Raw genomic sequence first — 55,696 nt, forward strand, 5'->3', positions numbered from 1 at the left:
AAAGACTCCTCTTCCGCTTCATCTCAATCGTTCTAACGACTCACCCCGACGCCGTCGGCGGATTCAATAGAGCTGTTCAACACGGTCGTCTTCCCTGCGCCGAGATTGCCGCTCAGCACGGTGACGGGAATCGTCTCTCGACTCATCATTAACAACTGTGCACCGTATCTTATTTATATTCAGATATTCTATACCAGTTATTGTTAAGAATGACCTCAGACACGATCCGTAAATATGAGTCGCTTGACGTGGCCGTAGTTGGTGCAGGAGCCGCTGGAGTCGGGATCGGAGCCGTCCTTGCCGATCTCGATATCGGCTCCTACGTCATTTTCGAGCGTGACGATGTCGGCGCGTCCTTTCGACAATGGCCAGAGGAAATGCAGTTCATCACACCATCGTTTCCGAGCAACAGCTTCGGATGTCGTGATCTGAACGCCATAACCACGGACACATCACCTGCCTTCGCCCTCGATCGAGAACACCCGACCGGCGTGGAGTACGCCGAATATCTCCAAGGAGTCGCTGAGTTCCACGATCTTCCTGTCCGAACGGGTGTCGAAGTGGAGTCTCTCGAACGTCATAAGGACGGTTTCGTACTGCATACGACTTCCGGCGTCATCCACAGTCGCTTCGTCGTTTGGGCGGCTGGTCAGTTCGACCAGCCGAACGACGACCCGTTCCCTGGCGCGAACTACTGTGTCCACAACTCCCGGGTGAGTTCGTGGAGTGAGTTCGCCACAGAGTGTGTCGACGATCTTGTTGTTATTATTGGTGGCTACGAGAGTGGGATCGACGCGGCCCTGACGCTCGCCAACTATGGCCAGGAAGTGCTGGTCCTCGACGAAGAGGGGCCATGGCAGTTCCGGGGGCCCGACCCAAGTGAAGTACTCTCCCCTCACACTAGCCAGCAGCTTCACGACGCGCTCGAAAATGGCGCATCGATCGCGCTTGGGGACGGTACTCGTGTCGAGCGTGTCGATATGAAAGACAGTACGTTCGACGTTCGTGGCAGTGACGGAGAGTTCTACACGACCCGAAACCAGCCCGTACTTGCGACGGGTTTCGAGAGGGGACTCGGACTGGTAGACGAACATTTCGATTTCGAGGACGGGTTTCCACAGATCACCGAGCACGACGAATCAGCCACGACCTTGGGACTGTTTCTCGTTGGACCCCAGGTCGCACACAACGGACAGCAGTTCTGCTTCATCTACAAGTTCAGACAGCGATTCGCAGTTGTCGCCGACGAAATCGCCGCTAGACTCGGCATCGATCGCTCCCCGCTCGATGTGTACCGTGAGAAAAACATGTTCCTCGAGGATCTGTCCTGATGTGAGTCCGACATGTGTGACTGCTAGCTATGATATCAACGATTGCCCGAGCCGACGACAGAACCGATCGTACGAACGGGCACACAGAAGACGACAGCCACGTCCGTCGTACGATCGGCCGTGAACAAGCGATTGTCACTAGTGACGATATTGGCCTCCATCGACCGTCGTTCCGTGAACTAATGCAGAAGACGAGATTAATCAAACATGATTGACAGACGGTCGCCATCGAACAGTGCTCCGTCGGCAGAGAGCGAATCGAAAGAGCCCGTCGTTGTCGTCGGGAAAGAGAGCGTCGGTAAATCGGAACTCATCTCCAAGATGGCTGGCGCGTATCCGATAACGGGGAACTTTCGCGGGACGACCGTCGATGTTGAACGGTACGAATCGGATCGGTTTGTCTTCGTGGACACGCCCGGAATCCTCCTCGGGACAGATACAGAGACGACGCGGGCGGCTATCCGTGCCGTCGAGGAAACTGAGACGGTGGTACTCGTACTCCGGGCGACGAACATCGACGATGATCTCCAGGACCTTCTGCCACTGGTGCAGGGAAAACTCGGTGCGATTGCTGTCACGTTCTGGGACAAGGTGGATAACAGGAACGAAGCACGTGAGGAGCTGGACGGGCTTGCAGCCGCTCTTGGTGTACCACTCGTCCCGGTCGACGCTCGGAACGTCTCTCGCATAGCGACAGACAGCGGCACCGGTGCCACGAGGAGCGACTACAATCAGCTCATCAGTGCGATTCAGAATGCCGATGAGTTCCCGGGTGGAGTCGACCGACGGACAGATATTCACCTCGAACCGCCGGAGACGATCATCGAGCACCCCGTCTTCGGACCGCTCGTCAGCATACTACTTCTCCTGCTGCCCGCAGCTGTTGCAGTCCACTTCGCAAACGCTGCTGCCGCCGAACTCTCCCCTCGAGTCAGCACAGTTCTTGAACCCGTGGTTCAGTGGGCAAACAGTCTTCCGGGCCCAGTTGCAGCAGTTCTGGGTGGTGAGTACGGCCTCCTCTCGATGGGACCGTTCCTGTTCGTCTGGGCAGGACCGACGATTCTCATCTTCGCCGTCTTCATGGCAGTCTATAAGAAGAGCGGGATCGTCACGCGGATTACTGCGTCACTCCATCCACATCTTCGACGGGTTGGTCTCACTGGACGGGACCTCGTTCGCGTCATAATGGGCTTTGGCTGTAACGTCCCAGCGGTCACCAGTACCCGCGGTTGTTCGGACTGTACGCGCCGGACGACCGTCTCGGCCATCGGTTTCGGGTCGGCCTGTTCGTATCAGTTCCCCGCTACGCTCGCAGTGTTCGCGGCAGTCGAGATGCCGTGGCTCGTCTTCCCATATCTCGGTGTTCTCACGACGACGACGCTCATCTACGCACGGCTGATCGCCCCGGAGAACGCACGGACGACCTCGCTCGCCACCGGGAACCGCGCGTTCCTCCAGTGGCCGACGTGGCAGTCGGTGTGGCTCGAAACCCGAACCGTGATTCGAAGTTTCTTCGTGAAGGCGCTGCCTGTGTTCGTCGGTATCGTGTTCGTCGCATCGCTCCTCGATTATCTCGGAGCGCTCGACGTGACGGGAGACGTCCTCGCGCCGGTGATGGGGCTGTTCAATCTCCCCGGCGAGACAGCACTCGTCGTCGTTTTAGGTTCGATCCGGAAAGATGGCCTGCTGTTGTTGCAGTCGGATGGATTGAGCCCGACGCTAACGACCATGACCCCCGTTCAAGTCCTGACTGCCGTCTATCTGGCTGGAGTGTTGCTCCCCTGTCTCGTCACCGCAATCACGGTCGCGAAGGAACTTTCAGTGAACTACGCGGGGCGAATGATGCTCCGCCAAGCTACGGCTGCTGCGGGCTTCTCTCTGCTCATCGCATGGGGTGGCTCGCTTCTCGTCTGATCGATGACTGCTCGAACGATGACGCTCGCGGTCGACCTCGCCGCATTGCATCGGCTGCAGAACCCGCGAGCGGTCGTCGTCGACACGAGACAGTGGGCTCAACACGTCGGTATCGTCGCGAAGGATAGCGACGCCGCGGTAGGGTTCACCACCCGTCACGTCATCCGCCGTGACTTCCCACGAAACTCCTGTGACAGGAAGACAGCCCTGAAAAATGCACACTCACGATTCAAAACAGATCGACACGTGTACGTCGGGGTCGAAGACAGTCGGATTCTCGCGGAAGGTTCCGAGTGGGAGTTTTTGTATGTCGAGACTGCTGCAGAGATGGCCGGGTGGCTGCTCGGAGATGATACGTGTGATGATCGAACGCTACGAGCGCGGCTTCGGAAGCTGTTCTGAACGCCACTCTACAGAGAATGACTCGCCCATCACCACACAAAGACTCGTACCATGGATCGACGCTATCCATGGGCTTCCATCAGGACTCAGTCCTCCTTGTTGGGGTGTGGGCATCAAACGAGGCTGCGCTCATCGGCACGAACCCGTTTTCAACATCCCCTTCAAATCTACCGCGTTGCCTCCGAGGCATCCGGAGAGCGTCGTCGCTCGGCATCGAAGCTCCTCGTTGTCGATACGAACAGCACTTCGCCTTTCTGGAGACAGATACCTCATCGTGGCCGTCTTCGATGTAGTCGTGAAGAACACCGTACCAGCGGAGGTCGGCTACCGACATTCATCATGCACAGCTATCTCTGAAATACGAAAGGAGTTCGACGACAGAGCTCGGTTTTACGATCTGGATCTGGTGATCGTCTCTCCGATAGTGTCGATTGGTATCAGAGAGTATTCGACGGTCAACGCTTCATCCACGGCACGGACTTTCCTGACGAACGTCGAGATGTCTTCGAGATGTCCCTCCAGCACGAACGACTCCATACACCCACGTTTTTCACCGACGCAGTTGTGCGCGTTTGACGAGAGAAGGTCGTCGTGCTCGTGGCGGAGATCCATCATCCGCTCCTCGACCTGTGGACTGTTGTACTCGAACACGGCCGTGACCACTCCCATGAGCTCACTGTCGTCGGGGGGATCGTCCTCAAACTCTCCGAGAAGGGCCCGTGCAGCTTCGCGGACCACCTCGCTCCGACCCGCGTAGTCGTGGTCATCGGCGAACCCATCGATCCGGTCGAGAAGCGAATCCGTCATCGAGACGCTAACGATCTCCATATGTTAATTTTGCGTTTCGAGATATTAAAATCGGTCGGTCGCCTCCCCGCCGATGAGTGCCCGGATGCGTTCGGTGTACTCGACGAACGAACCATCCGTTCGAGACCGCGGCCGCGAAAGATCGACATCGACGATCTCTTTCACCCGTCCAGGCTCAGGACTCATGACGACCACTCGATCACCGAGGAGGGCCGCCTCGTTGACCTCGTGGGTCACGAAGAGCGTCGTTTTTCCCGTCTCCTGCCAGATGTCGAGCAGTTCGGCGTGAAGCCGCTCGCGAGTCCGGGCGTCGACGCTTCCGAACGGTTCGTCCATCAGCAACACGTCAGGATCGACGGCAAGTGCGCGTGCTACGGCGACGCGCTGTTTCATCCCTCCACTGAGTTCCTTCGGATAGGCGTCTGCGACCCCATCGAGACCGACGAGATCGAGCATCTCATGACAGCGGTTGTCACACGCTTCTCGCGCCATCCCCTGTCGTTCGAGCCCGAAACAGACGTTCTCCTGGACCGTGAGCCACGGAAACAAGCCGTACTCCTGAAACACCATCCCGCAGTCGGTGTCGGGACCGTCAACCGTCTCGCCGTCGATCACGACCGTTCCCGCCGTCGGTGCTTCGATCCCCGCGACCGCTCGAAGGAGCGTCGTTTTCCCACAGTCCGAGGGACCAACGAGACAGACGAACTCGCCGCTCTCGACGGTGAACTGCACATTGGACAGCGCCTGCACCGACTGGCGCTCGGACTCGTAGCGCTTGCTCACACCATCGACGAGGATTTCTGGAGTGTGGTCGGTATCGTCCGCGTCGCCAGTGCCGTTAGCGTGGGCACCGACCCGCTCGATCGCATCGGCGCTCTCGTCTACTCGCGCCACGCGAGCATCCTCCCTTCGACGCTGCGGAACGCTCCGTCGGTCACGAGATAGACGAGGCTGATCACCAGCATATACGCGACGCTTATGTCCATCGCGAGGTTGTTCGAGGCGTTGATGATCTCGTAGCCGACGCCGGGTGCGCCGAACAGCTCCGCGCCCACGACGATCATCCAGCACCGACCGATGCTCGTCCGAAAGCTCGTCAGGATCTGTGGCGCGGCACTTGGGAGGACGACGTAACGGATCATTTCAAGGTCTGCCCGAACCCCGAGGCTCGACGCGACCTCCGTGAGCTGGGTGGGAGTGCTTTCGACGCCGCTGTACGCGCCGTAGAAGTTGATCCAGAACGCGCCGATGAACACGATGAACGCCGCTCCCGTATGACCGATCCCGAACCACACGATCGCGAAGACGATCCATGCCAGCGGCGGGATCGGCCGCAGGATTCGAACTACCGGCGTCAGTGCGTCATCGAGTCGCCCGCTCCATCCGAGGGCGACACCGAGTGCGATCCCGAACGATGCCCCGATGAGCAACCCCGGAACGTAATGGAGCAAGCTCTGGGCGAGCTTCACCACCATCCGTGCGGTCTGGATCTCAGTGCCGACCACCGGGAGCGTAAGTCTCGCACTCGTCGTGAGCTGCTCGACGAACGCGCTCGCCGCCGCCAGTGGACTCGGAAGGAGATACGCCGGTGTAACGACCGACGATGCTGCCCACCACAGCCCGAGAAATCCGATCGTTCCGAGGACTCCACGCACGATCCGACTCGCGTTCCACTCGGGAAACGTCCGTTTTCCAGTAGCCTGGTCGGTGTCACTCGTTTCGATGCTCATTGGTTCGAGACGGTATCGTAGACCTCGAAGTCGAACAGTTGGTCGGGCGAGACCACCGAATCCGTGTTTCCGACCTCTTTGACGAACTCGGCCATCGTCGCCGCCTGATCTCTGAGTTCATGTGGATCGGAGAGGAAATCGGACGCCTGGGAGTCGATCGCCTCCCGCGCCAGTTCGGTACTGACACCCGACCCGATGACCGCCGCGGCGTCTTCGGCCGCTTTCTTTGGGTTCTCGCGGAGGAACTGCGTTGCTTTGCTGTGCTGTTCGACGAACTGTTCGGCAACGCTCCCAGGGACACTGTTCTGGACGAACGTCACGGTTACTGGGTGCCCCGGAAGGATCTCACCAGACCATGCGACCTCACCGAAGCCCTGCTCGCTCGCGATCACCGTCGCAAACGGCTCCTGGATCATCGTCGCGTCGATCTCACCCGCCTGGATCGTCTGTGGGGCCTTCGCCGGGGACAGCTTCACCTTGTCGATCACCGACTCCATCTCACCGAGATCGAGATCCTGCTCGATCCAGTATCGCAGGACGACGTCCGGAACGCTCCCGTCGGGTGGAACGCCGAATTTCATCTTCCTCCCGTGCTGGTTCTCGAACGCCGAGAATGCATCCCCCTGCTGGTTCGTGTACAGATCAGCGAACGCGCTCGTCGCCATCACCCGGAACCCGTTCCGGCTGTTCGCCGCCAGTACGTTCGCCGCTTTGCCCTTGTCGACGAGCACCATCGCTGGCGTGATCCCGAACAGCGCGATATCGACCTCGTCGCTCGCGAACGCCTTGACGACGCTCGGACCGTTCGAGAACCGTTCGACGGTCACTGCCGAGGAGATCGATTCGTAGTAGCCCTCCTCTTGCATGATGTAGTGCTGCATATTCGGGTAGATCGGCACGTAGGCGACAGTGAGCTGCCCCATATTACTCGTCGTGGCAGTAGTGTTGGTTCCTTCAGCATCGCTGCTGCCGGGATTGCCCTGGCCGACACAGCCGGCCAGTCCCACCACACTACCCGCTGCTATCCCACCTGCTGCGAGGAGCTGCCGCCGGGTGCGTTCACTCATAGCTACTGCTATCTGCCACCCCAGCCTTAATAAAAGCTACTATCGAAGGCAAGCTTTTTATTAAGATGGGTGAGCGACAGCGCTATTGGACGCTCTTTGGTTCGTGCGTTAGGACGCTGATCCTGAGACAGTGACCAGATTCCGCTCGCGGCTCGTTTACTGTACCAAGAAACCGACTGCATCGAACATCCATTCCGTGCATTCAGCACCGACCCAGCCGACGGCAGAGTGCATGAGCATATCACTTGCCGGGTTTCAGAAACAGCGGTCGTCATCGTCGTCGCACACACCGAGACGACGGTTCGTGACGTCGCACGCCCTGGGAAAGTATGGCTATATAGAAGTCATAGAAGGGTACTTACGATCCCTATTGCTACGTAGCGATGATGCAGGAGAGCCCAGTGAGTCGGCGCGCAGTGCTGGCCGGTGGAGCCGGCCTCTGTGCGGGACTCGCCGGTTGTATCAGTACGAGTGCGACGCCGCCGAGTCAGGCAGGCGGGAACGATTCGGGTGGTGGCGGTGGCAACGAGAACGTCCCGACGCTCCGTCTGGGTGGCTCCTCGACGGTGTTCCCGATCGTCGACAGGGCGGCGTCGTTCTGGGGGACGAACGCCGCTCCACCCGACGAAGAGTACTGGACGCCCGACGAGTACGGGATCAGTACCGACGAGCGCCTCGCGGACTACTGGGCGGGACAGTACGGTTTCGATGCGATCGACAGCGAGACGCCCCCGATCGCGGTGTCGGTGGAGCTCAGCCACTCGGGAACGGGGCTCGAAAACCTCCGGAAGGGACGGCTCGACCTCGGGAACTCGAGCGCACCCGTGAAAGCCGAGTTCCCCGAGTTGGAGCAAGCCGAGCTCTCGAAGTACACGGATCACGTCGTCGGTGTCGACGCCCAGCCGATCGTCGTGAGCGGGGCGATCGCCGAGGCCGGCGTCGAGAAGATCTCGGCTGAGACCCTGAAGGGGATCTACGCCGGCGACATCACGGACTGGCGGGACGTTCCGGGCTACGAGGGACCGAAAGTAGAGATCCAGACGGTCGGGCGCGCCGAGGGCTCGGGCACCGACACCGCGTTCCGGAACAACCTCTTCGGCGATTCGGACGCCCCGATCCCCGGCGTCGACAGCCGGAAAGGGCAAAACCAGCAGGTCAGACAGATCGTCGCGAACTCCGACAACGCGATCGCGTACATGGCGCTCGCGTTCGTCGACGACTCCGTCTCCACGATCGCGCTGACGTTCGACGGCACCGAGTACGTGCCCGGCGAGAACCTCGCGGAGGGTGGCTACCCGCTCGCGCGTGATCTCCACTGTTACACGTGGGACGGCACGTCGAAGAAGGAGGCCGCGTTCGTCCGGATGATTCTCAGCGAGTACGGCCAGGCGAACTTCGTGAAGGGTGCGGGCTACGCGGTACTGACCGACAAACGACAGCAACGCCAGCGCGACAAGCTTCCGACCCCGCAGCAATGAGCACCGGGACCGGACTTTCGGGACGGATGGAAGGGGTCGCTGGCGGGATGGGCCACGTCGGCGGGCTCGTCCTCGCGACGCTGCTCGCCACCGCGGTCACGTTCTTCCTCGCGCCGGGGCTCGTCGTGTACCCGCTCGCGGCGGTCGTCGTGAGCGTGGCCTACGGCTGGGTCGCCGACGAGGCGACGACCGCCCGCACGCTCGCACTCGCGGCGACGGTCGTGACGGTGCTCGTCCTCGGGCTGATCATGATCTATCTCGTCGCGCGGTCGTTCCCGGCGTTCCGGGCGATGGGTCTCGACATTTTGACGAAGACCGACGGGACGCTGTGGGCATCGAGCGAGGCGATCTACTCGCTCGTCCCGATGATGTGGGGGACGCTGGTCACGACGCTCATTGCGGTCGTGATCGCGGCCCCGCTCGGCGTCGCGGGCGCGGTGTTCATCAGCGAGATGGCCCCCGACTGGGCACGGAACGTCCTCAAACCCGCGGTGGAGGCGCTCGCGGGGATTCCGTCGATCGTCTACGGTTTCATCGGGTTCACGGTTCTCAACCGGTTCATGATGGACGAGTTCGCGCTGCCGGACTTCGGCAGCCTGTTCGTGGTGGGGACCGTGATCGGCGCGATGGCGCTGCCCACCGTGGTCTCCGTGGCCGAGGACGCGATCACGAGCGTGCCCGGCCCAATGAAGGACGGCTCGCTCGCGCTTGGTGCGACCGGCTGGCAGACCACGACCGACGTCACGGTGCCCGCGGCCTTTTCCGGCATCTCCGCCGCTGTCCTCCTTGGTGTGGGGCGCGCGGTCGGCGAGACCATGGCCGCGACGGTGATTCTCGCCAACGTCACGGAGCTGCCCGACCCGCTGTACGACGTGTTCGGCAACACCATCACGCTCACGAGCCTGATCGCCAGCCAGTACGGCATCGCGAGCGGTCTCCAGATGAGCGCGCTGTTCGCCGCCGGCGTCGTCCTCTTCGTGACGGTGCTCGGTCTCAGTCTCGGCTCGCAGTACATCGAACGCCGGATGCAGCGCAAACTCGGGGGGAGTGAGTGATGGCCGAAACGAGCACATCCGCCCTCACTCGCGGTACGTCCGGCTCGCTCCGGTACGCGGCTGGCGCGGTCACCGGCCTCGGCGTCGGTGTCCTGCTCGTGAGCCTGCTCGCGTTCGCGGGGGCGATCCCGACCGGCACCGTCGCGGGCGTCCCGCTGCTCGATCTGCTCGCGGTCGTCCTCGGAGCGGGGGCGCTCGGTATGATCGGTGTCGGGACCGCCTCGTCGGCAGGACTGCTCGACACGACGCCGGATCACACCGCGGGCACGTCGATCGCGGCGGTGTTCGGGGTTCTCGGCTTCGTCGCCGGCAGCCTCGTAGCTGCACAGACGCTCGGGCTGGCGACGCTCTGGCCGCTCGGCGGAATCGCGGGCGCGGCGCTCGGCGTCGGTCTCGCGCTCGTCCCGCGCGAAGACGTGGCGCTCGCCGCGACCGGCGGCGGGTTCGCGCTGATCACGAGCCTCGTCGTTCTCACCGGCGTCATCGGCTCGAACTGGTCGTGGCAGCCGAGCGGACTGTCGGTCGTTTTCAGCGCCGACACGACCGTGCCGCTGCTGTTCGGCGTCGCCGGCCTGCTGCTCGCGTGGGTCGGCGCACAGGCGATCGCCGGGTTCGGCACGCAGGGCAAGGCGCGCGGCGCGTCGCTGCTCGTGAGCGCGAACGCCGCGGGGATGATCGCGCTGCTCGTGGTGCTGGTTTCGTTCATCGCCGTCCGCGGGTGGGGGCCGATGACCGAGGGAATCCGATACGGGCTGTTCTGGGAGCCGCTCACGTGGTTTCAGGTCCCGATCTGGAACCAGTGGGTCATCGTCGACGCGCCGACGATCTGGTTTTACTGGCCGTTCGCGATGGAAGGCGTCGCGATCACCAACCCAGTAAACGGCGTCGCCCCCGCAATCGTCGGCACGGTCTGGCTGGTGGTCGGCGCGGTGACGTTCGCGGTGCCGCTCGGGGTCGGAACTGCGGTGTTCCTGACCGAGTACGCCGAGCAGGGCCGGATCACCGCGCTGGTCGAGATCGCGACCAACGGGCTCTGGAGCACGCCGAGCGTGGTCTACGGCCTGTTCGGGCTCGCGTTCCTCGTCCCACGGATCGGCAACCAGAGCACGCTGCTGTCGGGAATGATCGTGCTCGGGTTCATGTTACTGCCGCTCGTGGTCATCACGAGCCGGGAGGCGCTGCTCAACGTCCCCGACGAGTACCGCGACGCGAGCGCCGCGCTCGGGGTCAGCCGGTGGGAGACGATCAAGACCATCGTGTTGCCGGCCGCAATGCCGGGCGTCATCACCGGCACGATCCTCGGCGTCGGCCGGATCGCAGGCGAGACGGCACCCATTTTGCTGGTGCTCACCGGCGAGCCGTTCCCCGCCGAAGGGCCCGATCTTCTCGACTTCTCGGCCGGGTTCACGTCGTCGTTCCCGTTCGTGGAGGTGAGCGCGATCAACCCGGACGCACTGCTCCAGTCCGCGACCGCGCTGCCCTACCAGCTGTTCGCCACCATCACTGCGGGTGTCGGCGACGTCTCCGAGGGCTTCAGATGGGGGACGGCGCTCGTCCTCCTGTTGGTGGTGATGAGCTTCTACGCCGTCGGTATCGCCTCGCGAATCTACTTCCGGAGGAAACTCGACGCATGAGTACGACACAAACCGAACCAGAGGAACGACCCGAACGCACCGCCGCCGAAACCGACGAACGCATCGATCCCGCGTGGACCGAGTACGGGTTCGACGGCCGGACGAAACTCGCCGTCGACAGCCTCGACGTCCACTACGGCGACGAGCGCGCGATCGACGACGTCAGTCTCGAGATCCCCGAGGAGAGCGTCACCGCGCTGATCGGGCCCTCGGGCTGTGGGAAGTCGACGTTCCTCCGGTGTCTCAACCGGATGAACGATCGGATCGACGCCGCACGGGTCGACGGCTCGGTCAGATTCGACGACGAAGAGATCTACGGCGACAGTACCGATCTCGTCGAACTGCGAAAGCGCGTCGGAATGGTGTTCCAGCAGCCGAACCCGTTCCCGAAGTCGATTCGGGACAACGTCGCCTACGGTCCCCGGAAACACGGCGAGGTCGAGACAGGGCTGCTCTCTCGGCTGTTCGGCCGCGGTGACGGAACGAACGAAGACGATCTCGTCGAACGGTCGCTCCGGCAGGCGGCGATCTGGGACGAGGTGAAAGACCGGCTCGACGACAACGCACTCGGACTCTCCGGTGGCCAGCAGCAGCGCCTCTGCATCGCCCGCTGTCTCGCGGTCGGCCCCGACGTCATCCTGATGGACGAGCCTGCAAGCGCGCTCGACCCCATCGCCACCTCGAAGATCGAGGATCTCATCGAGGACCTCGCCGAGGACTACACCGTGGTCGTCGTCACCCACAACATGCAGCAGGCCGCCCGCATCTCCGACCAGACCGCCGTGTTCCTCACCGGCGGCGAACTCGTCGAGTACGGCGACACCGACCAAATCTTCGAGAACCCCGAAAGCCAGCGCGTCGAGGACTATATTACGGGGAAGTTCGGGTAGCGCCGAACCGGGAAGTCGACGAGCGAACCGAATGGGCGACGCCAGCGCGGCAACGGGGTCGTGCTGTTGGTCGGAACCCATGTCGCGGTTGGCGCGCGCTCGCGCTCGTGTGCGAACAGCGAGGTGCGAGCGAAGCGAGCACCTCGCCGCGAGCATCGAGCGCGGATCGGCGTGCGAGGGATGACTGAGAGAACGAACGGAGTGAGTGAACGAGGGAATCGGTTGGGGAGGCGTGTGGACGGTTGTGGTGCTGTTCTCATTGGCGTCGGCATCGCAGTGGTCTCGACAGCGGCGACGGCTATCGATACCACGAACGTCTCGAAAGTCCCGGCAACGCCGGGAGTGACGCCTTTTTCAATCCCACCGGGAGCAGTTGCTCAGCTGGCTGTCGCCGAAGTCAACAGCGGCTTCCCAGCAGAAAGCGGTTCGTTCGAGTGCTGCTACTCCCGGAGCCGTGATTGCGTTACTTCGACCGGAGTGCGTCCCTCGCCGACGAGCGGGTCCGCGACGCTCGCGTGGGCGAACACGGTACCCTCGCGGACAGCGTCGGTGCAACGAGCCCGGAGTGTAACCGTCCCACGATCACTCTCGACGGCGACTTGAGCGCCATCCACGATGTCACGCGTGGCGGCGTCGGCGGGGTTGATCTGCACCGTCGCCGCTTCCCGGCGAGCACTCGGACTGCCGGCGTCTTCGTCGACCCGACTTTCGGTCAGCAACACGAGCCCGTCCCCGTCGCCCGAATCGCGATCGTCCCCAGCCGTCCCGCTTGCCGCCACGTCGATCGGTTCGAGCGGTGCGCGCTGCCGTCCGGTCCGGAATCGCTTCCGATGGAGAATGTCTTGGCCCTCACTTTCGCCCTCGGAAAACGGCCACCGCTCGCCGCCATCGAGGACGCCCTCGTACTCCATCCCCGCGTAGAGCGGGTTCACTCGTGTCATCTCGTCGAACACCGCTGGCGGCCCGTCGTACTCGAAATCGATGTCGGTGAGCCGAGCGCCGAGATCGGCGAGAACGTCGAAGTCGCGCCGCGCTCGTCCCGGCGGCGACGCGGCGGGGCGGAGCGCCTGGACCTGCCGGTCGAGGTTGGTCACGGTGCCCTCCTTTTCCGCCCACGCGCTCGCCGGGAGCACCACGTCGGCGAACGCGGTGGTTTCGTTCGGCGCGACATCCTGAACGGCGAGGAAATCGAGGTCGGCGAACAGCCGCTCCGAGGTCGCGTCGTCGAGTCGGTTCACCGCGGGGTTCTCCCCGAGCACGAACGCGCCCCGAACTCCCGATCCGAACTCCCTGACGAGATCGGGCTCGGATCGTCCAGACTCGGCAGGTGGCTCGACGCCCCACTCGGCGGCGACGCGCGCGCGGGCGTCGGCGTCCGAGACGGGCGCTTCGCCCGGCAGGCAGTCCGGTCGCGCACCCATATCGCTCGCACCCTGTTCGTTCACGAGGCCGCGAAAGGGGTTCATCCCCACCCCGCGCTTGCCGAGGTTCCCGGTGACGAGGAGGAGATCGAGCAGCGCGTTCGGGGTCGTGCCCTCGTCGTCCTCGATTCCCGTTCCGGTGACGACGGCGGCGCGGTCGGCCTCGCCGAACGTCTCGGCCGCCTCGCGCACCGCCGCAGGGTCGAGTCCCGCTCGCTCGGCGTCCGCCGCGACGTCGAAGCGCTCCATCGAGCGGGCGAACGCGTCGAACCCCGTCGTGCGCTCCGCGACGAACGCCCGATCTTCGAGCCCCGCATCGAGGATCGCTCGGACGAGCAGCGCCACCGCGAGTGCGTCGCGCCCCGGATGCGGTGCGAGGTGCTGTGTCGCGAGTCGTGTCGTCCGGTTCGCCCGGGGATCGAGATGGAGCAGGGCCGCACCGTCGTTGACCGCCGGCCGGACACACCGATCGAACGCGATCGGCTGGCGCTCGGCTGGGTTCGCGCCGGCGACGAGGAAGACATCGGCCTCGGCGAGGTCGTCGAGGCTGTTGGTGGTCCCACCCGAGCCGAGTCGTGCTTCCATCGCCTCCGCGGTCGCGTCGTGACAGCTCCGCGCGCGGTTGTCGGCGTTGTTGGTGCCGAGCGAGCGCGCGATCTTCTGGAGGAGGTAGTTCTCCTCGTTCGTGCATCGCGGCGCACCAAAGAAAGCGAGTGCGTCCGGCCCGTGTCGCTCGCGGACCCGCTCGATCCCGCTTGCGACACGATCGAGCGCTTCTTCCCACGAAACGGATTCGAGATCGCCGTCGCGCCGCACGAGGGGAGTGGTCAGTCGATCCTCGTCGAGACCCTCGAACGCCGCGATCCCCTTCGGACAGAGCCGCCCTTCACGATTGACGCGCGCGCCCTCGACCCCGGTCGCGCGGCCGGTTGCCTCGTCGTACCGCAGCCGACACCCGACCGCACACCGCGGGCAGGTGGTTTCGGTTCGTTCGTCGAGACGCTCCTGGCTCATGGATGGACGACCGGCGTCACCGGTTGGATCCGGGCTCGGCGCACGATCACTCCTTCGGGATGTCGCCCGCGAGGACGTTCCGAACGACGTGGAGGCCGGTCGCAGCGAGCACCACGACCATATTGAAGAGTGCATGCGGGACGAACGTCTTCGTCCGGCTGATCCGGCTCCCACAGTCCGGGCAGGTCGTTGCCTCGCTGTCGAAGCGCTTACCGCAGACGGTACACTCCCGGAGCGTTCGTTCACGCGAGCTTTCGACGCCGGTTTCGTCGCTCGTGATACCCGCCAGCCGCTTGATTCGGCGTGTGAGACTCATGGGTATCAGTCGTCCGACGCTGCCGGTCGTTCGTCACTTCCGGAGTCCGTTTCGGCGGGCGGCCGTTCGTCGCTCTCGGCGGGTGGCCGCTCTCCCTCCGTCGATCCACCCTCCAGCGTCACCTGAACGTCAGTGACCTTGTACTCGGGCGCGCGGCTCGGCCCGTCGAGCGGTTCCTCCTTGGTCAGGTTGTTTGCCCCCCCTTCGAGGTAGTGCATCGGGACGAACACCTCGCCCGGACTCGGGCGATCGGTCGTCTCGGCGCGCACCGCGGTCGCTCCGTGGCGCGAGGTCAGCGTGACGGTCTCGCCATCGGCGACGCCGTACTCCGCCGCAGTCTGCGGATGGATCTCGACGAAGCTTTCGGCGGAGTACGCGTCGAGCCCCTCCTCCCGGAGCGTCATCGTGCCGGTGTGGTACTGGTAGAGAACTCGTCCAGAGGTCATCACCAGCGGGAACTCCTCGTCGGGCGTCTCGCCGGGTTCGATCGCGTCGGCGACGTGCATCTGGGCCTTCTCGCTGTCCTCGACCGCATGGAAGCCGTCGGCGTAGAGGTAGGGCGTGCCATCGTCGTCCTCGCTCTGACACGGCCACGGAATCCCACCCTCCGTTTCGAGGCGTTCGTGACTGATCCCGCCGTAGATCGGTGTCAGATCCGCGATCTCGTCCATGATGTCCGACGGCGAGTCGAACCCCCAGTCGTAGCCGAAGCGTGCCGCGAGCGCCTGGGTGATCTCCCAGTCCGGCTTCGCGTTCCCCTTCGGCTCGATCGCGCGCTTGACGAGCTGCACGTGGCGGGACGAACTCGTGTACGTCCCGTTCGATTCGACGGTCGAGGTCGCCGGGAGCACCACGTCGGCGTATTCGGCAGTTTCGGTGAGGAAGATGTCCTGGACCGCGAGAAAGTCGAGATCTTCGAGGACCTCCGTCGCGTGGCCGATGTTCGGCTCGGAGATCTGGGGATTCTCGCCCTGGATGAACATCCCTTTGAGATCGTCATCGTCGGCAGCCAGAAACATCTCGGTCAGGCGATACCCCTCCTCGGCGGGCATTTCGTCCATCTCCATTCCCCACTGCTCGGCGAACTTCTCACGGTTCTCCTCGTCAGTCACCGGCTGATAGCCCGGGAAGTTGTTCGGGAGCGGCCCCATGTCACCGCCACCGCCCTGGACGTTGTTCTGGCCGCGGAACGGGCTGACGCCGCTTTTCGGCCCACCCATGTGACCCGTGATCAGCGCGAGGTTCGCGATCGCGTAGATGTTGTCCGTCCCGTGGGAGTGCTCGACCAGTCCGAGCGTCCAGCCGAACATGCACGAATCGGCGGTGGCGATCGTCTCGGCCGCACTCTTCAGCTCCTCGGGCGGGATGCCTGCCTTCTCCTCGACGAACTCGGGCGTGAACTCCTCGACACTCTCTCTGATCTTCTCCAACCCGTCGACGTGCTCCGCGATGAACTCCTCGTCGTGGAGGTCTTCGGCGAGGATGTACCGGATCATCCCGTTGATCCACGTCGTGTCGTAGCCGGGTTCGACGCGGGTGAACTGATCGGCGTATTCGGCGATCTGAGTCTTCCGTGGGTCGAAGACGAGCAAATCCGCGCCGTCCCGGACGTTCTGTTTGATCCGCGTCCCGAACACCGGGTGGGCCTCGGTGGTGTTCGAGCCGACGAGCACGTAGCAGTCGGTGTCTTCGAGCGCTGTCAACCCTGTCGAGGCCGCCCCGAACCCGAACGTGTCCGAGAGCCCCTCGACGGTCGCGGCGTGACACAGCCGGTTGCAGTTGTCGATGTTGTTCGTTCCCAAGACCTCGCGGGCGAACCGCTGCATCACGTAGTTGTCCTCGTTGGTCGCCTTCGAGGAGGCCACCAGACTGATCGCGTCCGAACCATACTCCTGCTGAATCCCGTCGAGCCCCTCCTTCACTCGCGAGAGCGCCTCGTCCCACGACGCCTCGCGGAACTCACCGTCCTCCTTCACGAGCGGCTGGGTCAGCCGGTCGTCGCTGTCGACGTAGCCGTAGCTGAACTTCCCTTTCACACAGGTCGAGATACCGTTGATCGGGGCCTTCTCCGGGTTCGGCCGCGTCCCGAGCACCTCACCGTCCTTCGAGTAGACGTCGAACCGACACCCCACCGCGCAGTACCCGCAGGTAGTGTCGGTGACGTCGACCTCGTTGAGTCGGTAGTCGCTGAGGGCGTCCGCGACGTCGAACAGTCGGCCTTCCGACATCGTGTTCGCGGCGACGCCCTCGACGGCGTGCTCGACCGACGCGAACGCGTCGCTCTCGGTTGCGTTCGCCATCCCCTCCTGGGCCTGCTCACGCGCACGGGCCATGAAGCCCGCGACGCCCTCCTTTTCGGTGTCGGGATCGCCTTCCGGATCGGACTCGGGTGTGGGTTTCCCGGACATGATCAGTCGTCCTCCGTCGCCGGCGATTCGGCGGTCGGTTCGGCGGCCGACTCGTCTCCCTGATCGCCCTTCATCGGCGTCGCCTGACCGGGCTGGAACCGGTCGTTCTCGGCTTCGACGGTCTTGCCGATCGAGTTCTTCTGGGTGAATCCCGGGGCCGGGATGGTCGCCGCGTCGGTCAACCCCTGCTCGACGAGCGCGCCCGTCGGACACACCGTCGCACAGTGGCCACACGAGACACACGTCGAGTCCATCATCGTCTCCGCGTCGTTCTGGAACCCGATCCGGGTGTCCTCGCCCGAGCCTTCGATCCGGAGCACGCCCTCGACCTGGACGTCGTTGCACGCCTCGACGCATCGGTTACAGAGGATGCACTTGTTGCGGTCGATCTGGATGAACGGCGACGAATCGTCGAGCGGTTCGTAGGCGTCGCGCTCGTCGAACACCCCGTACCGAGGTTCGGCCACGTCGTTCTCGATCGAGACGTCCTGAAGTTCGCATCGGCCGTTCTTTCCACAGGTGGTACACCGGAGGTTGTGATTCGAGAGGAGCAGATCGAGGTTGACGTCGCGAGCCTCGCTCGCCTCGGTCGTGTCGGTGCGGACGGTCATCCCGTCTTCGGCGGGGAAGCTACACGACGGCACGACGCCGTGCTCCTCGGTTTCGACCATACACGTCCGACACTCGCTCCGCGGACCGATCTCGTCGTGGTCGTCGTACGAGCACAACGCAGGGACGTAGTCGTCGGTGTCGATTGCCTCGGTGGCGTCGAGCAGGGTCGACTCCGCCGACACCGTGACCGACTCGCCGTCGACCGTGAGCGTCGCCGCCCGGTCGGCGTCGGCCGTCCGATCGCGCTCGACGATCTCGACGGGGGGATCGTTCGCGGTCCCCGGTCTGATGTCTTCGGTCAGCGGCATGGTCGGCTGCGGGTTCTCGACGTCCGGAACGCGTGGGGTGGATTGGTCGGTGCTCATGATGAAACTCCATCGCAGGAACCGCTGGGACAGCGCCCGTCGGCGTGGGCGCGGAACTCGGGCTCGAAGGACTCCATCGCAGTCGTGACGGGGCGCGAGGCCTCCTGGCCGAACTCGCAGGTGCTGGTCTCGCGCATGGTGCGGGCGAGTTCGCGGAGCATCCCATCCTGGTACTCGCCGTCGTACACGTCGCGCAGGAGGTCGACGAGCTGTTTCGACCCTTCGCGACAGGGAACACACCGGCCACAGTTCTCCTCGCGCGCGAGTTTCGCGCGCCGGCCGGCGAGCGCCACCGTGCAGGTCGATTCGTCGAACAGCTCGATAACACCATTGGTACCGAGGCGCGCGCCCCGGAGTCCGGACGCGCTCGCCGGCACGTCGAGATCGCGAGTCAGCCCGCCGAACCGCCCGCCGACACACGCGGTCTTCAGTCCGCCGTCGAGCGCGACCGCACCGCGGACGTCGGCGAGCGTCGCGTCGGTCGGCAGTTCGATCGTCGCGGGTGCGTCGACGTCGCCAGCCACGGTGAACAGTCGAGTCCCCGGATCACCGGGGACACCACCGAGGCCCTCGCCAGCGAGCGCCTGCCCGACCTGGGCAAAGGTGCGGGGTGTGTGGATCACCGTCGGTCGGCCGTACAGTCCGTACTCAGCGGGACCGGGCGGTCTGCGTCTGGCTTCGAGTCGGTCGTTTCCCTCCATCGCTTCGAGCGCCATCGTCATCTCGCCTGCAGTGTACTCGTCCGGTCCGGCGACGACTTGGATCGGGACGGGGGAATCACACTCGGCGGCGAGCGCGTCCGCCGCCTCCTGTGCCCGCTCCCTCGCGAGCGACTCGGTGTCGTTGGTGTAGACGAGCACGTCGGTCGCGTCGACGGCGTGGGCCGTCGCGAGCGCCGCGTCGAGGACCGCGAGCGGCGCGCTTTCGAGCAGGAGTCGATCGGCGCGCGCGTGATCGTCGGCCTCGTTCGCGTTCACGACCACGACCGGCTCGCCGTCGGTTTCGCTCGCGGTCGTCCACGCCCCCGATATCGGGTCGTCGGTGCTGCCGTCGCCCCGGCCTCGCCCGCGGAGCGCGGCGTCCGCGACCCGTTCGTGGACCGCGTCGGGATCGTCGATCCCGTCCTCGGCGAGGAGCGCGCCGTCGCACGAGGTGCGGTAGTCCGCGACGCTCGCCGGTGCCTGCCAGCCACAGCCCCCGAGTGCGCGACGCACGCCGGCCGTGAGCGCCGTCGAAACCATCGTTTCCTCGGGAGGGAGCGGCAGTGTCGACGTGGTCGGGTCGTGCTCCACGGTCGGTCCCCCATCCGGAAGCGATCCGTCTTCGAGTGCCTCGACGGCCGTGCGCGCGTCTTCAACGGTACACCGGGGCAGAAACGCCGTCGCGCCGTCACGAGTCGCGAGGACGAGCGGCGCGAGCGCCTCCACGCCGGTCGGCCCCACCGCAACGACATCGACCGTCTCGGCCGTGTCACGGGCCGCATTCAGGCGGTCGGTGCCGTCGTGCTCGCCGCCGACCGCGATCCGGACGACTGGTTCGTTGCCGATCGCACCCTTGGGCGTTGCCATCACCGAACACAATCGGCGGGAGTATTTGTGTGTGGCGCTCCCCCACGTCGCGGGCCGATACGACCACCGGATTCGCCGTTCGAGCGGATCGCTCCGCAGTCATTCTCGATGCAGCCTCACGCCGACCGAAACCAGCGATCGTCGTCTCGCAGCGTTACAGGTCGCGCGTCTGGACGGTCTTTCGGTCGTTGTCCGCGGCGCGCCGGGCAGCGTCGTCGAGGAGCTCCGCGACGTCCTCGTCGAGGGCGTCGTAGAAGTCGGCCGCAACGTTCTGGTCGTCGAGTCGGTCCTTGACCGCTGATTTCACGATGAAGTCCGCCATACGTACTCTACTCGTTTCGATCCGCACTTATATCCTATCGAAGCGGAGTGGAAGTAGAACGACGTTCGGTGGTCGACCGACCGCGCGATGTCGCGGGACGATGCCGTGGAACACGTTCATGCGTGCGCACGACGAACGGTCACCGATGCGTGCTGGCGTCATCGTCGCAGGCGGACGCTCGATGCGGTTCGGCGATCGGGACAAGGTCACCGCCGACCTCGCGGGCGTCTCGATGATCCGCCGGGTCGCCGACCGTCTCGTGGGTGTCGTCGATACACTCGTCGTCAACTGCCGAGCCGACCAGATCGAGGCCATTTCGACGGCGCTTGCGGGGTTGGACGCACGATACGCCACCGACGCCGATCCCGATCGTGGACCGGCAGCCGGCATCCGAACCGGGCTCGATTTCGTCCGGGCCGAACAGCCCACGGTCGAGTATGCGGCCGTCGTCGCTGCCGACATGCCGCTCGTCGATCCGAGATTCGTCTCGCATCTGTTCGATCGGGCCGCCGGCCACGACGCGGCGGTTCCTCGATCCGACGACCGTCTCCAGCCGCTTCAGGCAGTGTACCGCGTCGACGCGATGGCCGACGCGTGTGCGGCGGCGCTCTCGCGGGACGAACACCGAGTTACTGCGGCGGTGGCCGATCTCGATCGCGTCGTGATCGAAGAGCAGGAGCTGCGCGAACACGCCGACGCGGCGACGCTCACGAACGTCAACACGCGCGCGGGGATCACGGCGATCGCTGATCGGTTCAGCGATCAGGCCGAGTAGCCCGTCGCTGTCGCTCGACTACTGGGATCGCGGCGATCACAGGAATCACTCCCGTCGACGATCGTCGCTACGCGCCGACGTACTCGTCGTTGACTTCCCAGCCGCCGTCACCGTCCCGGACCATGTACTCGCCGTAGTACGGCACCCGGTTGTGGACGACCTCGCGGAACGCGTCGCGGATTTCGTCCCTGGTCATCTCGCCCATCGACCGGAGGTCGTCGTTCCGGTTGAGACAGCCCTTGAGATACCCCTCGTGAGTGACCCGGACCCGGTGGCAGTTCGCACAGAAGGTTTCGTTGCCGACGGGGTCGACGATCTCGACCATCCCACCATCGACCCAGTAGCGCCGCCGATCGTGCATCTCGCGGTGTTCGATCCGATCGGCACGCTCCGCGAGCCAGTCGTGAACCCGTTCGATGTCGATCGCCCACTCGGGGTGGCCCGCGATCTCGGGCATGTACTCGATGAGCTGGAGCTGGAGTCCCGCGTTCGTGGCGACGTGTTCCACCATCTCCGGGATGAATTCTACTGTGCCCTCGAACACCACCATGTTGAGCTTCACGGGGTCGAGACCGGCGTCGAGCGCGGCCTCGACGCCTTCCAGCACGCGCTCGTACGCACCGGATTCGGTGATCTCGGCGAACGCTTCCCTGTCGATCGCGTCCTGAGAGACGTTCACGCGGTCGAGGCCCGCCTCACGCAATCCCACCGCGCGCCCCGGAAGGAAGGTCCCGTTGGTCGTCAGTGAGGTCTCCATGTCGTCGGGCGTCCGGCGGACGATCTCCTCCAAGTCGTCGCGGAGCATCGGCTCGCCGCCGGTGAACTTGACCTTCCCGACATCGAACTCACGGGCGACTTCGAGGAATCGAACGACGTCATCCGTGTTCATCTCGTTTTCGGCGGGCTCCATCGGGCCGCGCGTGTCGCCGAGTCCTTCGTTGTGGCAGTAGACACAGTCGAAGTTACAGCGATCGGTCAGGGAGACACGCACCCCCGAAACCTCCCGACCGAATCCGTCGACGAGCATAGTCGTCTTATTCGTCGCAAACGGTTAAGCCTGTGCGAACGTGCCACAGTTGGCACGATCGACCCGAGATCGACGTGTCGATACACATACACTCCGATCTCGTGTTCGTGGGTATCGATCGCATGTCGATCGCACGCAAAAGTCAAATCCCAGGAGGGATACTGGTTCGGTAGTGGTCCCCAACACGTCCCGCCGTGGGTTCCTCACCGGAGTAGCCGCGCTCGGTCTGACCGGCGTGGGCGAACGCGTCGGTGCACAGTCCTCTCAAGCAGCGGGAACGATCCGCCTCGGCGGCGAGATTCCTGGCTGGCGGGGGCGCGACCCGGCGACGATCCAGGGCGAGACGAACCCCACACTCGCTCTCGAACCGGGTCGGGTCTACCGGATCGTGTGGGAGAACGTCGACGGCACGCCCCACAACGTCGCGCTGCTCGGCGCCGACGGCGGTGCGATCGAGCGCACCTCGTTCGTGACCGAGCGCGGCGCGACCCAGACGTTCGACTTCGTCGCCACCGAGACGATGGCGGAGTACGTCTGCGAGGCCCATCCGGGCTCGATGCGCGGCGACATCCGGATCGCGGGCGAGGAGTCCGCGAACGACGGCGGTGCTGGCGACGGCAGCGCCGGCGACGACACGGACGGAAGCGACCGCTTCATGCCGCCCGGTCCGACCGTGCGGACCGAGACGGTCGCCGACGGGCCCCTGAGCGCACCACTCGGGTTCGAAGTCGCTCCCGACGACCGCGATCGCCGGTTCGTCGTCGACCAGATAGGGAAAATCCACGTTCACGGTTCCAACGGACTCGCCAAGGAACCGTTCCTCGACATCACCGATCGACTCATCGACTTCTCATCCGCGCGGACCGACTCGATCGAGGAACGCGGGCTGCTCGGACTCGCCTTCCATCCCGATTTCCGGGAAAATCGTCGGTATTACGTCCGATACAGCGCCCCACCTGCGCCGAACACTCCCGAGGGCTACACCCACATCGAACGGCTCTCGGAGTTCACGGCGGGTGAGAACGGCCGGCGAGGTCGCCCCGACGCCGAACGAGTACTCCTCGACATCCCGTCGCCGCATTACACCCACAACGCCGGCTCGGTCGCGTTCGGTCCGAACGGGTATCTCTACATGGGAATGGGCGACGGCGGCGGCAGCAAACTCGAAGCCGGCCACGCCGAGGACTGGTACGCGAACAACGGCGGCAACGGCCAGAACGTGACCGAGAACCTCCTCGGGTCGATCCTCAGAATCGACGTCGACGATCGGGGTGGATCCGAACCCTACGGCATCCCCGACGACAACCCACTGGTGGGCAGACCGGGCCGCGACGAGCACTACGCATGGGGGTTCCGGAACCCGTGGCGGATGAGCTTCAGTAGTGGAGAACTGTTCGTCGCCGACGTCGGCGCGAGCAACTACGAGGAGGTGAACGTCGTCGAGAAGGGTGGAAACTACGGCTGGAACGTTCGCGAGGGGAGTCACTGTTACAGCACCGGCAGCCCCACGGACCCGCCAACGGCGTGTCCCGAACGGACGCCACCCGACGTCCGTGGCGGCGAACCGCTCGTCGATCCGATCGTAGAGTACCCCCACGTCTACGAGGGCAACAGCGTGGGGCTCGCGGTCATCGGTGGCCACGTCTACGACACCGACACGATCCCGGACCTCGACGGGGCGTACGTCTTCGGCGATTACAGCCTGAACGGCGAGCCCCGCGGATCGCTGTTCGCCGCGACGCCATCCGCCGAGGACGGGCAGTGGTCGCTCGAAGAGCTCCGGGTCGCCGGCGGCCCCGATGGCTCGCTCGACGCCTACCTCCTCGGGATCGGCCAGGACGCGGCGGGCGAGCTGTACGCGCTCACGACCGACGTGCTGGGCGTCGATCCTGCGACCACGACCGGACGGGTGCAGAAGCTGGTCCCGGAGACCTCCGCGACGGAATCGACGGCGGGAGACACGCCCGCAGCGGAATCGGCGGGGACGGAGAACGGAACGGCGACGAACGGCTCGGGAGCGGAAAACGGGAGCGACACTGCGAGCGACGCTCGTGGGCCGGGGTTCGGCGCAGTCGCAGCGCTGGGTGCGGTCGGCAGCGTCGCAGCCGCCGCGATCGCCCGGTCGCTCGCCGGCGATGGAGACGGGGGCGACGGATGACCTACAACCCGAGTTCGCGCCCGATGACGAGGTGCTGGATCTCGCTGGTGCCCTCGCCGATCTCCATCAGCTTGGCGTCGCGGTAGAAGCGCTGGGGCGCGAAGTCGGTGGTGTAGCCGTAGCCGCCAAGAACCTGGACTGCGTCCTCGGCGATCTCGCGGGCGGCCTCGCTCGCGTCGAGTTTCGCGAGCGCGCTCTCGCGGTTGACGTCCTGTCCGGCGTCGTACTTCGTCGCGGCCTTGTGAGTCAGGAGGCGCGCGCGCTCGATCTTCCGATCCATCGCCACGATCTTGTTCCGAACCGCGTCGAACTCCGAAATGGGCTGGCCGAACTGCTCACGTTCGGTGGCGTAGGATTTCGCGGCCTCGTAGGCCCCCTGACCGAGCCCCACCGAAAGGGCGGCGATCGAGATCCGGCCGCCGTCGAGGGTTTTTTTGGTTTGGTTCCACCCGTCGCCCTCGTTCCCAAGGAGTCGGTCCTCGGCCAGGCGAACGTCGTCGAGCTGGATCTCGCAGGTCGGCGAGGCGTTGAGCCCCATCTTGTCCCAGATCGTGGTGACTTCGAACCCGTCGTCCGCGGGATCGACGATGAAGGTGGAGATGCCGTCGTAGCCCGCGTCGGGATCGGTGACGGCTTTGACGAGCACCGACCCGGCTTCCGAGGCGTTCGTGATGAACTGTTTGGTGCCATTCAGCACGTACTCGTCGCCCTCCTTCTCGGCGAGGGTGTCCATGTCGCTCGCGTCGCTGCCGCTGCTGGGTTCGGTCAGCGCCCAGCCACCGATGTGGTCGCCCTCGGCGAGTGGCCGAAGCCAGCGCTCTTTCTGCTCGTGCGTGCCGAACAGTTCGAGTGGTTTCGAGGCGAGGCTGACGTGGGCGGCGTAGGAGAGCCCGATCGAGCCCGAGACCCGGCCGAGTTCCTCACAGACGAGCGCGTACATCAGCTGATCGCCGCCGAGCCCACCGTACTCCTCGCTGATCGGGACGCCCATCACGTCGAGCGCGCCGAGCTGGTCGAAGATCTCGGCGGGATAGCGGTGCTCGTCCTCGATTTCCTGGGCGATCGGCTCGATTTCGTCCTCGCAGAAGTCCCGCACCGTGTCGCACATCATCCGGTGTTCGTCGGGCACCTCGAAATCCATGCGCTCCCTACGGCGGCACGAGGATAAAAACTCCCGGCAACGATTGCGAACCTGGGCGATCGAATCCGACCCCAACGTTGATGCTCACAGCCGACGAGCGAGTGCTATGTGGTTCGGCATCATTGACCATTATCTCGACAGACGGCCCCATGCGTTCGGCCGAGAGTTCGACGAGCAGCGGGCCGCGACGACCGATCCACGGTCGGAGAGCGCCGTTTCGTCGGCCACCGAATACGCGAACGAGAGCCAGCCACTTCGCTGACGATGGCGCCCAAAACCGCCACCTACGACTACATCGTCGTCGGCGCGGGGTCGGCGGGCTGCGTGCTCGCGAACCGCCTCAGTGCGGACGCGGAAACGTCGGTACTGCTGCTCGAAGCCGGCGAACCCAACGAGCAGCGCGAGATCGACATCCCGGCCGCCTTCCCCGAACTGTTCGAGAGTTCGGTCGACTGGGAGTTCTACACCGAGCCCCAGACCGCGATGAACGGCCGCGAACTCTACTGGCCGCGGGGCAAGACCCTCGGGGGGTCGAGTTCGATCAACGCGATGATCTACATCCGGGGTCACCGGGCGGACTACGACTACTGGGCATCGCTGGGAAATGAGGGATGGAGCTACGACGATATGCTCCCTTACTTCGAGCGAAGCGAACACTTCGAGCCAGGCGACGCGACGCACCACGGCCAGGGTGGCCCGCTGAACGTCACCACTCCCCGATCGCCTCGATCGCTCTCGGAGACGTTCGTGGACGCTGCGGTCGAGGTCGGCAACGCCCGCAACGACGACTTCAACGGCGAACACCAGGAAGGTGTCGGGCACTACCACCTCACCCAGAAAAAGGGCGAGCGCCACAGCGCTGCCGATGGGTTCCTGAAGCCGGTTCTCGACCGCCACAACCTGACGGCACGAACCGGCGCACAGGTCACACGGATCGCGTTCGACGGCGACCGCGCGACCGGCGTCGAGTACGAGATCGACGGCGATCGGGTTCGGGCCGACGCCCAGCGCGAGATCGTCCTCTCGGCGGGCGCGATCAACTCACCCCAACTGCTCATGCTCTCGGGGATCGGCGACGCCGAACATCTCCGCGAACACGACATCGGGGTGCGCCACGACCTGCCCGGCGTTGGGCGCAACCTCCAGGATCACCTGTTCGCGACCGTGGTCTACGAGGCCACGAACGCGGACACGATCGACGACGCTGCCAAGCTCCGTCATCTTCCCAAATACGCCCTACTCAAGCGCGGCCCCCTGACGTCGAACGTCGCCGAGGCCGGCGGGTTCGTCAGGACGAGCCCGGACGAGTCGGCACCCGATCTCCAGTACCATTTCGGGCCGGCGTACTTCATGCGCCACGGATTCGACAACCCCGAGAAAGGTAGCGGATTCTCGATCGCCGCGACCCAGCTCCGCCCGGAGAGTCGTGGGCGGATCAGCCTCGACTCCGCGGACCCGTTCGACGCGCCCGCCATCGATCCACGATACCTCACCGAGCCGGCGGACATGGAAGCGCTCGTCGACGGTCTCAGGCGGGCACGCGAGATCGCCCGTGCCGACGCCTTCGAAGAGCATCGGGGTGAGGAGGTCTGGCCCGGCGAGGCCGCACGCACCGACGAGGAGCTCGAAGCGCACATCCGCGAGACCTCACAGACGGTCTACCATCCGGTCGGCACCTGCCGGATGGGCGACGATCCGATGGCCGTCGTGGACGACCGCCTGCGGGTCCGCGGCCTCGACGGCCTCCGGGTCGTCGACGCCTCGGTCATGCCGACGATCACCGGCGGCAACACCAACGCGCCGACGATCGCCATCGCCGAACGGGCCGCCGATCTCATCGCAGCGGGCAGTTAGCTCGTCGCTGGCGGTAACGGTCGTGCAGTCGGAGCCGGTACGACTGCTCGGCCGTTGCCAAGTTCCGAAGTCAAAAGACGGGGGCTCCTCTATGGAACCCGTGGCGTTCCGTCGATTCATCCGGGGTGAGGTCGATCCCGAGCGACTCGAAGCCGTCTGTGCGGCGGTCGCCGCCCGCTACGGGGCGTCGGTCGAGCGGATCGACCGCCTCGACGCCGACAACTGGCTCTCGACGCCCTGCGTCCTGAACGAGCGGTGGTTCGTGAAGGTCATCACGCCACAGAACGCCCTGGTCCACGGGCTGCTCACCACGGGCCGGAACCTCGGTGCGTTTTCGAGCGGGACCGAGGGCTTCTTCGAGCGCTTCGCGGACCCGGTTGAGATGGCAGAGCACGAACGCGACGCGACCCGCCGGCTGCGCGGTATCGGTGTCAACGCGCCCGAACCGCTCGAAGCGTTCGCCCACGAGGAGTTCGGCGTGCTCGTGTTCGAGTACCTCCCCGCGTTCCGCACGCTCGACGCGCTCCCGACCGACGAGGCCCGCACGCTCGCGCCCGACGTGTTCGGCGTGCTCGCGCGGATGCACGCGGCGGAGCTCGGCCACGGCGATCTCCGGGCGGAGAACGTCCTCGTCGCCGACGGCGAGCTGTACGTCATCGACGCGACGAGCGTGCGAGGGGACGCCGCTGCCGACGTTCGATCGTACGATCTCGCCTGCGGGCTCGCGGCACTCGAACCGCTGATCGGGGCGCGGGCGGCGGTCGACGCCGCCACCGAACACTACGGCGTCGACGACCTGCTCGCCGCTCGCGAGTTCGTCGATTTCATCAACATGCGCCCGGATCACGACTTCGACGCCGCGTTGCTCCGCGGCGAGATCGAAAAGCGCGCGGCGTAGCCCGGTGTGTCGTCGCCATCGGCGACAGCTATACGTGATTTCCACTCGTTCGAAGGGCGTGACCGAACCGATTCAGGCACGACCGACGGGAACGGAGGAGTTCGTCGAACTGCTCGAACATCTCCCGAGCGACACGACCGAGCGGGAGGCGATCACCGTCGAAGCACCCTACACCGGCGAGCCGCTCGGCTCGGTCCCGGCCCACACCGAGTCCGACGTGGAGAGGGCGACCGAGCGCGCCGCTGACGCCCAAAAATCGTGGGCCGATCGGTCGTTCGGCGAGCGGGCGGCAGTAGTGAAGCGGTATCACGATCTCGTGCTCGACCGCCAGGACGAGCTGCTCGATCTCGTCCAGCGCGAGAGCGGCAAGAGCCGGCGGGCGGCCTACGAGGAGCTCCTCGATGTCGCCATCACGAGCCGGTACTACGCCTACCACGGCGAGGATCACCTCACGTCGCGCCGACGGACGGGTGCGCTGCCGTTGCTGACGAAGACCGTCGAGCACCACCATCCTGTGGGGGTCGTCGGGATCATCGCACCGTGGAACTACCCCCTGACGCTCGCGGTCTCGGACGCGATCCCCGCGCTGCTCGCGGGCAACTCGGTGGTACTGAAACCGGCCGAGGAGACGCCGTTCACCGCGCTGCTCGCGGTCTCGCTCCTCCGTGAGGCCGGCCTTCCCGAGGACGCCCTCCAGGTCGTCACGGGGCACGGCTCCACGATCGGCCCGCCGCTGATCGAGAATTCTGATTTCCTGATGTTCACCGGCAGCACCGAAACCGGAAAGACCGTCGCCGAGCAGGCCGGCGCGAACCTCACGAAGTGCTCGATGGAGCTCGGCGGGAAGAACCCGCTCCTGGTGTTCGACGACGCCGATCTCGCCAAAACTACCGAGGGCGCGATCCGTGGCTGCTTCACCAACGCCGGACAGCTCTGCATCTCGCTCGAACGATGCTATCTTCAGTCGGGCGTCCGCGACGAGTTCGAGCGGCGGTTCGTCGCGGCCGTCGAGGACCTCGATCTCGGGACGAGCCTCGACTACGGCCCCGACGTTGGCTCGCTGGCGTCGGCCGACCAACTGGAGAAGGTGAAGTCACACGTCGCGGACGCGCGCGAGAAGGGTGCGACCGTGCTCACCGGCGGCGAGGCGCGCCCGGACGTCGGACCGTATTTCTACGAACCGACAGTGCTCGCCGACGTAACGCCGGACATGACGGTGGCAAGCGAGGAGACGTTCGGCCCGGTGGTGTCGCTGTACGAGTTCGAGGGTACAGAAGAAGCCATCGAGCGGGCGAACGACTCCGATCGGGGGCTGAACGCGAGCGTCTGGACCGAGGACACGGAGCGCGGCCACGCCGTCGCGAAACGGATCGAGTGTGGAACGGTCAACATCAACGAGGCGTACGTCGCGGCGTGGGGGTCAGTCGACGCGCCGATGGGCGGGATGAAGGAATCGGGGCTCGGTCGGCGACACGGCCGCGAGGGCATCCAGAAGTACACCGAATCCCAGACGGTGGCCGAACAGCGCGTGGCCCCGCTCGCCGCGCCGCCCGGCGTTCCCGAGTGGCTGTACACCACGGGGATGACGGCCGCGCTGCGCGCGATGAAGCGGATTCCCGGCCTTCGGTAGGGCCGAAGCGTCGTCATCGCCTCTCGGCCGTGTCCGGTGTGAACAGCGCGACGTTTTTGTACCCGGCCCGCGCAATTCTTGCCGAGATGAGTCAGCAACTCAGTGAGCCGTCGGAGCACTACGTCGACGGCGAATGGACCGACGGAGAGGGAACCGAAACGTTCGAGAGCATCAACCCGGCGACGGGCGAGACGCTCGGCGAGTTCCACCGAGGCACCGATTCGGATGTCGACCGCGCGCTCGCAGCCGCCGACGAGGCCTTCGAGGAGTGGAGCGCGCTGTCGTACATCGACCGTGCGGAGTACCTCTGGGACATCTACCACGAACTCAAGGATCGTCACGAGGAGCTGGGCGAGGTCGTCACGAAGGAGTGCGGCAAGGAGATTTCCGAGGGGAAAGCGGACGTGACCGAGGCGTGGCACATGGTCGAGTGGGCTGCCGGCAACGCCCGCCATCCCCACGGCGACGTCGTGCCGTCCGAAATCCCCGGCAAGGACGCCTACATGCGACGGAGCCCTCGTGGCGTCGTGGGCTGTATCTCGCCGTGGAACTTCCCGGTCGCGATCCCCTTCTGGCACATGGCGGTCACGCTGGTCGAAGGCAACACCGTCGTCTGGAAGCCCGCCGAGCAGACCCCGTGGTGTGGCCAGGTCATCGCCGAGATGTTCGAGGACGCCGGGATTCCCGACGGCGTGTTCAACATGGTCCAGGGCTACGGCGACGCCGGCGAGGCCATCGTCGACGACGACCGCACTGATACCGTGCTGTTCACGGGCTCGGCCGAGGTCGGCCAGGAGATCGCCGGTGAGGTCGGCGGCCAGCCCGGCAAGCTCGCGGCGTGTGAGATGGGCGGCAAGAACGGGATCATCGTCTCCAGCGAAGCCGACATGGATACTGCGGTCCACTCCGCCGTCATGTCGAGCTTCAAGACCACCGGCCAGCGGTGTGTTTCCTCCGAGCGGCTGATGATCCACGAGGATCGCTACGACGAGTTCAAGGAGCGCTTCGTCGACGTCGCCGAGGACGTCGCTGTCGGCGACCCTCTCGAAGAGGACACGTTCATGGGGCCGCTGATCGAGCCCGATCACCGAGAGAAGGTCACCGGCTACAACGACCTCGCACGCGACGAGGACGTCAACGTGCTCGTCGACCGCGCGGATCTCGACGACGACGAAATTCCCGACGGTCACGAGGACGGCAACTGGATCGGGCCGTTCGTCTACGAGGCCGATCCCGAAGACGACCTTCGCGTGACTCACGAGGAGGTCTTCGGTCCCCACGTCGCTCTCCTGAAGTACTCCGGTGACATCGAGGACGCCGTCGAGCTTCACAATGACACCGAGTACGGCCTCGCGGGAGCGATCATCTCCGAGGACTACCGCGAGATCAACTACTTCCGCGACAACGCCGAGATCGGGCTCGCCTACGGCAACCTCCCCTGCATCGGCGCGGAGGTTCACCTCCCGTTCGGTGGGGTGAAGAAGTCGGGCAACGGCTACCCCAGCGCGCGTGAGGTCATCGAGGCCGTCACCGAGCGCACCGCGTGGACGCTCAACAACTCTGAGGGGATCGAGATGGCACAGGGACTGTCGGCCGACATCACGACCGACGAGGACTGAGCGGCGGAGCGACGACCACACTCGGTTTTGTGGCACGTGGCTCAGTTGAACCCGTAAAGTGCGCCATTTTGATATTTTCCACGGCTAAAGCCGTGGGAATCCACGGTAGGATATCACGGTTCGCAACCCACCATCGGCAGACGGCCACGCGTTACCGTGGCCTCGAAGTCGGACATCGAACGCGAAGGGACGTTACCCGTCCACCGTCGCAGTGCCGTGACGGGGAGAGCCGGAGTCCACTGACATCACCTACTCTGATCGATCGAACTTTTGCAGATCATCAACTGCTGCGTCCGACCAATCGTAGAACGGCTCCTCGATATCGCGGAGCGTCTCGACGCACTCGTTGTACCGGCGACGAGCCTCGGGTTCGTACGTGTCATCGGGGTGGGCCTGAATCCACTCGTGGAGTTCCCCGAGTGCTTGCGGCGAGTAGGTATCGATCTTCCCCTGTTCGGTGAGGAGTTCGAGTTTCTGACCTTCGTCCCGAAGCGTGCGAACCAACGCCCACACGGCCGGCACCCATAGGACCGAAATCGAACCGATCATGACGACCCAAGCGGCCGTACTGAGCGCCATTTCAGTCACCCCCGGAGGCTACGTTGGTGCTCTCCCGCTGTCGCACCACGCGCATGACGAGCACTGCCCCAGTAAGCAAGACCGTCATGAGGACGACCCCGCCGACCGTCTGCAACGTCGAACCCGCAATGTTCGTCAAGAGGTAGTAGGCCATGATGAACACCATCACGAGCGGGATGACGTATTTGATTACCGGGTTCCACCACGAACCGATGTAGACGTCCGCGTTGCGATTGAGTTCGATAACGCGGAGGCGTTCGGGGCCGATCTTCCAGCCGACCGTACCGATAATCAGCAGCGTTGCCAGCGGCAGCCCCCAGTTCCCGAACATGAAGTCCATCGTGCCGAGAAACGCTGAGGAGTAGGCGCTCGGAATCCCGAGGAGCCAGACGATCGTACAGACGACGAGAACGGTCTGGGTTCGATCCAGCCGTGTTTCCTCGATGATCGTCGACACGCCGATCTCGGTGATGACGATACCCGTCGACAGGGCCGCGAAGAAAAAGCCGACGAAAAAGACGATCGCCCAAATCGGGCCGCCCGCCATCTGGGGGAACACGCTGACCAGCGAGACGAACGTCAGCTCGGCACCGGCGGTTGGCTCGAGCCCAAATGCAAAGACCACGGGAAAGACGGCGAAGATCGACAGGAGTCCGATGCTGGTGTTGCCGATCGCAGTGAATATCCCCGCTCCTAGCGGGATGTCGTCGTTCTGGCGGAGGTAGCTCCCAAAGGTGAGCGCGATCCCCCATCCCAGGCCGGTCGAGAACAGCGCCTGTCCGAGGGCAGCGATCCACGTCTGGCCGCGAACGAGATAGTTCCAGTCCGGCGTGAGCACGAAGGCGAGCCCTGCAGTCGCGCCCGGTAGTGTCAGCCCACGCACAGCGACCACGATCAGCGTCACGACCAGCAGCGGGATCATCCACTTCACGACGCGTTCGATCCCACGCTTGATACCGAAGAGGAGGACACCACCCACCAGTACGGTCGCGATCGTGTGGGTACCGATCGTGAGCAACGGTGAGGCCGTGAACTCGTTCCAGAAAGCCACGGACTCGAAGCCAGGCTGAGAGAACGTGAGCAGGAACGAGTGTGCCACGTAGTAGGTGACCTGTCCAACCACGGGGAGATAGTACGAGGTGAGAGCCATCGTGACGACGACGACGACGAGGCCGAACCCCTCCGACCAGCCGCGTCCATACGTTTTCTTGAACGCTCCGATGACTCCCTGTTTGGTGTACGAGCCAAGCGCGGTCTCGGCCATCAATCCGGGTATCGCGATCACGAAGAGAAGGATGATATAGGCCAGGAGAAATGCTCCACCACCGTTCTGACCGGTCGTGTACGGCATCCGCCAGATGTTACCCGAGCCCACCATCCCCCCGAGCATCGCCATCAGAAATCCGAACCGAGTCCCCCACTCTTCGCGGGCCGTCCTCGCTTCGTTCTCGTTTGCCATGAAATACCGGATCATCCATCTAAACTGAGGTGGATAAAAGCATCGGTCACGATAGTTCGATCAAGACTCTGGGACTGGTCCGATTCTCTGATATGCTCCAGCTGGTACGACGGGAGATTCGTTACTGACTCGTCATTTCTGCGAGGTCGCGTTGACTACTGCGTCTACAACGTCGAACAGGCCGTCAAACAGTGAATCCCGTCGCCTCTACGGGTTCAATAGCGCCGTGGCACACTGATCGAACCGGCGTCGCTGGGGCTTACCGGTTTTGAGTGTATCGAGCGAAACGGGGTGGGGGTGGGGGTGCGGTGGGCGCGGTGGTGGCGGGCGCGTTGTTGCCGGCTGCAACGAGAAAAGCGTCACGTACCGGCACCTAGGATAAGGTTCGTGCGCCGGATAAACCTCTCGTTTCCCGTCTATCGTCGCCGATCGCGCCACGCCGGAAACTCCTCGCGGACCGTCTCGACCCGGCCGGGATCGATGTCGGCGGTGACGGTGGCCGGTGCGTCGTCGGTCTCGGCCAGCACGTCGCCCCACGGATCGTACACCGTCGAGCGTCCACAGAGCGCCGTTTCCGAGGCGTCGGACGCTTCGCTCTCGAACACGCCGGAGCCGTTGCAGGTCGCCACGAACAGTTGATTCTCGATCGCTCGCGCTCGCGGGAGGAGCTGCCAGTGTTCGACTCTGGGGTATGGCCACGCACTCGGAACCAGAATCAGGTCCGCGCCAGCTTCCGCGAGATCGCGGTACAGTTCGGGGAAGCGGAGGTCATAGCACGTCGTCATCCCGACCGTGAATCCGCCGATGTCGGCCACGCCGAGCGACTCGCCGGGCACGAGCAGGTCGGCTTCGGCCGAGTCGTACCCAAACAGGTGGTGCTTTCGGTAGGTCGCCTGGCGTTCGCCCGATCGATCGAATAACACCGACGCGTTCGCGAGACCGCTTTCGGCAGGCGTCGCCAATCCGTCCGCCGCGCTCGCCGCGAGATCCTCGACGATGCTCCCCGCGAGCACGGCCACGTCGTGATGGTTTGCGGCGTCGGCCACCGAGCCGAGTGTTGGCCCGGCGAGCGATTCTGCACGCTGCTCGTACTCGTCGAACGTGAAGTACCCGACAGTGAAGATTTCGGGGAGACAGACGAGCTCCGCACCCGCCGCGGCCGCGTCCTCGATCGCGCCCAGCGCCCGCTCAACGTTGCCAGCGACATCGCCGGCCTCGATCCGGAGCTGGAGGAGCGCGAGTTCCATCAGGCCTCGATTTCGGCCGCGTTCCGGATAGCGGTTTCGAGGTTGTCGAGCTCGCCGTCGAGGTTGCGTTTGAAGAAGCGCTCGACGCCCGGTACTTTCCCCTCGACGGTGAAGCGATTCCTGAGTCGCGTGCCGCCGCCATCAAGCGGTTCGAGATCGTGTTCGCCGATGACGCGCATCACGCGCGAACGGCCGACGAACTCGACGTGTTCGGGTGATTCACGAACGGTGTCCTCGGTCTCGACCGCGATCGTCTGGCTGACGAACGGGATCGGGAGTGAGATGTGCCACGTCGCGTGGGTGTCGTCGTGGACGTCGAACGACTCGACGACGCTGATCGGGCGCGCGCGTTTCGCCGGGTCGGCGATGAACTCCCAGACGCGCTCGGGCGAGGCTTCGAGTTCGAAGGTGCGTTCGACCCGGACAGTCATATCGAGTAGAGGGCTCGGTCGGGTAAAAGTCCGCCGACCCGAGAAAGCACGGCCGCGATCGATCGGCTGTCGTTCGGTCGACGAGTCCGGACAGTCAGCCCGGCGAAACGCGCCACGTCGTCGACTTGGCGCGACCCCACTTCTCGATCTCGATGTCGTCAGTGCGCTCGGCCAGCCGCGGGAGGCGAACGCCGACCTGCTTCGAGCTCAGGCCGAGCTGCTCGGCGATGTTTTTGGATCGGAAGTACCGTTCGCCACGCGACACGCTGTCGTGGAGGTACGCGAGAATACGGCGGTCTTCCTCGGTGAAGTCGCTCATTGTACGTACTACGGCCGTGACGTCCTTAACCCTTTGTGGCGAATCGAGCCGCTCCTGTCTCCGTCGTCCTCACCCAGTGAGGTGAATCCCGACCACGAGGATCGCACCGGCGAGCACCGCGGCCGCAAAGCCCCACGCGGCGACGACCTGACTGTGCGCGAGCGCGGCGGCGAACGCCACGAGCGCGCCAGCGAGTCCGAGCAACCCGAACAACACCGCAAACCCTACACTGCGGTCGCTTCCGACGGTTTCGGTAGCCATGCCACCGCTATCGGCGGCGGGGACTTATACTGTCGGAAAGAACGAACCACGAGTCCATGCGTGAACACCCGATCGCTGTCCCGCGATTCGTTCGTCTTCGATGGGTGAAGACGTTTTTCCGACAGTATCGTTCCATGCCGCGGAGGTTATGCCGCCGCCGGCCCGATCCCAGCCAATGAGGCGATCGCCACCCGGATGAGCCTGCGTGGCCTGTTGCGCACCCTCGTGATCGCCGTCGTCGTTCTCGGGCTGATCGTCGGCGGGGCGGTGGTGTTCGGCGTGATCGAGCGACCGTCGATCGTCGACTCCGAGAGCCGGTTCGCCGGGGTGAACGCGAGTACGACCGTCGTCGATACCGACGTCGTCGTCACCAACCCGAACCCGATCGGCGTCCGCCTCAGCAACACCACGGTCGGCCACACCATCACGATGAACGACATCGAGATGGGCACTGGGAAGAAAAACGGGTTCGAGCTGAGCGACGGCAACACGACGATCGGTCTCACGACCGCCATCGACAACCAGCGAATTCCCGCGTGGTGGGCGAGCCACGTCGCGAACGGCGAGCGATCGCAGGTCGTCGCGACCGCGCGCGTGCGCTCGTCGCTACTCGGTCGCACGGCCAGCGTCAGCGAGACCGAAACGATCGAGACCCACATCACGGATGGGTTCAATTCGACCGAATCGCGGCCGGTGAACGCGAATCTCCCGCTCGTCGACGATCCGGTGCTGGTCGTCGACCGAACGAGCGCGACGTGGGGCGAGGTGACCGACGAGGCGACGCCGTTGGCCACCGAGATCGTCGTCTCGAACCCGACGTCGATCCCGTACGCGATCAGTCGGATCGACTACGAGGTCACGATGAACGACGTGACCGTCGGCAACGGGACCACTGCCCGCGGATACACCGTCCCCGCCGGTGGCCAGGAGACGATCCGTGGGGACGTGGCGATCGATAACAGCAAACTCGACGAGTGGTGGGTGTCACATATCGAACGAGAGCAACAAACCGAGCTCCAGGTCGATTTCACTGCCGTCGTCGAACTCCCCGACGGTGAGACGGTCCGAGTCCCGCTCGACGAGCTCGGGTACACCACCCAGGTCGAGACCGACGTGCTCGCCGCCGACGGCTGATCGACCGGAGCGGTCGTCCCTTGGGAAGTGGCTTCCCATCGGTGTTCGGTACTAGCAAGGTAATTGTGTCCCCGGTTACGAGACGAGACCATGCAACGGCGGTCCGCGATCGTCGTGGCCCTCGCGATCTGTGCGGTGTTCGCGGGCTGTTCGCAGTTGGCCGCGCCTGTCGACGAGGGGACACCGACCGCGACGACGGAGTCGACGGCTCCCATCACCGCATCGCCAACCGACACGTCCCAGTCGGCCGAAGCGACCCCAACGGCGACCGAAACCGCGTCGGCCACGACGGCCGCAACGCCGACGCGAACCACTACGACGACGCCGACTGCAACCGTGACGGCGACAGCAACCGCGACTGCGACCGCAATACCGACTGCAACCGCGACGCCGACGCCAACAGCAACGCCGACCCCGACCCCCACACCGACACCGGAACGTCCGCCGACGGCGACTCCGACACCGTCCACGACGGCCACGTCGACTGCCTCAACCCCGCCATCGACGACAGCCTCGGGATCGCCGACACCGCAGTCAGCACAGCTAACCATCACACGCCTCGACGCCGAGAACGAGACGGTCGTGTTCCGCAACGCCGGCAACCGATCGCTCGATCTCGATGGGTACGTCGTGGACTTCGACGACGGGCAACAGCACACGTTCTCCCGGTACGTCCTCCGACCCGGTGAGACAGTCACGCTCAACACCGGGCGGGGCGACAACACCGGTGCCGAGCGCTACGCTGGCTTCTTCTATCCAGTGATCAACGACGCCAGCGATACGGTGCTCGTCGAGACACCCGGTGGACGGATCGTCGACGCCCGACAGGTGTCGGCAGAAACGTCGACCTCGGGTGGGTGAGATCACGCTGGATCGCGTGAACTGTGGGCGCGATCGAGCCCGTTGCTACAGGATCGTGGTGTGTTCGGACTCCTCGTTGAGCGCGAGATTCGTCGCGATCTCGGCGTTCCGGACGGCGTACTCCGCCGTCTTGGCGAGGCTGACGAGCACCTCACGCACCCGGAGGAGACTCTCGTTGTCCATCTCGGGCAGGTCGTCCAAGATCTCGCTCTCGCGGTCGTTGATCTCGGCGAACTGCCGCCGGACTTCGATCGTGCGCTCGAAGTCGCGTTCGACGGCCGCCTGGACCGCGAGTGCGGAGATCTCGTCGACCTGATCGGTGAACTCCCGGATGCGGCGCATCGTCGCGTCGTCGACATCGAGGGTGTGGCCCGGCGTTTCCATCGCGATGTCGGCGATGTCTTCTGCGTTGTCCGCGGTGAGTTCGAGGTTCTTCGCGATGGCGCGATACCCCACCAGGGGAAAGCCGTCGTCGAGGTCCACCGCCCGCGCGAGGTTGGGGTTCTGGTAGGCGGTGAAGATCAGCCGAAGGAGAAGGACGAAGATCTTGTTGGCCTGGCGCTCGCGGTTCAGCGCGCGCTGGGCGAAGTCGGGGTTGCCGAGCGCGAGCGCCTTCACCGCCTCCTCGCGCATCGTCGAACCCGTGGATTCGAGCCGTTCGAGGAGGTTGTCGAGCGTGAAGTCCTCGGGATCGACCGAACACCGGATCGCGATACGCTCGGGAGTCTCCTCGATCACGCCGAGGCCCATCAGCTGGGTTTCGGCGTTGTAGACCGCGTTGATGTGTTCGGAGTCGAGAGTACCTTCCGCGACCTCGACGTGGATCACCCGTCGACCGAGGACGTACTGCGCGACGATCGCGCGCTCGACCGCGTCCGCGTCGAGGTTCTCGGCGTGGATCGTCGCCTTCGACTCCTCGGTCTGGGCCGACTCCGACAGCACCGTCAGCGTCCCCTTGCCGCCCATCCGAAGCGACACCTCGTCGCCCTTCTCGACATCGTGTGCCGACGCCCACTCGGCCGGTAACGTCATCGCCAGCGTCGAGGGGCCCAGCCGCTGGACCTTCCGCGTCTCAACCATACCGGGAGTCGACGCGCCCACACACCTTAATCTTCTCCCTATGTCACTAAACGAAGTCGGCGGCCTACTAGCTCACTGGCTGAACGCTAGACGACCTTCATCAGCCGGCGCTCGACCCGCCCGATCCTGACCTTCCGCCAGCCCCGGAGTTCGTCGTCGAGGTCCGTGTCGCCAGTATCGACGCGCAGCACACCGATGTCGTCGAGCTTGCGGCGCGAGGCGACGATCTCGACATCCGACTGTCGGAGCACGTCGGGCGAGAGCTGCTGGTTGCCGCGGCCGAAGACGAACCCCTGGCCACCGATCGGCGAGACGACCACCACGTTCCGGTCGCCGAGGCACGCGAGGATCTCGTCGGCACTCGCGTCGCGGGCGAGCACCTCGCCCGCCGGCCACTCGCCCGCATCCGGCCCCGCCGGGTCCGCACGCCAGACGTCGACGCCGAGCGGCGTTCCTTCGAATCCGAGTTCGTCCGCGATCGCCCCGACGGTGCTGCCGGGACCAAGTACGTACGTCGTGCCAGGCTCGATCTCGCTCGCGACCCCCGCCGCGAGCGTTGCGACGGTGCCGCCGCCGAGCTGTTTGCTCGATTGGATCTCCTCGGCGACTGGAACCTGGGCGAGCGCTCGAAGCTCGGTGTGGACCTCGCCCTCGCGATAGGCGTCCTCGTCGATGTCGTTCACCTCGCGGGACTCGGTGTCGTCGAACGTCGCCGCGATCCGACCTGCCGCGCGGGGCGAGACCGCGAACACTGAGGAGTAGATCTTGACGCCAGCCGGTACCCCCAGAATCGGAATTTCACTACTACGCTCTTCGAGCGTCTCGGCGACGTCGACTGCGGTGCCGTCGCCGCCGACGAACAGGACTAAATCGACCCCCTCGTCTCGCGGCTCCGCCGCTCGACCGTTCCGTTCCGCCGCCGGCGGAACGTGCTCGGCGAACCGCCGGACGGCCTCACGGGTGTCGGCAGCCCCGGTCTCCGTGGGCGGGTCGGTCACGACTTCGCATTCGAAATCGACATCGTGGACGATCGACGCACCCATCTCGCCGCCGGCAGCAAGGAGTTCGATCGTCTCGTCCGCGTCCGCAGCGTGAGTAACGAGCGACGCGAGCGCGTCACGGGCGCGACCTGGTGCGCGCGGCTCTGCGCCGCGTGCCCGTGCCTCCTTGACCTTGCCATCGGTCCCTTTCAACCCGACACGGCCACCCATCCCGGCGATGGGATTCACCACGAAGCCGACCCGTCGCATACCCTCGCTATCGCCGGCGACGAGAAAAGCGGTCCGGCTCCGGCGGTAGTGGTTCGAGTTGGTGTAGCTCGGATGGAACGCTTAAATCCCGGGCGCGCAAGCGTCCGGCATGAGCGAGATCGGCGTACTCCTCCAGGAGGGCGTGCAGACGGGTGTCATCAACGGAGCCGGCTACGCGGTCGGAATCGCGGGGATCGTCATCGCCGCGGTTTGGTGGGCGTATCTCTACCGCTGAATCCGGTGATTAGCTCGAGCCGGCTTCAGCCGATTCGTCGGCTGGCTCCGCCACGTCGACACGGTCGCTGAGCCACGCGGCTGCCGCCGCCGCCTCCTCGGCGTCGTCGCTTTGGAGCTTGAGTCGGACGTGTTCGCCCGGATAGCTTCCCACCGTGACGTCGAAGCGTTCCCTGACAGCGGCGATCCGGTCGAGCAGCGCGCTCTCGGGTTCGGCGGCGCGGACCCACTCGACGTGCGAGATCGTCCCCGAAAACTCCCCCGCGACCGTCTCGAACATCGCGTGCATCTCTTCGGGGACACCGGGAAACACGTACACCGACTCGACAACGCAGCCTGGCGCGACCCCGGCCTCGTTGTGGAGCACTCGTGCGCCCGCCGGGAGGTCGGCGGTGCCAGCAGCGAGATCCGCGCGCTCGTAGCCGCCGTGTTCGGCGAGCCATTCGATCGCCTCGTCGTTCGTTTCGAGGTCGCGGTCGAACGCCGCCGCCACGGCGTCCATCGTCAGGTCGTCGTGGGTTGGCCCGAGTCCGCCCGTGACGAGCACCGCGTCGTAGCGGTCGTGGAGTTCTGCGACGGTGTCCGCGATCGTCTCGATCCGATCGGGTACCACGACACACCGCTCGACCGTCGCGCCGCGCTCCGTGAGCCGGCTCCCGAGCCACGCGGCGTTGGTGTTCACGGTGTCGCCCGCGAGGAGTTCGTCGCCGACCGAAACCAGGCCAACGCGCATGGCCGGTGTTGGGTGGCGGGTGATAAAAGTCCGCAGGTCCCAGGTGCGCTCGGCATCTCACGATCGCTCCGTGCGGACGAGCCTCCGTCGTCCGTTCAGTCACTGCTCTACCTGAACTGCCGGTGGGATCGTCGCCCGGCGCGGTTCGGGTGACTCAGCCCTCGACGGCCGCCGTGGGCTGGTCGGACGGCTCGTACTTCGTCCGGAACTCCCCGATGAGCTGGCCCATCTTCGCGTACCAGTCGTTCAACATGCGTTGCATCTCGTCGGCGACGACGTCCGGATCGGTCGGCCGGAAGACGTGGTAGTAGCCACCCTGCTCGTAGTTGACCTGCTCTTTCTGGACGAACCCCGCCTGGAGCAGTCGCTGGAGCGAGCGATACACCGTCGAGCGTTCTCGGTCGACCTCCTCGGCGATCTCGTCGACGGTCAGAGCTGCGTCGTGACTGACGACGACTTCGAAGCAGTCCCGGTCGAGATCGGTCAGGCCGTGGAAACATTCGAGGAGCCCCTCACACTCCATGTCCGCACGAAGATACTCCGCCATCGAGTCGGGCATTGGTTACGCCCTGTAGTCGTGGAGCGAATAAAGACGTTGTGCATGCTCCGCACGACTGTACACGACCATCACGGTCGAACTCGTGCCATCGAGAGTGTGGCTCACTGTTCGGTGTCGCCCCAGACATCGACGTCGGTCAGTCGGAGTTCACCGTTCGCCTTCCACGTCCGCGGTCGGCAGGCGACTACGGTTGCGGCGACGAAGAACGCGGCGACGAGTCCGGTCACGACGATTCCGGGAATGGCACCGATCGCGGCGCTCGCCGGCCACTCCGTCGCCTGCATGAAGGCGGTGATCCGGATAAACCAGGCGACGAGGAGCACGGCCATGAGTGGAAGGTACACCCGGCGCAGGCGGTGGGCGAGCGCTTCCTCGAAGCTGATCTTGATCTTCGGCTGGCGGTAGTCCTCGCTCAGCTCGCGTCGCCAGTGGGGGTCGCTGATGTCCTTCGAGGCGTCGAGTGCGTTCGCGAAGACGTTCTCCTGCATCAGTCGGACGCGCGACCGCCAGAGATCGTAGCCCCGGTATCGACGGGCCTCGATCACGAGGAAGACGGTGAGCATCGCCAGTCCGATCAGCACGATGTAGTGGGGGTTGTTGCCCGTGAACGCCCACGTCAGGATCGCTGCCATGATCGTGATGGCCCAGTTGGTCGTGCGATCGAGGCGCTCGCGCCAGAACTTCATCCGGTGGACCTCGCCGCGGTAGAGATGGGCCATCGAGGAGCCAGGCCCCATCCCTTCCTCGAACATCCCGCGACCGATGTGGCGCTCGACCTCACCGGTCGGATCGAAGGGTGTGTCGTCGCTCACGAGTCCCCCTCGATCCGCGATAGCTGTTCGTGGTCGGTATCGTGCTCGTGTTCGGTGTTTCGCATCATCTGGGAGTCGAATCGGGGACGATCAGTCGCTCGGTGTGACCGTTCTATCGGTTTCCTGTCGATACGCGCGCCAGTAGCCCTGAGCGTACGCACCGAGGAACATCCCGGCGATCCCGAGCAGGATCGGGTAGTTCCCGATGCCGAGGCTGGCGTACGCCGAGCCCGGACAGAGCCCCGAAATCCCCCAGCCGACGCCGAAGACCGCTCCGCCGAGGAGCACGCTGCGGTCGAAGGATCGCTCGCGTTTGCCGTAGGGATCGCCGGTGAGCGGTGCACGGTCGAGGTGGCGCGTCGCCAGCGTGATGACGGTTCCAGTGACGGCCGCCGCCCCGCCCATCACGAAGAGGAGTCCGAGATCCTCCAACTGGAGGAAATCGAGGACGATCTCGGGTCTCGCCATCCCGCTGTAGGCGAGGCCGAACCCGAACAGCGATCCGCCAACGGCGATCAGCGGCACGAACAGCGGGTGACGGGTGCCGTTCGCGCTCATGGTGTCACCCCGAGCGCCTGCATCGAGAGTGCGGTCCCGATCGCGACTGCCATGAACGTCGCGACGTTCGCGAAGGAGGTCCGCGACAGCGACGCCAGCCCGCTGATCCCGTGGCCGGAGGTACAGCCCTTCCCGATCCGCGTCCCGACACCGACGAGGACGCCACCGCCGAGCAGTCGCCACGGCTGGACATCGGTCGTCCAGCCACCCTCTCCGAGAAGGAGGGCGTAGACGGCCGCGCCGGCGACCATGCTCAGCGTGAAGACGAGCCGCCAGTCACGTGTGGCGAGATACTTCGCCCGGTTGAATCGTGGGATCTTCGAGACGTACGACAGCGTCGACTCGAAGAACGTGCTCGCGCCCGGCGTGATCGCCGTCCCGAGGTAGATGATCGAAACCCCGAGCCCGATGAGGACGCCGCCGATGGCGTACTGGCCGATTCCACGGGGGAACAGCCCCGCGAGCGATGCCTGTCCGATGACCGTCAGGACGTCGAACTGTCCGATCATCGATCAGTCGCTCGTCAGCGCGTCCTGGCTCGCCGCACAGTTGTTGGGGCCCTGTTCGAGCGCGAACGCCTCCTCGTCGGTCGGCTCGCGTTCGCCGAGATTTGTCGCGACGATTGCCTCGTAGTTGCTCGGTCGTGGCGGCATATTCGATTGGACGAGATCGACGAACGCTGCACGGTCCATTCCGAGTGCGTCCATTCGAGATTCGAGATCACCGAGTCGAGCCGTGTACGTGCCGTCGTCGGCCTCGGCGTTCCCGCTGAAGTGGCCTGGAGCAACGACGGTCTCGTCGGGAAGCTCCAGCACACGCTCGTGCAGCGTCTCGTGGAGCTGTTTCGCGGCGTCGGCTGCGCCCTCGGCTCCCGCTTCGAGATCGGGACGAGCGACGCTCTCGATGAACAGACCGTCGCCGGCGAACAGGACGTTCCCGATCCGGTAGGCGGTCATCCCCGACGTGTGGCCGGGCGTGTGAAGCGCCTCGATCTCGGCCTCGCCGACGGCGATCGTCTCGCCGTCCTCGATCGTCGCATAGGCAGTGTCGTCGACGCCGCGCTCGGCGGCGGATGCGGGAAGGAACGCTTCCGCGCTGGTCCCTGCGGCGACACGCCGGTTCCCGCTGATGTGGTCGGCGTGGATGTGGGTGTCGAGCGCGGCCGTGATCTTCGCCCCCAGCGTGCGCGCGTCCTGATGATAGGTGTCGGTGAACGTCCGGAGTGGATCGACGACCGCGGCCTCGTCGCCGCTGACGACGAGATACGAGAGACAGCCGCTGGAGGGCCGCTGGTACTGGACGATCGTGGCGTCGACATCGACGGCGAGTTCGTGGGATTCGTAGAGCTCCGCCCAGCCGTTCATGCCGCGTGCGAGATGGCGCACCCCGTAGCCGCGTTCGTGCAGCAGGCCGGCGACGTACTCGCTCGAATCGCCTTTCGCACAGAGAACCGTCACGTCCCGATCGTCGGGAATCCCCTCGAAGACCTCCTCATCGACGTCGCCGAGCAGGAATTCGAAGTACGGTACGTTCCGGACGGTGACGTTCGGTCCGTCGATGTGCCACTCCTCGAACGCCTCACTCGCACGCGTATCGAGCAGAAATACGTCCTCGTTGTCGTCGATGCGCTCTTTCAGTTCGTTCGGCTCGATCGATTCGACATCGACAGCCGGGTCGGGAAACGTTTCGTCACTCATCGTACCCGCCACTACCCGTTCGATCCCAATAAGCGTTCGTATAGAATAGTGAATTCTATGCAATATAGATCGGTCGAAAATGGGTTGTATGGACTCCTTAGTGGATTCGGTGCAGTCTTCGGGGGTCTTCGAGAGAGGGATGTTCGACAGATGCACAAGACTTTTGCAATACCGAGGTTGTATTGTTCGATGGAGGCAAGACAGAACATGAGCGACGAACACGATACTGCCGAGACGCTCGACGTCAAAGGTGAGAACTGCCCCATGCCGGTCATCGAGACCAAGCAGGCGGCCGACGAGTTGGAGAGCGAGGAGGTGCTCGAAGTGCTCGCGACCGATGCCGGGAGCATGAGCGATATCAAGGGGTGGGCCGGCTCGACCGCGGGCGTCGAACTGGTCGATCAGACCGACGACGGGGACGTGTACAAACACTACGTCCGGAAGACCGCATGACGGCCACCGACGAGATCGGGTCGTGCGCGTCGACCGGTCGATCGACTGAGAGGCGACGATGAGCACGGAGACCCGATCCACCGCTGGCGAGTCGATCGAGGACGGTGCCGGCCTCGAAGCTCGCATCGAGGAGCTCGAAGCCGAACTCGCCGCGATCCGGGACGACGACGATCAGCGGATGGTCATCATCGCGACGAAGGGGACCCTCGACATGGCGTACCCGCCCCTGATCCTCGCTTCGACGGCCGCAGCTTTCGGCTGGGACGTGACGGTGTTTCACACGTTCTGGGGGCTCGAACTCCTCCACGAGGAACACTCTCAGGAGCTGGGCCTGAGTTCGGTCGGCAATCCCAACATGCCGATTCCGAACGTCATCGGGGCGCTTCCCGGCATGGATCGGGCGACCGCGAAGCTGATGGAGCGACGCATCGCCGACAACGACGTCGCGAGCGTCGAAGAGCTCGTTCGGACCGCACTCGATAGCGGGGTCGATCTCCAGGCGTGTCAGATGACGATCGATCTGTTGGACTACGACGAAGCCGACTTCTACGACGGCGTCGAGACGGGCGTCGGCGCGGCGAGCGCCTTCCAGCGCATGACCAACGCCGACATCCAACTCCTCGTCTGAGTCGGCCCGCTCCCACACACCGGATCTCACGAACCGAAAACGATTTTCACGACAGACACAATACTCTACACGATGACGCTCCCCATCGACCCGAGCCAGCTGGACGAAGACGACATCGGTGTGAAACGAACCACCCTGGAGATGAGCCACGAGGACGCGATCGAACACGTTCGGACGGTGTTCACCGACGCGGGCTTCGGCATCCCTGTCGAGTTCTCGCCGTCGGAGCTCCTCAACGAGAAGGTCGACGCCGACCGCGACCCGTACTACGTGCTGGGTGCGTGCAACCCCGCGATCGCCGACCGCGCGCTCGACGCCAGTGAGGACCGAATGGGTGGGCTCTTTCCCTGCAACGTCGTCGTCTGGGAGGAAGAGCCCGGCGTGCAGACCGTCTATCACGTCTCGATCATGCGGATCGCCCGGCTCGTCGGGATGGCTCCGGACGACGACGCGATGGCCGACATCATCGAGGACACCGGCGAGCTCGCCGACGAAGCGTTCGAGGCGCTGTGACGATGGGCTATCACACCTTCGATGCCGACAACGCCGATAAGCTGGAGGAGACGGCGTGGCGCTACCGCTTCCTCTCGGCCGAGGAGCTGCTGTGGGCGATTTCGCCATCGCCGGAGCACGTCGTGGCCGACCTCGGCAGCGGCACGGGGTTTTACACCGACGACGTCGCGTCGCACGCCAGCGAGGTCTACGCAGTCGACGTCCAAGAAGCGATGCACGAGTACTACCGGGAGAAGGGGGTTCCCACGAACGTCGAACCCGTGACGACAGGCATCGAGGAGCTTCCGTTCGAGGACGCGAGTCTCGACGCCGCGTTCTCGACGATGACCTATCACGAGTTCGCGAGCGACGACGCGTTCGCGGAGATCCGTCGGGTGCTCCGGCCCGGGGGACGACTCGTCATCATTGATTGGACGGCCACGGGAACCGGCGAGAACGGCCCGCCGCTCGACGAGCGATACACCGCCGACGCGGCCGCGGACGCGCTCCGTGACCACGGGTTCGAGATCGAGCACGAGACCACCCGTCCGGAAACGTTTCTACTGGTCGCTACGATCGAGTAGCCTCACGTCGGTTTTCACAGTGCCATCGGGGTTGGGTCGTGATGTGGCCGACTCCGCCCACACCACGGGTGTATTTCGCTCCAAAGACGGATTCATCCGACACGTATCGAACGGTCGTCCGGGTTCGGCGTCGCCGGGCGACCACCGAGCACGAACCCGGTGTGTGTCGTCGGCAATACGATTCGTGGACCCGATGAAAACGCCAGAGAAATGTTTATTTGTCCCAATACCGTACAGAAAGCCAGAACCATGTTCGAGACGATCACTGCCAGAGAACTCGCTGACGCACAGGACGAAGGTGTGGACGATTTCATACTCATCGATACGCGCCCGGCGGACAGCTACGAGTCGTGGCGCGTGCCGGGTGCGGTGAACGTCCCGTTCGGGCCGGCGGAGACGCTGGGGACGGACCAGCGCGAGACGATCAGTTCGTTGGCGGACGACAAGCGGATCGTCACGATCTGCGGGAAGGGGGCGACGTCGACGACCCTCGCCGCCGAACTCGACGCCGACGGGTTCGAGGACGTCGCGGTCGTGACAGGGGGAATGCGCGAGTGGAACTCGCTGTATGAGACGGCTCGTGTGGACACGAGGGACGAGGATCTCCACGTCGTCCAGTTCCAGCGCCGGGCGAAAGGCTGTCTCTCCTATCTCGTCGGCTCGAAACGTACGGGCGAGGCGGTCGTCATCGATCCCACGCGACACACCGATCAGTACGTGACAACCGCCGCCGAGCACGGAATGGCGATCACTCACGTTCTGGATACCCACGTTCACGCCGATCATCTCTCCGGCGGACGGGAACTCGCGACACGGCTCAGTGTCCCCTATCACCTCGGCGAACGCGCGACCGAGCGCGACCTCGGCCACGAGTTCGAACCGCTGGCCGACGGCGCGACGATCACGGTCGGTGATACCGAGATCGAAACGCTCGGTGCGCCAGGCCACACCACCGAGATGGTCGCCTACCGCGTCGGTGACGACGCCGTGCTCACCGGCGACAGCCTGTTCTTCGATTCGGTCGGTCGTACGGAGCTCGAATTCGGCGCGGAGGGGGCCGAAGAGGGTGCGGAGATGCAGTACGAGACGCTCCACGACACGCTGCTCGAACTCCCCGGAGCGCTGACCGTCCTGCCGGGCCACGTCACCGTGAACAGCGACGGCACCTACGAGAACGCTTCACCAGGCGAACTCGTCGGGCGATCTCTTGAGGAAGTTCAGGACCGACTCGGCCTCGTCGACCTCGACCGGGCGGCGTTCGTCGAGCGGATGGTCGAGAACGTCCCCGAGAAACCCGACAACTACGAGACGGTGATCGCGATCAACCGAGGTGTCGAGAGGGTCGAGAGCACGCGTGCGGCGACGATGCTCGAGACAGGTGCGAACAACTGCGCGGCCTGAAACGCGCGCCTCACGCCGTCCGCTGGCGTCGGTACGCGACGTAGGAGTAGACGGTGACGTATACGACGGCGAGCAGGATCGGGACGACGACGAACAGGGTGGCGGCTGCGGGGAAGACGAGCCCGCCGAGCGAGAGGACGCCCGACAGTTTCAGCGCGAGCGCGGCGCGGCGGTTGGTGCGTTCCCATACCGTATCGTCGGCGAGCGTCCACGGCGTGCGGACGCCGGCGATCCAGTTCGGTTCGGCGCGCTCGACGAGGAGTCCGCTCGCGTAAAACACCGCAGCGAGACCCGGTGCGAGCGCCGCACCGATAGGTGGCTGGATGCCGAGATTCCAGAGTAGCACGAGTCCGTGGACGTAGAGCAGGAACCACGTCATCCCGGCGGCGAACCACTCGTAGAGCCCGCGAAATTGCTCAACGTTCGCCTTTCGTGGATCAAACTGCGGAGAGACCAGGAGAAGCGCGTACACCCCGGCCGCGAGCACTGGGAGGAGGAACGCACCCGCGAGCCGCGACATCGTGCCGTCGGCCTCGCCGCTCGCGCTCCAGTGGGTCGCCATCCTGGCCGGGAGCTCCGGATAGACGACGACGCTCGCGAGGAACGCGAACACGATCGCTGCAACGCCGACGGTCCGGGGGCGGCGGTGTTTCACGACGCGAGCTACGATTCGTGCCGGTATAAGTTCCCAGTCTGTCACGAGTGTCCGTGAACCATCCTCAACGAGGTCGGCCGATCACCCGTCGAACATCCCGGTCGAGAGATACCGCTCGCCGCTGTCGGGAAAGACGGTGACGACCAGCGGACAGTCATCGTACTCGGTGGCGGCCGCTCCGCTTCCGTCGGCCCGGAGCTCCGTCGGGGCGGGCGGGCAGTCAAGTTTGGGTTCGGCGAGCCGTTCGGCGACCCGCTGGGCCGCGAGGTTCGCTGCGCCGCTCGACTGGCCGACGATGATTCCCTCCTCACGCGCAAGGCGGCGACACTCGGCTTCTGCGGCCTCGATCCCGACGGTTTCGATCGTGTCGATCAGCTCGCGGTCCAGGATCTCACTCACAAACCCAGGGCCCATTCCCTCGAAATCGTCGATTCCCGCTTCCCCGGTCGAGAGCACGGCGTTCGCCTCCGGTTCGACCGCGACGACATCTATTTCGGGGTACTCCTCACGGAGTCGGCTGGCGATCCCGGTGAGCGTCCCACCGGTGCCGACCGCGGCGACGAGGGCATCGACGGTCCGATCGCCGACCTGCTCCGTGATCTCAGCGCCGGTCGTCTCGTAGTGGGAGCGGACGTTCGCCCGGTTCTCGAACTGCCGGAGCTGGACCATTCCCTCGGCTTCGAGTTCGTCGGCACGTGCTTTCGCTTGCTCGATCTCACCGTCCACGAGTTCGAGGTCCGCCCCGTAGGCCGCCATGACCTGCCGCCGTTCTTCCGATTTCGAGGCGGGCATGACGACCGTGAGGTCGTACCCCTTCGCCGCCGCGACGACGGCGAGGCCGATTCCGGTGTTGCCGCTCGTCGGCTCGACGAGACGATCGCCGGGTTCGAGGCTCCCCTCGCGCTCTGCGGCCTCGACCATCGCCTTCGCGGGGCGGTCCTTCGCCGACCCGCCGGGGTTTTTCGACTCGATCTTCGCGGCCACGGTCGCACCCTCGGGCGAGCCGACCTGCACGAGGGGCGATCCGATGGCGTCGAGGATGCTGTCGTCCATTGCGTGGCGATACGGAGCGTGGCCCTAAACCGATGACGGGATCGGTGATTCGTGCGCGACGTGATTTATCGACGTCGTGTGGAGGATGCGGGAAGCCTAAGCACGCCGGCACCGAACGACACCCATGAGCCTCGAAACGATGTCGCCGAATCCCGTCTGGAATCCTGCGGGCTACGAGGACGCGGTCGACGCCGTCGCCGAACACGCCGACGAACTCACCGTCCGAGTCTGGGCCGGCGATTGGTGCAAGGACTGCCGAGCCATCCTCCCGGACTTCGCGGCGGCGCTCGGCGAGGCCGACGTTCCCGAGGAGCGGATCGAAGAGTACGCGCTGGATCAGGACAAGCAGGGCGAACTGGTCGCGGAGTACGGAATCGAGTACATCCCGACGATCGTCATCGAGCACGACGGCGAGGAAGTCGCACGGTTCGTGGAGGACGAACCCGAACCGCCGATCGTCCATCTCGCCGAGCAGCTCGACGCGCCCGAGCCGACGAACTAACGCGGGCTGTCGTCCGTTGGAGTCGATTCCGGATCCGCGTCCGTGTCGGGCGCGAGCCGTTCTACCCACGACAGCGCGTCCTCGACCTCGGTCTGCGGTGGCGAGCAAGTGAACGATCGGCAGACGTACGCCGTCGGCTCGCCGTCACGCTGGTCCCGATCGGCCCAGATTGCCGGCGGCTCGTCGAGCCCGAGCCGATCGCACCACGCGGCGAGTTCCTCCTCGGAGGACGGTCGTCGCGCGAGCAGCCGGCGCGGCAGATAGCTTCGACCGATCCGCTCGCGCCAGGCTTCGGGGAGCGCGTCGGCGACGACCGTCCATTCGAGCGAGCCGGCGGCGTGGCGATCGGCCGCGAGCGCGAGCGACGCACGCCGGAGCGGGCTCGACTCGACGGTTTCGGCGTGGGTTTCGAGCGTCGCCGTGGCGATCGCCTCCAAGCGGTCGTCGGCGGCGAAGTGATCCAGCGCGAGCAGGACATCGACCGCTACCCCAGTGCTGGAGGGCGTCGACTGGTCGTCGAGTTCCTGGGGCCGCGCGACGAGCGACTCCCCGGTCTGTGGGGTGAAATAGAGCGTTTCCTCGTCGGAGTCCCAGAACTCCGTCTCGATCGCGCGCGCGAGATCGAGCGCGAACGCGAGGTGGTCGACCTCGCCGGTGGCCTCGTAGCAGTTGAGTGCGCCGCGCGCGAGGAACGCGTAATCCTCGAGATAGCCCTCGATCTTCACGTCCCCGTCCTTGTAGCGCCGCTGAAGGCGTCGTTTCTCGTCGTTCCAAAGGTGTTCGTGGACGAATTCGATCCCCGCGACGGCGGTGTCGGCAAAGCGCGCGTCGAGTGCGAGCCCGGCCTCGGCGAACGCCGAGATCATCAGGCCATTCCATCCAGCCAGAACCTTCTCGTCGCGTTCCGGGCGTTCGCGTTCGGCGCGCGCCGCGAACACCGCCTCGCGGGCGCGTTCGAGCTCCGCACTGACCTCTTCGGTGGTGGTGTCGTGTTCGTCCGCGAGATCCTCGATTTCGGTGCTCACCGTCAGCACCGTCTTCCCGTCTTCGAAGTTCCCTGCCTCGGTGACGCCGTAGCGCTCGCAGAACAGGTCGGCCGCGAACTCGTCGTCGACTGCGTCGTGGACTCCATTGGGTGTCCAGACGTAGAACGCTCCTTCCTCGCGCTCGCCGGACTCGTCCTCGCTCTGGGCGTCGAGCGTGCTGAAAAACCCGCCGTCGGGATGGCGAAGTTCGCGTTCGACGAATCCCAGGGTCTCGCGCGCGACCTCGGCGTAGCGCTCCGCGCCCGTCCGACGGTAGCCCGCGAGGTACGCCCGCGTGAGTTCGGCGTTGTCGTAGAGCATCTTCTCGAAGTGAGGCACCGTCCACTCGCGGTCGGTGGTGTATCGGTGGAAGCCGCCGCCGGCGTGATCCCGGAGTCCGCCCTCGCTTATCGCGTCGAGCGCCTCGTGGGCGACCTCGTCGAAACTCTCTCTCCCGGTTCGTTCGGCGGCGCGCATGAGAAGATGGAGCCGGCCTGTCTGCGGGAACTTCTGGCCGTGGCCGAATCCTCCATACTCGCGATCGGCGTTTTCGACTGCCTGCTGGGCGGCGGTTTCGAGCAGGTCGCTATCCGGGACCTCGCCTGGCTGTTCGGGCGTCGCCTCCAGTTCGCCAGCCATCGCGCCCGCCCACTGGTCGGCGCGACCCTCGATGTCCTCGCGATCGTTCTCCCACGATTCCGCGATCGAGTCGAGAAGGTCGAGGAAGCCAGGCTGACCCCGTTTCTCGTCGCGGGGGAAGTACGTCCCGACGTAGAACGGTCGGCCGTCGGGCGTGAGCCATACCGACAGCGGCCAGCCGCCCTGGCCCGAGACCATCCCACAGATCGTCTGATAGAGTCGGTCGAGATCGGGTCGCTCCTCGCGGTCGACCTTGATCGGGACGAACTCGTCGTTGAGCCGCTCGGCCACCCTCTCGTCCTCGAAGCTCTCGTCCTCCATGACGTGACACCAGTGACACGCCGAGTAGCCGATCGAGAGGAAGATCGGGACGTCGCGCTCGCGGGCGGCGTCGAGTGCGTCGTCGTCCCACGGCTGCCAGTTGACGGGGTTGTCGGCGTGCTGGCGGAGATACGGCGACTGCTCTTCGTCGAGCCGGTTTCGGTCGGTGACGCTCATGATGCGGCGTACGCACCGATCACGGGTAAACACTGGCTCGTCGTTCGCTGCGGCGTCAGCCGGCAGCAGTTTCTTTGCGGCTGCGGACCCAGCATCGAGGATGGTGGATCACATCAGCCGCGAGCAGGCAGAGGCGTGGCTCGACGAGAAGGTCGTCCAGGGGATCGAGCACGAAACCACCGACGGCGCGGCGTTCAACCTCCAACTCCAGCTCTCTCGACTCCCACTTCACGTCATCAAGGAGGAGACGTGGGGGCCGTTGCGGGTGGTCGGAGAGTGTACGTTCGACACCGATCGCGTCGCAGCGCTGGTCGAAGACGACGAGGACCGCCAGGAACTGCTCGCTCGCCTCAACCCCATCCTCGCGACCGCACCGGGGTTTTACACCTTCCTCGACACCGAGGGCGATCCGTGTGAGTTCCCCGCAGTCCACTCGATCCTGCTCGAACACCGGCTCTACCCTGACGGTGCGAGCCAGCAGGCAGTGATGGATTCGGTGATGGCGACTGCAGCCACGATGCGGTCGATCCAGAACACCGCCGCCGCGCTCCGGAATCAAGCCATCCGAACTGCGGATGCCGAGGGTACCGAGCAGTAGTGGCCGTCTCGACGGTGTCGGGGATCCACGACGGATCCAGTTCGCGGGCGGTCGGCCGACGACGAGAATTCCCTCTCAGACGCCGAGTTCGAGCGAGAGCGTCTCGATGTGGACGATTTCGTCGTCCTGGAGCATCTCGACGATCGTCTGGTGACCGGTCGGCTCCGATTCGAGCCCGGTGATCGTGACGCGGTAGCCGGCGTCGAGCGCCCCCTCGAAGAAGGCGAACGCGGTCGGTGCATCCAGATTGTGGAGGTCGACCGTCAGCGTCCCGTCGTCGAGATCGTCACGAGCGGCGGTCAGCTCGTCGGCAGCGTCTTCGAGCTTCCGATCGCCCATGTCGATGGTCACGTCTGCCATACCTGGGTGTCTCGGCGGGCAATCATAAACGTGGGGCCGGCGTGACGCGGTGTCTCGAAGGACAACGCTTAGGTCGCCCCGGTCGGCGTATCGCGCATGAGCGAGACAGTTCTGGTCGTCGGCGGCGGCGGGCGCGAGCACGCCATTGCGCGTGCCCTCGCCGACACGGACGCGACGCTGTACGCCTGTGCGACGAACCGAAATCCGGGCATCGCGGGCCTTGCCGCGGGGTTCGAGACGCTCGACACCACCACCCCGCAGGCTGTCGTCGCCTACGCCGAGGAGGTCGGGGCGACGCTCGCAGTCGTCGGGCCCGAAACACCCTTGGAGGCGGGTGTGGCCGACGCGCTCGCCGATGCCGGGGTGTTCCCATTCGGGCCGCGCGCCGAGGCGGCGCGGATCGAGACCGACAAGGCCTACCAGCGGCGGTTCATGCGCGAGCACGACGTTCCTGGCTGTCCGACGTTCGAGACGTTCGACGACATGGAGCGCGCGTGCGGGTACATCGACGACCACGACGGTGATCTCGTGGTGAAGCCCGCGGGGCTGACAGGTGGAAAGGGCGTCCGCGTGATCGGTGATCAAGTGACTCCCGCAGAAGCCAAGGAATACCTCCGCGACTCCGATTACGACCGCGTGGTGCTCGAAGAGCGCCTCGTTGGCGAGGAGTTTACTGTTCAGGCGCTGGTGGCGAACGGCGATGTCCGCACGACTCCGGCGGTTCAGGATCACAAGCGCGCCTACGAAGGCGACGAGGGGCCCAACACGGGCGGGATGGGGAGTTACTCCGACAGCGGGCCCGAACTCCCGTTCATGACCGAGGACGATTACCGCGCGGCCGTCGGGGTCGTCGAAGAGACGGTCGCAGCGCTCGACGATTATACTGGTGTGCTCTACGGGCAGTTCATGCTGACCGCCGACGGTCCGAAGGTGGTGGAGTTCAACGCGCGCTTCGGCGATCCCGAGGCGATGAACACCCTTCCGGTGCTCGACACTGGCCTTCTTTCGGTGCTCACTTCGGCGCGCGACGGTGACTCGCTGCCGACCCTCGAGTTCGCGCCGCGGGCCACGGTCTGCAAGTACGCGGTGCCCGAGGGCTACCCCACCGATCCGGATGCGGGGGCAGAGATTCAGGTCGACGAGGGTGTCGTCGAGACGATCAACCAGCGGTTCGCCGCCGATGCCGACGCCGGCGGCGGCTCGGCGGTCGCGGACGGTGGAACGTCGCCGCGAGTCGAACTCTACTACGCCAGCGTCGACGGCCGCGACGACGGGATCTACACCACCACGTCGCGGGCGTTCGCGGTAGTCGGGATCGCCGACACCATCGCAACCGCCGAGGAGATCGTCGACGAAACGCTGACCGAGGCCGGCACCGACGGGCTCCGGGTCCGCCACGACATCGGCACGACAGCGCTCGTCGAATCCCGTGTCGAGCACATGGATGAACTGCGGACCGAGTAGGTTCGTCCCGTCGCGTGCGTGGTGGTCTGCGGATTCAAGACCCCAGCGGCTGAACGGTCCGTCGTGACCGACGACACCGACTCCCGCCGGGATCGGACGACCGTGCATCCGACGCCCGGCGCGCGGAACTCGCTCCAGCACTGGCCCGAGGCGAGGTCGCTGTGGCGAATCGTTCACAACTATCTGTTCGTCCTCGTCGCGCGACTCGCACCCTTCCTCCGGGTGAAAAACTGGGCGCTCCGGCGGATCGGCGTCACGGTCGGTGAGGGGGTTTCGTGGGCGCTCGAAGCCACGCCCGACGTGTTCTGGCCCGAGCTCATCACGATCGAGGACCACGCCATCGTGGGTTACGACGCCACCCTGCTGTGTCACGAGTACCTCCAGGACGAGTACCGCACCGGCGAGGTAGTCGTCGGCGAGCGTGCGATGATCGGCGCTGGCGCGATCGTCCTGCCTGGTGTCGAGATTGGAGCCGAGGCGCGTGTGGCTGCAAACTCCCTTGTCGCCGAGGACGTGCCGCCCGGCGCGACGGTCGCTGGCGTCCCGGCGACGGAGGTGTGATAGCGGCTGCGGTGGCGGTGCGGTTGCGGTGGCTGGGTGGTTGCGGTGCGGTTCCTGGCGGATGAAGGGCGAACGAACGAAGTGAGCGAGGGCTTCGGCGGTGCTGTGCGGTGTAGTTGCGGTCCTCGGTGTC

57 protein-coding genes and 1 pseudogene are annotated in these 55,696 nt (G+C 65.1%); 26 read left to right on the forward strand and 32 right to left on the reverse strand.

Features of this window, described 5'->3' with window-relative positions:
* Nucleotides 1-53: 53 nt before the first annotated feature.
* Both PHA81_RS15845 and PHA81_RS15850 read right to left on the reverse strand, forming a co-directional pair.
* Nucleotides 54-146: pseudogene (locus PHA81_RS15845) on the reverse strand (GTP-binding protein); the annotation flags it as partial.
* Nucleotides 147-215: 69 nt separating this feature from the next.
* Complete coding sequence (locus tag PHA81_RS15850; protein WP_241430224.1) at nt 216-365, reverse strand: hypothetical protein; 150 nt, start codon at nt 363-365, stop codon at nt 216-218.
* Here PHA81_RS15850 and PHA81_RS15855 point away from each other — a divergent pair.
* The 3 genes from PHA81_RS15855 (at nt 312) to PHA81_RS15865 (ending at nt 3,647) form a co-directional block, all read left to right on the forward strand.
* On the forward strand, nt 312-1,331 hold the full coding sequence (locus tag PHA81_RS15855) for an NAD(P)/FAD-dependent oxidoreductase (RefSeq protein WP_241430223.1): 1,020 nt from the start codon (nt 312-314) through the stop codon (nt 1,329-1,331). The genes PHA81_RS15850 and PHA81_RS15855 overlap by 54 nt on opposite strands.
* 207 nt (nt 1,332-1,538) lie before the next feature.
* Nucleotides 1,539-3,245, forward strand: coding sequence for a nucleoside recognition domain-containing protein (locus PHA81_RS15860; protein WP_005038615.1), 1,707 nt, complete (start codon nt 1,539-1,541; stop codon nt 3,243-3,245).
* Between the two features lie 18 nt (nt 3,246-3,263).
* On the forward strand, nt 3,264-3,647 hold the full coding sequence (locus PHA81_RS15865; RefSeq protein ID WP_005038617.1) for a hypothetical protein: 384 nt from the start codon (nt 3,264-3,266) through the stop codon (nt 3,645-3,647).
* 390 nt (nt 3,648-4,037) lie between these two features.
* Here PHA81_RS15865 and PHA81_RS15870 read toward each other — a convergent pair whose 3' ends face one another.
* From PHA81_RS15870 to PHA81_RS15885, 4 genes are read right to left on the reverse strand one after another with little or no spacing between them, the layout of a single operon-like run.
* Nucleotides 4,038-4,475 carry a CopG family ribbon-helix-helix protein gene (locus PHA81_RS15870; protein ID WP_005038618.1) on the reverse strand — a complete coding sequence of 146 codons (438 nt, stop codon included), beginning with the start codon at nt 4,473-4,475 and terminating at the stop codon, nt 4,038-4,040.
* A gap of 24 nt (nt 4,476-4,499) precedes the next feature.
* Complete coding sequence (locus PHA81_RS15875) at nt 4,500-5,348, reverse strand: ABC transporter ATP-binding protein (protein WP_273837563.1); 849 nt, start codon at nt 5,346-5,348, stop codon at nt 4,500-4,502.
* The gene (locus tag PHA81_RS15880) at nt 5,336-6,184 is read right to left on the reverse strand and encodes an ABC transporter permease (RefSeq protein WP_005038621.1); all 849 of its coding nucleotides are present in this window, start codon (nt 6,182-6,184) and stop codon (nt 5,336-5,338) included. Before PHA81_RS15880 ends, PHA81_RS15875 begins: the two co-directional genes overlap by 13 nt.
* Nucleotides 6,181-7,251: an ABC transporter substrate-binding protein gene (locus PHA81_RS15885; protein ID WP_049909751.1), complete on the reverse strand. Its 1,071-nt coding sequence runs from the start codon at nt 7,249-7,251 to the stop codon at nt 6,181-6,183. Before PHA81_RS15885 ends, PHA81_RS15880 begins: the two co-directional genes overlap by 4 nt.
* Nucleotides 7,252-7,634: 383 nt before the next feature.
* Between PHA81_RS15885 and PHA81_RS15890 the strand changes: the two genes are divergently transcribed.
* Genes PHA81_RS15890 through pstB form a run of 4 tightly spaced genes read left to right on the forward strand, consistent with a single transcriptional unit; the run spans nt 7,635 to nt 12,308 of the window.
* On the forward strand, nt 7,635-8,729 hold the full coding sequence (locus PHA81_RS15890) for a substrate-binding domain-containing protein (protein ID WP_005038624.1): 1,095 nt from the start codon (nt 7,635-7,637) through the stop codon (nt 8,727-8,729).
* Nucleotides 8,726-9,784 (forward strand): phosphate ABC transporter permease subunit PstC, encoded by a 1,059-nt coding sequence (gene pstC, locus PHA81_RS15895; protein ID WP_049909752.1) that lies wholly within the window; start codon nt 8,726-8,728, stop codon nt 9,782-9,784. The genes PHA81_RS15890 and pstC overlap by 4 nt, the downstream gene beginning before the upstream one ends.
* On the forward strand, nt 9,784-11,418 hold the full coding sequence (gene pstA, locus PHA81_RS15900) for a phosphate ABC transporter permease PstA (RefSeq protein ID WP_005038627.1): 1,635 nt from the start codon (nt 9,784-9,786) through the stop codon (nt 11,416-11,418). Before pstC ends, pstA begins: the two co-directional genes overlap by 1 nt.
* Nucleotides 11,415-12,308, forward strand: a complete 894-nt coding sequence (gene pstB, locus PHA81_RS15905; protein WP_005038629.1) for a phosphate ABC transporter ATP-binding protein PstB — start codon at nt 11,415-11,417, stop codon at nt 12,306-12,308. Before pstA ends, pstB begins: the two co-directional genes overlap by 4 nt.
* Nucleotides 12,309-12,748: 440 nt before the next feature.
* Here the strand turns inward: pstB and PHA81_RS15910 are convergent, their stop codons facing one another.
* From PHA81_RS15910 to PHA81_RS15935, 6 genes are all read right to left on the reverse strand, one after another.
* Nucleotides 12,749-14,743, reverse strand: a complete 1,995-nt coding sequence (locus tag PHA81_RS15910; RefSeq protein ID WP_005038631.1) for a molybdopterin-dependent oxidoreductase — start codon at nt 14,741-14,743, stop codon at nt 12,749-12,751.
* A 46-nt stretch (nt 14,744-14,789) separates the two neighbouring features.
* On the reverse strand, nt 14,790-15,059 hold the full coding sequence (locus PHA81_RS15915; RefSeq protein ID WP_005038632.1) for a hypothetical protein: 270 nt from the start codon (nt 15,057-15,059) through the stop codon (nt 14,790-14,792).
* A 5-nt stretch (nt 15,060-15,064) separates the two neighbouring features.
* Nucleotides 15,065-17,467 carry a formate dehydrogenase subunit alpha gene (gene fdhF, locus PHA81_RS15920; protein WP_005038633.1) on the reverse strand — a complete coding sequence of 801 codons (2,403 nt, stop codon included), beginning with the start codon at nt 17,465-17,467 and terminating at the stop codon, nt 15,065-15,067.
* Nucleotides 17,468-17,469: 2 nt separating this feature from the next.
* Entirely contained in the window at nt 17,470-18,444 is a 975-nt protein-coding gene (locus tag PHA81_RS15925) for a 2Fe-2S iron-sulfur cluster-binding protein (RefSeq protein WP_005038634.1), read from the reverse strand.
* Complete coding sequence (locus PHA81_RS15930) at nt 18,441-20,012, reverse strand: NADH-ubiquinone oxidoreductase-F iron-sulfur binding region domain-containing protein (RefSeq protein ID WP_005038636.1); 1,572 nt, start codon at nt 20,010-20,012, stop codon at nt 18,441-18,443. Before PHA81_RS15930 ends, PHA81_RS15925 begins: the two co-directional genes overlap by 4 nt.
* A 154-nt stretch (nt 20,013-20,166) precedes the next feature.
* The gene (locus PHA81_RS15935) at nt 20,167-20,334 is read right to left on the reverse strand and encodes a hypothetical protein (protein WP_005038638.1); all 168 of its coding nucleotides are present in this window, start codon (nt 20,332-20,334) and stop codon (nt 20,167-20,169) included.
* Nucleotides 20,335-20,479: 145 nt separating this feature from the next.
* On the opposite strand from PHA81_RS15935, the gene PHA81_RS15940 reads away from it, so the two are divergent.
* Entirely contained in the window at nt 20,480-21,109 is a 630-nt protein-coding gene (locus PHA81_RS15940; RefSeq protein WP_049909759.1) for a molybdenum cofactor guanylyltransferase, read from the forward strand.
* 67 nt (nt 21,110-21,176) lie between these two features.
* On the opposite strand, the gene moaA is transcribed toward PHA81_RS15940, so the two are convergent.
* Entirely contained in the window at nt 21,177-22,136 is a 960-nt protein-coding gene (gene moaA / locus PHA81_RS15945) for a GTP 3',8-cyclase MoaA (protein WP_005038641.1), read from the reverse strand.
* Nucleotides 22,137-22,308: 172 nt separating this feature from the next.
* Here moaA and PHA81_RS15950 point away from each other — a divergent pair, with 172 nt between their 5' ends.
* A complete protein-coding gene (locus PHA81_RS15950; RefSeq protein ID WP_005038642.1) occupies nt 22,309-24,294 on the forward strand; it encodes a PQQ-dependent sugar dehydrogenase in 1,986 nt (661 codons plus the stop codon).
* A gap of 1 nt (nt 24,295) precedes the next feature.
* Here the strand turns inward: PHA81_RS15950 and PHA81_RS15955 are convergent, their stop codons facing one another.
* The gene (locus PHA81_RS15955; RefSeq protein ID WP_005038643.1) at nt 24,296-25,435 is read right to left on the reverse strand and encodes an acyl-CoA dehydrogenase family protein; all 1,140 of its coding nucleotides are present in this window, start codon (nt 25,433-25,435) and stop codon (nt 24,296-24,298) included.
* A gap of 106 nt (nt 25,436-25,541) precedes the next feature.
* On the opposite strand from PHA81_RS15955, the gene PHA81_RS15960 reads away from it, so the two are divergent.
* The 5 genes from PHA81_RS15960 to PHA81_RS15980 all read left to right on the forward strand — a co-directional run bounded on the left by PHA81_RS15960 (nt 25,542) and on the right by PHA81_RS15980 (nt 31,436).
* Nucleotides 25,542-25,697 carry a hypothetical protein gene (locus PHA81_RS15960; RefSeq protein WP_161606928.1) on the forward strand — a complete coding sequence of 52 codons (156 nt, stop codon included), beginning with the start codon at nt 25,542-25,544 and terminating at the stop codon, nt 25,695-25,697.
* Between the two features lie 2 nt (nt 25,698-25,699).
* Nucleotides 25,700-27,289: a choline dehydrogenase gene (locus tag PHA81_RS15965; RefSeq protein ID WP_005038645.1), complete on the forward strand. Its 1,590-nt coding sequence runs from the start codon at nt 25,700-25,702 to the stop codon at nt 27,287-27,289.
* Between the two features lie 100 nt (nt 27,290-27,389).
* Nucleotides 27,390-28,187: an RIO1 family regulatory kinase/ATPase gene (locus PHA81_RS15970; RefSeq protein WP_049909760.1), complete on the forward strand. Its 798-nt coding sequence runs from the start codon at nt 27,390-27,392 to the stop codon at nt 28,185-28,187.
* A 58-nt stretch (nt 28,188-28,245) separates the two neighbouring features.
* Nucleotides 28,246-29,817, forward strand: coding sequence for a succinic semialdehyde dehydrogenase (locus tag PHA81_RS15975; RefSeq protein ID WP_005038647.1), 1,572 nt, complete (start codon nt 28,246-28,248; stop codon nt 29,815-29,817).
* A gap of 86 nt (nt 29,818-29,903) precedes the next feature.
* Complete coding sequence (locus PHA81_RS15980; RefSeq protein ID WP_005038648.1) at nt 29,904-31,436, forward strand: aldehyde dehydrogenase family protein; 1,533 nt, start codon at nt 29,904-29,906, stop codon at nt 31,434-31,436.
* 249 nt (nt 31,437-31,685) lie between these two features.
* Here the strand turns inward: PHA81_RS15980 and PHA81_RS15985 are convergent, their stop codons facing one another.
* The 6 genes from PHA81_RS15985 to PHA81_RS16010 form a co-directional block, all read right to left on the reverse strand.
* Entirely contained in the window at nt 31,686-32,015 is a 330-nt protein-coding gene (locus PHA81_RS15985; protein WP_005038649.1) for a hypothetical protein, read from the reverse strand.
* Between the two features lies 1 nt (nt 32,016).
* Nucleotides 32,017-33,474: a sodium-dependent transporter gene (locus tag PHA81_RS15990; RefSeq protein ID WP_005038650.1), complete on the reverse strand. Its 1,458-nt coding sequence runs from the start codon at nt 33,472-33,474 to the stop codon at nt 32,017-32,019.
* A 416-nt stretch (nt 33,475-33,890) separates the two neighbouring features.
* On the reverse strand, nt 33,891-34,721 hold the full coding sequence (locus tag PHA81_RS15995; RefSeq protein WP_005038652.1) for a carbon-nitrogen family hydrolase: 831 nt from the start codon (nt 34,719-34,721) through the stop codon (nt 33,891-33,893).
* Nucleotides 34,721-35,152, reverse strand: a complete 432-nt coding sequence (locus tag PHA81_RS16000) for an SRPBCC family protein (protein WP_005038653.1) — start codon at nt 35,150-35,152, stop codon at nt 34,721-34,723. The genes PHA81_RS15995 and PHA81_RS16000 overlap by 1 nt, the downstream gene beginning before the upstream one ends.
* A 94-nt stretch (nt 35,153-35,246) precedes the next feature.
* Nucleotides 35,247-35,471, reverse strand: coding sequence for a hypothetical protein (locus tag PHA81_RS16005; RefSeq protein ID WP_005038654.1), 225 nt, complete (start codon nt 35,469-35,471; stop codon nt 35,247-35,249).
* Between the two features lie 69 nt (nt 35,472-35,540).
* Nucleotides 35,541-35,732 (reverse strand): hypothetical protein, encoded by a 192-nt coding sequence (locus PHA81_RS16010; RefSeq protein ID WP_005038655.1) that lies wholly within the window; start codon nt 35,730-35,732, stop codon nt 35,541-35,543.
* Between the two features lie 195 nt (nt 35,733-35,927).
* Between PHA81_RS16010 and PHA81_RS16015 the strand changes: the two genes are divergently transcribed.
* Complete coding sequence (locus PHA81_RS16015; RefSeq protein WP_005038656.1) at nt 35,928-36,866, forward strand: LEA type 2 family protein; 939 nt, start codon at nt 35,928-35,930, stop codon at nt 36,864-36,866.
* Between the two features lie 90 nt (nt 36,867-36,956).
* Complete coding sequence (locus PHA81_RS16020) at nt 36,957-37,727, forward strand: lamin tail domain-containing protein (protein ID WP_005038657.1); 771 nt, start codon at nt 36,957-36,959, stop codon at nt 37,725-37,727.
* Nucleotides 37,728-37,772: 45 nt separating this feature from the next.
* Here the strand turns inward: PHA81_RS16020 and PHA81_RS16025 are convergent, their stop codons facing one another.
* Both PHA81_RS16025 and PHA81_RS16030 read right to left on the reverse strand, forming a co-directional pair.
* On the reverse strand, nt 37,773-38,807 hold the full coding sequence (locus PHA81_RS16025) for a phosphate uptake regulator PhoU (protein ID WP_005038658.1): 1,035 nt from the start codon (nt 38,805-38,807) through the stop codon (nt 37,773-37,775).
* An 86-nt stretch (nt 38,808-38,893) separates the two neighbouring features.
* Entirely contained in the window at nt 38,894-40,057 is a 1,164-nt protein-coding gene (locus tag PHA81_RS16030; RefSeq protein WP_005038659.1) for an ATP-NAD kinase family protein, read from the reverse strand.
* A 109-nt stretch (nt 40,058-40,166) separates the two neighbouring features.
* Between PHA81_RS16030 and PHA81_RS16035 the strand changes: the two genes are divergently transcribed.
* Nucleotides 40,167-40,292: a hypothetical protein gene (locus PHA81_RS16035; RefSeq protein WP_273837564.1), complete on the forward strand. Its 126-nt coding sequence runs from the start codon at nt 40,167-40,169 to the stop codon at nt 40,290-40,292.
* A 9-nt stretch (nt 40,293-40,301) separates the two neighbouring features.
* Here PHA81_RS16035 and PHA81_RS16040 read toward each other — a convergent pair whose 3' ends face one another.
* The 6 genes from PHA81_RS16040 to PHA81_RS16065 form a co-directional block, all read right to left on the reverse strand.
* Complete coding sequence (locus PHA81_RS16040; protein WP_005038660.1) at nt 40,302-41,024, reverse strand: molybdopterin-binding protein; 723 nt, start codon at nt 41,022-41,024, stop codon at nt 40,302-40,304.
* 154 nt (nt 41,025-41,178) lie between these two features.
* Nucleotides 41,179-41,583 carry a helix-turn-helix domain-containing protein gene (locus tag PHA81_RS16045; RefSeq protein ID WP_005038661.1) on the reverse strand — a complete coding sequence of 135 codons (405 nt, stop codon included), beginning with the start codon at nt 41,581-41,583 and terminating at the stop codon, nt 41,179-41,181.
* Nucleotides 41,584-41,684: 101 nt separating this feature from the next.
* Complete coding sequence (locus PHA81_RS16050; protein ID WP_005038662.1) at nt 41,685-42,395, reverse strand: DUF2270 domain-containing protein; 711 nt, start codon at nt 42,393-42,395, stop codon at nt 41,685-41,687.
* A gap of 90 nt (nt 42,396-42,485) precedes the next feature.
* Nucleotides 42,486-42,953 (reverse strand): YeeE/YedE family protein, encoded by a 468-nt coding sequence (locus PHA81_RS16055; RefSeq protein ID WP_005038663.1) that lies wholly within the window; start codon nt 42,951-42,953, stop codon nt 42,486-42,488.
* On the reverse strand, nt 42,950-43,462 hold the full coding sequence (locus PHA81_RS16060; protein WP_005038664.1) for a YeeE/YedE thiosulfate transporter family protein: 513 nt from the start codon (nt 43,460-43,462) through the stop codon (nt 42,950-42,952). Before PHA81_RS16060 ends, PHA81_RS16055 begins: the two co-directional genes overlap by 4 nt.
* 3 nt (nt 43,463-43,465) lie before the next feature.
* Entirely contained in the window at nt 43,466-44,650 is a 1,185-nt protein-coding gene (locus PHA81_RS16065) for an MBL fold metallo-hydrolase (RefSeq protein ID WP_005038665.1), read from the reverse strand.
* A gap of 207 nt (nt 44,651-44,857) precedes the next feature.
* On the opposite strand from PHA81_RS16065, the gene PHA81_RS16070 reads away from it, so the two are divergent.
* The 5 genes from PHA81_RS16070 to PHA81_RS16090 all read left to right on the forward strand — a co-directional run bounded on the left by PHA81_RS16070 (nt 44,858) and on the right by PHA81_RS16090 (nt 48,208).
* Entirely contained in the window at nt 44,858-45,103 is a 246-nt protein-coding gene (locus PHA81_RS16070) for a sulfurtransferase TusA family protein (RefSeq protein ID WP_005038667.1), read from the forward strand.
* A 58-nt stretch (nt 45,104-45,161) separates the two neighbouring features.
* Entirely contained in the window at nt 45,162-45,731 is a 570-nt protein-coding gene (locus PHA81_RS16075) for a DsrE/DsrF/DrsH-like family protein (RefSeq protein WP_005038668.1), read from the forward strand.
* Between the two features lie 72 nt (nt 45,732-45,803).
* The gene (locus PHA81_RS16080) at nt 45,804-46,244 is read left to right on the forward strand and encodes a DUF302 domain-containing protein (protein WP_005038670.1); all 441 of its coding nucleotides are present in this window, start codon (nt 45,804-45,806) and stop codon (nt 46,242-46,244) included.
* A gap of 2 nt (nt 46,245-46,246) precedes the next feature.
* The gene (locus tag PHA81_RS16085; RefSeq protein ID WP_005038672.1) at nt 46,247-46,807 is read left to right on the forward strand and encodes a class I SAM-dependent methyltransferase; all 561 of its coding nucleotides are present in this window, start codon (nt 46,247-46,249) and stop codon (nt 46,805-46,807) included.
* Nucleotides 46,808-47,056: 249 nt separating this feature from the next.
* Nucleotides 47,057-48,208, forward strand: a complete 1,152-nt coding sequence (locus tag PHA81_RS16090) for a rhodanese-like domain-containing protein (RefSeq protein ID WP_005038673.1) — start codon at nt 47,057-47,059, stop codon at nt 48,206-48,208.
* A gap of 10 nt (nt 48,209-48,218) precedes the next feature.
* Here PHA81_RS16090 and PHA81_RS16095 read toward each other — a convergent pair whose 3' ends face one another.
* Complete coding sequence (locus tag PHA81_RS16095; protein WP_005038674.1) at nt 48,219-48,863, reverse strand: DUF1648 domain-containing protein; 645 nt, start codon at nt 48,861-48,863, stop codon at nt 48,219-48,221.
* An 81-nt stretch (nt 48,864-48,944) separates the two neighbouring features.
* The gene (locus PHA81_RS16100; protein WP_005038676.1) at nt 48,945-49,916 is read right to left on the reverse strand and encodes a PLP-dependent cysteine synthase family protein; all 972 of its coding nucleotides are present in this window, start codon (nt 49,914-49,916) and stop codon (nt 48,945-48,947) included.
* A gap of 124 nt (nt 49,917-50,040) precedes the next feature.
* Here PHA81_RS16100 and PHA81_RS16105 point away from each other — a divergent pair, with 124 nt between their 5' ends.
* On the forward strand, nt 50,041-50,418 hold the full coding sequence (locus PHA81_RS16105) for a thioredoxin family protein (protein ID WP_005038678.1): 378 nt from the start codon (nt 50,041-50,043) through the stop codon (nt 50,416-50,418).
* On the opposite strand, the gene PHA81_RS16110 is transcribed toward PHA81_RS16105, so the two are convergent.
* Complete coding sequence (locus tag PHA81_RS16110; protein ID WP_273837565.1) at nt 50,415-52,580, reverse strand: thioredoxin domain-containing protein; 2,166 nt, start codon at nt 52,578-52,580, stop codon at nt 50,415-50,417. The genes PHA81_RS16105 and PHA81_RS16110 overlap by 4 nt on opposite strands.
* Before the next feature lie 100 nt (nt 52,581-52,680).
* Here PHA81_RS16110 and PHA81_RS16115 point away from each other — a divergent pair, with 100 nt between their 5' ends.
* Complete coding sequence (locus PHA81_RS16115) at nt 52,681-53,178, forward strand: hypothetical protein (RefSeq protein WP_005038684.1); 498 nt, start codon at nt 52,681-52,683, stop codon at nt 53,176-53,178.
* A gap of 75 nt (nt 53,179-53,253) precedes the next feature.
* Here PHA81_RS16115 and PHA81_RS16120 read toward each other — a convergent pair whose 3' ends face one another.
* A complete protein-coding gene (locus PHA81_RS16120) occupies nt 53,254-53,538 on the reverse strand; it encodes a hypothetical protein (protein ID WP_005038685.1) in 285 nt (94 codons plus the stop codon).
* 96 nt (nt 53,539-53,634) lie between these two features.
* Between PHA81_RS16120 and purD the strand changes: the two genes are divergently transcribed.
* Together purD and PHA81_RS16130 are read left to right on the forward strand one after the other, a co-directional pair.
* Nucleotides 53,635-55,002: a phosphoribosylamine--glycine ligase gene (gene purD / locus PHA81_RS16125; RefSeq protein ID WP_005038687.1), complete on the forward strand. Its 1,368-nt coding sequence runs from the start codon at nt 53,635-53,637 to the stop codon at nt 55,000-55,002.
* A gap of 63 nt (nt 55,003-55,065) precedes the next feature.
* Nucleotides 55,066-55,563 (forward strand): acyltransferase, encoded by a 498-nt coding sequence (locus PHA81_RS16130; RefSeq protein WP_005038688.1) that lies wholly within the window; start codon nt 55,066-55,068, stop codon nt 55,561-55,563.
* Nucleotides 55,564-55,696 lie beyond the last annotated feature (133 nt).

Source organism: Halococcus sp. PRR34, assembly GCF_028617175.1.
Taxonomy (GTDB): Archaea; Halobacteriota; Halobacteria; order Halobacteriales; family Halococcaceae; genus Halococcus; species Halococcus salifodinae.

Excerpts from the sequence above, each read along its gene's own strand:
- PHA81_RS16115 (WP_005038684.1), top strand. The coding sequence starts at position 52,681 with ATGGTGGATCACATCAGCCGCGAGCAGGCAGAGGCGTGGCTCGACGAG.
- PHA81_RS16000 (WP_005038653.1), bottom strand. The coding sequence starts at position 35,152 with ATGACTGTCCGGGTCGAACGCACCTTCGAACTCGAAGCCTCGCCCGAG.
- PHA81_RS15915 (WP_005038632.1), bottom strand. The coding sequence starts at position 15,059 with ATGAGTCTCACACGCCGAATCAAGCGGCTGGCGGGTATCACGAGCGAC.
- PHA81_RS15995 (WP_005038652.1), bottom strand. The coding sequence starts at position 34,721 with ATGGAACTCGCGCTCCTCCAGCTCCGGATCGAGGCCGGCGATGTCGCT.
- PHA81_RS16075 (WP_005038668.1), top strand. The coding sequence starts at position 45,162 with ATGAGCACGGAGACCCGATCCACCGCTGGCGAGTCGATCGAGGACGGT.
- PHA81_RS15870 (WP_005038618.1), bottom strand. The coding sequence starts at position 4,475 with ATGGAGATCGTTAGCGTCTCGATGACGGATTCGCTTCTCGACCGGATC.
- PHA81_RS16020 (WP_005038657.1), top strand. The coding sequence starts at position 36,957 with ATGCAACGGCGGTCCGCGATCGTCGTGGCCCTCGCGATCTGTGCGGTG.
- PHA81_RS16065 (WP_005038665.1), bottom strand. The coding sequence starts at position 44,650 with ATGAGTGACGAAACGTTTCCCGACCCGGCTGTCGATGTCGAATCGATC.
- PHA81_RS16055 (WP_005038663.1), bottom strand. The coding sequence starts at position 42,953 with ATGAGCGCGAACGGCACCCGTCACCCGCTGTTCGTGCCGCTGATCGCC.
- PHA81_RS16035 (WP_273837564.1), top strand. The coding sequence starts at position 40,167 with ATGAGCGAGATCGGCGTACTCCTCCAGGAGGGCGTGCAGACGGGTGTC.
- PHA81_RS15890 (WP_005038624.1), top strand. The coding sequence starts at position 7,635 with ATGATGCAGGAGAGCCCAGTGAGTCGGCGCGCAGTGCTGGCCGGTGGA.
- PHA81_RS16080 (WP_005038670.1), top strand. The coding sequence starts at position 45,804 with ATGACGCTCCCCATCGACCCGAGCCAGCTGGACGAAGACGACATCGGT.
- PHA81_RS16045 (WP_005038661.1), bottom strand. The coding sequence starts at position 41,583 with ATGCCCGACTCGATGGCGGAGTATCTTCGTGCGGACATGGAGTGTGAG.
- PHA81_RS16060 (WP_005038664.1), bottom strand. The coding sequence starts at position 43,462 with ATGATCGGACAGTTCGACGTCCTGACGGTCATCGGACAGGCATCGCTC.
- PHA81_RS16105 (WP_005038678.1), top strand. The coding sequence starts at position 50,041 with ATGAGCCTCGAAACGATGTCGCCGAATCCCGTCTGGAATCCTGCGGGC.
- PHA81_RS16010 (WP_005038655.1), bottom strand. The coding sequence starts at position 35,732 with ATGGCTACCGAAACCGTCGGAAGCGACCGCAGTGTAGGGTTTGCGGTG.
- purD (WP_005038687.1), top strand. The coding sequence starts at position 53,635 with ATGAGCGAGACAGTTCTGGTCGTCGGCGGCGGCGGGCGCGAGCACGCC.
- PHA81_RS16070 (WP_005038667.1), top strand. The coding sequence starts at position 44,858 with ATGAGCGACGAACACGATACTGCCGAGACGCTCGACGTCAAAGGTGAG.
- PHA81_RS15980 (WP_005038648.1), top strand. The coding sequence starts at position 29,904 with ATGAGTCAGCAACTCAGTGAGCCGTCGGAGCACTACGTCGACGGCGAA.
- moaA (WP_005038641.1), bottom strand. The coding sequence starts at position 22,136 with ATGCTCGTCGACGGATTCGGTCGGGAGGTTTCGGGGGTGCGTGTCTCC.
- PHA81_RS15935 (WP_005038638.1), bottom strand. The coding sequence starts at position 20,334 with ATGGCGGACTTCATCGTGAAATCAGCGGTCAAGGACCGACTCGACGAC.
- PHA81_RS15965 (WP_005038645.1), top strand. The coding sequence starts at position 25,700 with ATGGCGCCCAAAACCGCCACCTACGACTACATCGTCGTCGGCGCGGGG.
- PHA81_RS16030 (WP_005038659.1), bottom strand. The coding sequence starts at position 40,057 with ATGCGACGGGTCGGCTTCGTGGTGAATCCCATCGCCGGGATGGGTGGC.
- PHA81_RS15985 (WP_005038649.1), bottom strand. The coding sequence starts at position 32,015 with ATGGCGCTCAGTACGGCCGCTTGGGTCGTCATGATCGGTTCGATTTCG.
- PHA81_RS15940 (WP_049909759.1), top strand. The coding sequence starts at position 20,480 with ATGCGTGCTGGCGTCATCGTCGCAGGCGGACGCTCGATGCGGTTCGGC.
- pstC (WP_049909752.1), top strand. The coding sequence starts at position 8,726 with ATGAGCACCGGGACCGGACTTTCGGGACGGATGGAAGGGGTCGCTGGC.
- fdhF (WP_005038633.1), bottom strand. The coding sequence starts at position 17,467 with ATGTCCGGGAAACCCACACCCGAGTCCGATCCGGAAGGCGATCCCGAC.
- PHA81_RS16110 (WP_273837565.1), bottom strand. The coding sequence starts at position 52,580 with ATGAGCGTCACCGACCGAAACCGGCTCGACGAAGAGCAGTCGCCGTAT.
- pstA (WP_005038627.1), top strand. The coding sequence starts at position 9,784 with ATGGCCGAAACGAGCACATCCGCCCTCACTCGCGGTACGTCCGGCTCG.
- PHA81_RS16120 (WP_005038685.1), bottom strand. The coding sequence starts at position 53,538 with ATGGCAGACGTGACCATCGACATGGGCGATCGGAAGCTCGAAGACGCT.
- PHA81_RS16100 (WP_005038676.1), bottom strand. The coding sequence starts at position 49,916 with ATGGACGACAGCATCCTCGACGCCATCGGATCGCCCCTCGTGCAGGTC.
- PHA81_RS15865 (WP_005038617.1), top strand. The coding sequence starts at position 3,264 with ATGACGCTCGCGGTCGACCTCGCCGCATTGCATCGGCTGCAGAACCCG.
- PHA81_RS16015 (WP_005038656.1), top strand. The coding sequence starts at position 35,928 with ATGAGCCTGCGTGGCCTGTTGCGCACCCTCGTGATCGCCGTCGTCGTT.
- PHA81_RS15910 (WP_005038631.1), bottom strand. The coding sequence starts at position 14,743 with ATGAGCCAGGAGCGTCTCGACGAACGAACCGAAACCACCTGCCCGCGG.
- PHA81_RS15925 (WP_005038634.1), bottom strand. The coding sequence starts at position 18,444 with ATGAGCACCGACCAATCCACCCCACGCGTTCCGGACGTCGAGAACCCG.
- PHA81_RS15990 (WP_005038650.1), bottom strand. The coding sequence starts at position 33,474 with ATGGCAAACGAGAACGAAGCGAGGACGGCCCGCGAAGAGTGGGGGACT.
- PHA81_RS16040 (WP_005038660.1), bottom strand. The coding sequence starts at position 41,024 with ATGCGCGTTGGCCTGGTTTCGGTCGGCGACGAACTCCTCGCGGGCGAC.
- PHA81_RS15885 (WP_049909751.1), bottom strand. The coding sequence starts at position 7,251 with ATGAGTGAACGCACCCGGCGGCAGCTCCTCGCAGCAGGTGGGATAGCA.
- PHA81_RS15930 (WP_005038636.1), bottom strand. The coding sequence starts at position 20,012 with ATGGCAACGCCCAAGGGTGCGATCGGCAACGAACCAGTCGTCCGGATC.
- PHA81_RS15860 (WP_005038615.1), top strand. The coding sequence starts at position 1,539 with ATGATTGACAGACGGTCGCCATCGAACAGTGCTCCGTCGGCAGAGAGC.
- PHA81_RS16090 (WP_005038673.1), top strand. The coding sequence starts at position 47,057 with ATGTTCGAGACGATCACTGCCAGAGAACTCGCTGACGCACAGGACGAA.
- PHA81_RS16085 (WP_005038672.1), top strand. The coding sequence starts at position 46,247 with ATGGGCTATCACACCTTCGATGCCGACAACGCCGATAAGCTGGAGGAG.
- PHA81_RS16025 (WP_005038658.1), bottom strand. The coding sequence starts at position 38,807 with ATGGTTGAGACGCGGAAGGTCCAGCGGCTGGGCCCCTCGACGCTGGCG.
- pstB (WP_005038629.1), top strand. The coding sequence starts at position 11,415 with ATGAGTACGACACAAACCGAACCAGAGGAACGACCCGAACGCACCGCC.
- PHA81_RS15880 (WP_005038621.1), bottom strand. The coding sequence starts at position 6,184 with ATGAGCATCGAAACGAGTGACACCGACCAGGCTACTGGAAAACGGACG.
- PHA81_RS15955 (WP_005038643.1), bottom strand. The coding sequence starts at position 25,435 with ATGGATTTCGAGGTGCCCGACGAACACCGGATGATGTGCGACACGGTG.
- PHA81_RS16005 (WP_005038654.1), bottom strand. The coding sequence starts at position 35,471 with ATGAGCGACTTCACCGAGGAAGACCGCCGTATTCTCGCGTACCTCCAC.
- PHA81_RS15960 (WP_161606928.1), top strand. The coding sequence starts at position 25,542 with ATGTGGTTCGGCATCATTGACCATTATCTCGACAGACGGCCCCATGCG.